This is a genomic window from Pseudoxanthomonas sacheonensis (genome assembly GCF_010093305.1).
GTDB lineage: Bacteria > Pseudomonadota > Gammaproteobacteria > Xanthomonadales > Xanthomonadaceae > Pseudoxanthomonas_A > Pseudoxanthomonas_A sacheonensis.
Genome location: NZ_PDWS01000003.1, coordinates 115,344 through 160,000 on the forward strand (window position 1 = coordinate 115,344; position 44,657 = coordinate 160,000).

General features: G+C 65.3%; 39 protein-coding genes and 2 rRNA genes (2 of these 41 cut by a window edge). 21 read left to right on the forward strand and 20 right to left on the reverse strand.

Going from position 1 to position 44,657, the window contains the following annotated elements; genetic code table 11:
• The 4 genes from mdoH to dtd form a co-directional block, all read right to left on the reverse strand.
• Positions 1 to 883, reverse strand: the 5' portion of a protein-coding gene (gene mdoH / locus CSC73_RS04245) for a glucans biosynthesis glucosyltransferase MdoH (RefSeq protein ID WP_163839349.1). The gene continues 1,028 nt to the left of window position 1, outside the view; only the first 883 of its 1,911 coding nucleotides appear in the window; its start codon is at positions 881 to 883; its stop codon lies off the left edge, out of view.
• Between the two features lie 5 nt (positions 884 to 888).
• On the reverse strand, positions 889 to 2,421 hold the full coding sequence (locus CSC73_RS04250; RefSeq protein WP_211840808.1) for an OpgD/OpgG family glucan biosynthesis protein: 1,533 nt from the start codon (positions 2,419 to 2,421) through the stop codon (positions 889 to 891).
• A 225-nt stretch (positions 2,422 to 2,646) separates the two neighbouring features.
• Positions 2,647 to 4,494 carry an RNA polymerase sigma factor RpoD gene (rpoD, locus tag CSC73_RS04255; RefSeq protein ID WP_163839168.1) on the reverse strand — a complete coding sequence of 616 codons (1,848 nt, stop codon included), beginning with the start codon at positions 4,492 to 4,494 and terminating at the stop codon, positions 2,647 to 2,649.
• 131 nt (positions 4,495 to 4,625) lie between these two features.
• Positions 4,626 to 5,066: a D-aminoacyl-tRNA deacylase gene (gene dtd, locus CSC73_RS04260; RefSeq protein WP_163839169.1), complete on the reverse strand. Its 441-nt coding sequence runs from the start codon at positions 5,064 to 5,066 to the stop codon at positions 4,626 to 4,628.
• 153 nt (positions 5,067 to 5,219) lie between these two features.
• Between dtd and CSC73_RS04265 the strand changes: the two genes are divergently transcribed.
• The 4 genes from CSC73_RS04265 to CSC73_RS04280 are packed head-to-tail and all read left to right on the forward strand — an operon-like array spanning position 5,220 to position 8,726.
• Positions 5,220 to 5,720 (forward strand): hypothetical protein, encoded by a 501-nt coding sequence (locus CSC73_RS04265; protein ID WP_163839170.1) that lies wholly within the window; start codon positions 5,220 to 5,222, stop codon positions 5,718 to 5,720.
• A 44-nt stretch (positions 5,721 to 5,764) separates the two neighbouring features.
• A complete protein-coding gene (locus CSC73_RS04270) occupies positions 5,765 to 6,679 on the forward strand; it encodes a lauroyl acyltransferase (RefSeq protein ID WP_163839171.1) in 915 nt (304 codons plus the stop codon).
• Positions 6,676 to 7,218, forward strand: a complete 543-nt coding sequence (locus CSC73_RS04275; protein ID WP_163839172.1) for a PH domain-containing protein — start codon at positions 6,676 to 6,678, stop codon at positions 7,216 to 7,218. Before CSC73_RS04270 ends, CSC73_RS04275 begins: the two co-directional genes overlap by 4 nt.
• The gene (locus tag CSC73_RS04280; RefSeq protein WP_163839173.1) at positions 7,218 to 8,726 is read left to right on the forward strand and encodes a PH domain-containing protein; all 1,509 of its coding nucleotides are present in this window, start codon (positions 7,218 to 7,220) and stop codon (positions 8,724 to 8,726) included. Before CSC73_RS04275 ends, CSC73_RS04280 begins: the two co-directional genes overlap by 1 nt.
• On the opposite strand, the gene CSC73_RS04285 is transcribed toward CSC73_RS04280, so the two are convergent.
• Entirely contained in the window at positions 8,673 to 9,707 is a 1,035-nt protein-coding gene (locus CSC73_RS04285; protein WP_163839174.1) for a glycosyltransferase, read from the reverse strand. The genes CSC73_RS04280 and CSC73_RS04285 overlap by 54 nt on opposite strands.
• A 249-nt stretch (positions 9,708 to 9,956) precedes the next feature.
• Between CSC73_RS04285 and CSC73_RS04290 the strand changes: the two genes are divergently transcribed.
• On the forward strand, positions 9,957 to 11,003 hold the full coding sequence (locus tag CSC73_RS04290) for a glycosyltransferase family 9 protein (protein WP_163839175.1): 1,047 nt from the start codon (positions 9,957 to 9,959) through the stop codon (positions 11,001 to 11,003).
• A 22-nt stretch (positions 11,004 to 11,025) separates the two neighbouring features.
• Here the strand turns inward: CSC73_RS04290 and CSC73_RS04295 are convergent, their stop codons facing one another.
• Positions 11,026 to 12,081, reverse strand: coding sequence for a CDP-glycerol glycerophosphotransferase family protein (locus tag CSC73_RS04295; RefSeq protein WP_163839176.1), 1,056 nt, complete (start codon positions 12,079 to 12,081; stop codon positions 11,026 to 11,028).
• On the opposite strand from CSC73_RS04295, the gene CSC73_RS04300 reads away from it, so the two are divergent.
• Positions 12,080 to 12,892 (forward strand): glycosyltransferase family 2 protein, encoded by an 813-nt coding sequence (locus tag CSC73_RS04300; protein ID WP_163839351.1) that lies wholly within the window; start codon positions 12,080 to 12,082, stop codon positions 12,890 to 12,892. The two genes, CSC73_RS04295 and CSC73_RS04300, sit on opposite strands and share 2 nt — an antisense overlap.
• A gap of 4 nt (positions 12,893 to 12,896) precedes the next feature.
• Here CSC73_RS04300 and CSC73_RS04305 read toward each other — a convergent pair whose 3' ends face one another.
• The 4 genes from CSC73_RS04305 to def form a co-directional block, all read right to left on the reverse strand.
• Entirely contained in the window at positions 12,897 to 14,168 is a 1,272-nt protein-coding gene (locus tag CSC73_RS04305) for an O-antigen ligase family protein (protein WP_163839177.1), read from the reverse strand.
• A gap of 147 nt (positions 14,169 to 14,315) precedes the next feature.
• The gene (gene rsmB, locus CSC73_RS04310) at positions 14,316 to 15,647 is read right to left on the reverse strand and encodes a 16S rRNA (cytosine(967)-C(5))-methyltransferase RsmB (RefSeq protein ID WP_163839178.1); all 1,332 of its coding nucleotides are present in this window, start codon (positions 15,645 to 15,647) and stop codon (positions 14,316 to 14,318) included.
• Positions 15,644 to 16,564 carry a methionyl-tRNA formyltransferase gene (gene fmt / locus CSC73_RS04315; protein WP_163839179.1) on the reverse strand — a complete coding sequence of 307 codons (921 nt, stop codon included), beginning with the start codon at positions 16,562 to 16,564 and terminating at the stop codon, positions 15,644 to 15,646. Before fmt ends, rsmB begins: the two co-directional genes overlap by 4 nt.
• 100 nt (positions 16,565 to 16,664) lie before the next feature.
• Positions 16,665 to 17,186, reverse strand: coding sequence for a peptide deformylase (gene def, locus CSC73_RS04320; RefSeq protein WP_163839180.1), 522 nt, complete (start codon positions 17,184 to 17,186; stop codon positions 16,665 to 16,667).
• A gap of 130 nt (positions 17,187 to 17,316) precedes the next feature.
• Between def and CSC73_RS04325 the strand changes: the two genes are divergently transcribed.
• The 10 genes from CSC73_RS04325 to CSC73_RS04370 all read left to right on the forward strand — a co-directional run bounded on the left by CSC73_RS04325 (position 17,317) and on the right by CSC73_RS04370 (position 28,017).
• Entirely contained in the window at positions 17,317 to 18,501 is a 1,185-nt protein-coding gene (locus tag CSC73_RS04325) for a LysM peptidoglycan-binding domain-containing protein (RefSeq protein WP_163839181.1), read from the forward strand.
• Between the two features lie 79 nt (positions 18,502 to 18,580).
• Positions 18,581 to 19,717, forward strand: coding sequence for a DNA-processing protein DprA (gene dprA, locus CSC73_RS04330; protein WP_163839182.1), 1,137 nt, complete (start codon positions 18,581 to 18,583; stop codon positions 19,715 to 19,717).
• A gap of 41 nt (positions 19,718 to 19,758) precedes the next feature.
• Complete coding sequence (locus tag CSC73_RS04335; RefSeq protein ID WP_163839183.1) at positions 19,759 to 20,232, forward strand: DUF494 family protein; 474 nt, start codon at positions 19,759 to 19,761, stop codon at positions 20,230 to 20,232.
• A 51-nt stretch (positions 20,233 to 20,283) separates the two neighbouring features.
• Positions 20,284 to 20,964 carry a GYF domain-containing protein gene (locus tag CSC73_RS04340; protein WP_163839184.1) on the forward strand — a complete coding sequence of 227 codons (681 nt, stop codon included), beginning with the start codon at positions 20,284 to 20,286 and terminating at the stop codon, positions 20,962 to 20,964.
• A 149-nt stretch (positions 20,965 to 21,113) separates the two neighbouring features.
• The gene (locus CSC73_RS04345; RefSeq protein WP_163839185.1) at positions 21,114 to 22,145 is read left to right on the forward strand and encodes an RDD family protein; all 1,032 of its coding nucleotides are present in this window, start codon (positions 21,114 to 21,116) and stop codon (positions 22,143 to 22,145) included.
• 19 nt (positions 22,146 to 22,164) lie between these two features.
• Entirely contained in the window at positions 22,165 to 23,112 is a 948-nt protein-coding gene (locus CSC73_RS04350) for an RDD family protein (protein ID WP_163839186.1), read from the forward strand.
• Between the two features lie 158 nt (positions 23,113 to 23,270).
• Positions 23,271 to 25,814 carry a DNA topoisomerase I gene (locus CSC73_RS04355; RefSeq protein WP_163839187.1) on the forward strand — a complete coding sequence of 848 codons (2,544 nt, stop codon included), beginning with the start codon at positions 23,271 to 23,273 and terminating at the stop codon, positions 25,812 to 25,814.
• Between the two features lie 255 nt (positions 25,815 to 26,069).
• The gene (gene tsaC, locus CSC73_RS04360) at positions 26,070 to 26,633 is read left to right on the forward strand and encodes an L-threonylcarbamoyladenylate synthase type 1 TsaC (RefSeq protein ID WP_163839188.1); all 564 of its coding nucleotides are present in this window, start codon (positions 26,070 to 26,072) and stop codon (positions 26,631 to 26,633) included.
• A gap of 92 nt (positions 26,634 to 26,725) precedes the next feature.
• The gene (locus CSC73_RS04365; RefSeq protein WP_163839189.1) at positions 26,726 to 27,370 is read left to right on the forward strand and encodes a DUF4124 domain-containing protein; all 645 of its coding nucleotides are present in this window, start codon (positions 26,726 to 26,728) and stop codon (positions 27,368 to 27,370) included.
• Positions 27,370 to 28,017, forward strand: a complete 648-nt coding sequence (locus CSC73_RS04370) for a DUF4124 domain-containing protein (RefSeq protein ID WP_163839190.1) — start codon at positions 27,370 to 27,372, stop codon at positions 28,015 to 28,017. Before CSC73_RS04365 ends, CSC73_RS04370 begins: the two co-directional genes overlap by 1 nt.
• 171 nt (positions 28,018 to 28,188) lie before the next feature.
• On the opposite strand, the gene CSC73_RS04375 is transcribed toward CSC73_RS04370, so the two are convergent.
• Positions 28,189 to 28,965: an SDR family oxidoreductase gene (locus CSC73_RS04375; RefSeq protein ID WP_163839352.1), complete on the reverse strand. Its 777-nt coding sequence runs from the start codon at positions 28,963 to 28,965 to the stop codon at positions 28,189 to 28,191.
• A 57-nt stretch (positions 28,966 to 29,022) separates the two neighbouring features.
• Here CSC73_RS04375 and CSC73_RS04380 point away from each other — a divergent pair, with 57 nt between their 5' ends.
• The gene (locus CSC73_RS04380; protein ID WP_163839191.1) at positions 29,023 to 29,259 is read left to right on the forward strand and encodes a hypothetical protein; all 237 of its coding nucleotides are present in this window, start codon (positions 29,023 to 29,025) and stop codon (positions 29,257 to 29,259) included.
• Between the two features lie 93 nt (positions 29,260 to 29,352).
• On the opposite strand, the gene sppA is transcribed toward CSC73_RS04380, so the two are convergent.
• On the reverse strand, positions 29,353 to 31,254 hold the full coding sequence (gene sppA, locus CSC73_RS04385) for a signal peptide peptidase SppA (RefSeq protein ID WP_163839192.1): 1,902 nt from the start codon (positions 31,252 to 31,254) through the stop codon (positions 29,353 to 29,355).
• A 51-nt stretch (positions 31,255 to 31,305) separates the two neighbouring features.
• The gene (locus CSC73_RS04390) at positions 31,306 to 32,703 is read right to left on the reverse strand and encodes an MATE family efflux transporter (protein WP_163839193.1); all 1,398 of its coding nucleotides are present in this window, start codon (positions 32,701 to 32,703) and stop codon (positions 31,306 to 31,308) included.
• A gap of 104 nt (positions 32,704 to 32,807) precedes the next feature.
• Between CSC73_RS04390 and CSC73_RS04395 the strand changes: the two genes are divergently transcribed.
• Entirely contained in the window at positions 32,808 to 33,122 is a 315-nt protein-coding gene (locus tag CSC73_RS04395; protein WP_163839194.1) for a DUF4286 family protein, read from the forward strand.
• Here CSC73_RS04395 and CSC73_RS04400 read toward each other — a convergent pair.
• The gene (locus tag CSC73_RS04400; RefSeq protein WP_163839195.1) at positions 33,116 to 33,775 is read right to left on the reverse strand and encodes a DUF3106 domain-containing protein; all 660 of its coding nucleotides are present in this window, start codon (positions 33,773 to 33,775) and stop codon (positions 33,116 to 33,118) included. The genes CSC73_RS04395 and CSC73_RS04400 overlap by 7 nt on opposite strands.
• Positions 33,762 to 34,772 (reverse strand): hypothetical protein, encoded by a 1,011-nt coding sequence (locus CSC73_RS04405; protein ID WP_163839196.1) that lies wholly within the window; start codon positions 34,770 to 34,772, stop codon positions 33,762 to 33,764. Before CSC73_RS04405 ends, CSC73_RS04400 begins: the two co-directional genes overlap by 14 nt.
• 458 nt (positions 34,773 to 35,230) lie before the next feature.
• Here CSC73_RS04405 and CSC73_RS04410 point away from each other — a divergent pair, with 458 nt between their 5' ends.
• A complete protein-coding gene (locus tag CSC73_RS04410; RefSeq protein WP_163839197.1) occupies positions 35,231 to 37,579 on the forward strand; it encodes a primosomal protein N' in 2,349 nt (782 codons plus the stop codon).
• A 118-nt stretch (positions 37,580 to 37,697) separates the two neighbouring features.
• Positions 37,698 to 38,981, forward strand: a complete 1,284-nt coding sequence (locus CSC73_RS04415; protein ID WP_163839198.1) for an NAD(P)/FAD-dependent oxidoreductase — start codon at positions 37,698 to 37,700, stop codon at positions 38,979 to 38,981.
• Here CSC73_RS04415 and CSC73_RS04420 read toward each other — a convergent pair.
• Both CSC73_RS04420 and rpoH read right to left on the reverse strand, forming a co-directional pair.
• Complete coding sequence (locus CSC73_RS04420) at positions 38,954 to 39,421, reverse strand: DUF1203 domain-containing protein (RefSeq protein ID WP_246197339.1); 468 nt, start codon at positions 39,419 to 39,421, stop codon at positions 38,954 to 38,956. The genes CSC73_RS04415 and CSC73_RS04420 overlap by 28 nt on opposite strands.
• A 165-nt stretch (positions 39,422 to 39,586) precedes the next feature.
• A complete protein-coding gene (gene rpoH / locus CSC73_RS04425; protein ID WP_163839200.1) occupies positions 39,587 to 40,465 on the reverse strand; it encodes an RNA polymerase sigma factor RpoH in 879 nt (292 codons plus the stop codon).
• Between the two features lie 341 nt (positions 40,466 to 40,806).
• Here rpoH and CSC73_RS04430 point away from each other — a divergent pair, with 341 nt between their 5' ends.
• A complete protein-coding gene (locus CSC73_RS04430; protein ID WP_163839201.1) occupies positions 40,807 to 41,712 on the forward strand; it encodes a hypothetical protein in 906 nt (301 codons plus the stop codon).
• 223 nt (positions 41,713 to 41,935) lie between these two features.
• Here CSC73_RS04430 and CSC73_RS04435 read toward each other — a convergent pair whose 3' ends face one another.
• The 3 genes from CSC73_RS04435 to CSC73_RS04445 all read right to left on the reverse strand — a co-directional run.
• Positions 41,936 to 43,183: a dipeptidase gene (locus CSC73_RS04435; protein ID WP_163839202.1), complete on the reverse strand. Its 1,248-nt coding sequence runs from the start codon at positions 43,181 to 43,183 to the stop codon at positions 41,936 to 41,938.
• A 194-nt stretch (positions 43,184 to 43,377) separates the two neighbouring features.
• Positions 43,378 to 43,492: ribosomal RNA gene (gene rrf, locus CSC73_RS04440) — 5S ribosomal RNA — on the reverse strand.
• Between the two features lie 130 nt (positions 43,493 to 43,622).
• Positions 43,623 to 44,657 (reverse strand): 23S ribosomal RNA (locus CSC73_RS04445) (it continues 1,830 nt past the right edge of the window).

The window sequence follows — 44,657 nt, forward strand, 5'->3', positions numbered from 1 at the left end:
AGGCCACGCCGTGGGCGATGATCGGACCGTACACGCGTCCGGAAAACTGCTGCATGCGCGCGAACAGGCTGGTGCCGTTGACGATGGCCGGCAGCGACTGGATCAGGCCGACGTCCGCGTTCTCATCGATGGCTGCGGCCAGCCTGACGATGGTGTCGCCGGTCATCAGGCTGTCGGCGTCCAGGATCAGCATGTACGGATAAGCGCCGCCGAAACGCCGCAACCATTCGGCGATGTTGCCGGCCTTGCGTTCGATGTTGTCGGTGCGGCGGCGGTAGTAGAGATTCGCCGGGTCGCCGAGGCGCGCAAGCAGCGCATGGTATTCGGCGGCTTCCGCTTCGGCGGTTTCGGCGCGGGTGGTGTCGCTGAGGATGAAGAAATCGAAACGCTCCCCCTGTCCGGTATCGCGCACCGACTCGTAGATGGCCTGCAAGCCCGCCATCAACCGGTGCGGATCCTCGTTGTATGCCGGCATCAGCAACGCCGTGCGTGCCGAGGGCGGCAGCGAAGGCAAAGGCGCATCGGGATCTATTCCCAACGACCTGCCTCCCTTGCGCGACAGCACCAGCACGAACCCTGCCAGCGCGCCCAGGAACGATTGCGCGATCCAGGCGAACAACGCCGCGAACAAGGCAAGCAGCACGCCCTCCAGCACGCTCACGCCCTCTACGCGCAGCACCCGCCACATCTGGTAGGTCGCCAGGGCGGTGAGCGCGCCGGTGCCGCCCAGAATGTACGCGCGGCGCCAGAAAGCCCCGCGCGGCGCGCTGGGCAACGGACGCCCATCGAGCTTGCCGGTGCGCAGCGATTGCACCGGCATCTGCATCGGCGAAGGCGGCGGCAGCGATTCGCAGGCGACAGGAACGGCCGGCGGCGCCTGCATCAGGTTTACGCCGTCCAACGGTAAAGCCACGTTTCCGAAACCGGTTGCGTGCCTTTCAACAGGCGCGCATGCAGTTCCGCCGCTTGCGCGCCAGCCGGATCGAGTTCGAATCCGATTCGCCAACCTCCCGTCGCCGGTACCGGATGGGCGACGGCGTTGAGCACCTTGCCGGCGCCGGACCAGACGTCGGGCTTGAGGTCCTTGTCGCCGAGTCCGGCCAGGGCATCGCCTTTGAAATCGATGATCACCAGTCGCCGGCCCGGTTGCGCGGCGGCGCCGATCATGGTCTTGGCGACGATGGCCAGTTCGGGCTTCCACTGATGGTCGCTGCACCAGTGCAGGCGATAGTCGAAGCGGTGCTCGCGCCCTGCGGCCAGCGGCGCGGCCGGACGCCAGAACGCGACGATGTTGTCGTGGTATTCGTCGCCGGTGGGAATCTCGACCAGGTGCACCGCGCCCTTGCCCCAGTCGCCGACCGGTTCCACCCACAGGCTGGGACGCTTTTCGTAGTGCGCTTCGCTGTCGGCGAAGGCGGCGAAGTCGCGCTGGCGCTGCATCAGACCGAAGCCGCGCGGCGTGGTGTCCTGGAAGCCGCTGTCCTGCACGGTGGCCGGATTGTGCAGCGGCCGCCAGATCTGTTCGTCCGCACCGGTCAGCAAGGCCAATCCCTCCGAGTCGTGCACCGCCGGACGGTAGTCGTCCACGCCTACCCGGTCGCTGGCGCCGAATTCGTACATGCTGGTCAACGGGGCGATGCCCGCATGGGTCAGTTCCACGCGCGGATACAGCCGCGCCTGTACGTCGAACACGGTTTCGTCCCCGGGTTTGATCGCGAAACGGAACGCGCCCGACACGCTGGGGCTGTCCATCAACGCATGCACGACGATGGCGGTAGCGCCGGGCGCTGGGGTTTCTATCCAGAATGCGCGGAACACCGGAAATTCCTCGCCCACCGGCTGCACCGTGTTCAAGGCCAGGCCACGCGCCGACAATCCGTAGGACTGGCCCTTGGCTACCGCACGGAAATAGCTGGCGCCGAGGAAAGCGCAGATTTCATCGAAATAGTCCGGGCGATTGATCGTTCCGTGCAGGCGCATTCCCGCGAATCCCAGGTCGGCTCCGCCGCGGCCGCGCACCGCCGCGGCGCGGAAAGTGAAAAGGTCGGGGGAATAGTCCACCTGCCTCGCCCGTCCGGCGGCGACGGTGAAGACCTGCACCCGGTCCTTGAACAGAAAACCGCGATGGAAGAACTGCGCCTGAAAAGGCAGTCCCTGCTTGCGCCACAACGCATGCGCCGGATTGAAGCGGATATCCCGGTATTCGTCGTAGCCCATGTCCTGCAGCCATTTGGGCAGATCGGCGGGCGGTTTGCGGAAAGGCTCGGCGGCCAGCCGCCGCGCCATGGCCGGCACGCTGTCGTTGTCGAATGCGGTGCCGCTGTCTGCGGCCAATGCCGCTGGCGGCGACAGCAAGCCGCTAGCGGCCAGTGTCGCCAGGGGCAACGACAGGCCGCCCAGGATCAATTCTCGTCTGCGCACCGTTATTCCTCGCGAGGCTGGGCTGGGGGAAGCGGCCGCATTGTAGGCAAGACCGCGTTAGCGCCAAGACACGACCGGCAGGCCGATGCCGGACCTGCCATGAGGGTCACGGTCATGGCGGACCACGGCCACAAACAAGGAAGCCCCGCACTGGCGGGGCTTCCGGTTTCGCATCGTGGCTTCCGTTGCCGAAGCGCCGGCAGCCGTCCGTCTACTCGATGCCGCTTACTCGATATCGAGGAAACTGCGCAGCTGTTCCGAGCGGCTGGGATGACGCAGCTTGCGCAACGCCTTGGCCTCTATCTGGCGGATGCGCTCGCGGGTGACGTCGAACTGCTTGCCGACTTCTTCCAACGTGTGGTCGGTGTTCATGTCGATGCCGAAGCGCATGCGCAGCACCTTGGCTTCCCGCGGGGTCAGGCCGGCGAGCACGTCGCGGACCGTTTCCGACAGGTTGATGTTGACCGTGTTCTCGATCGGGGACTCCACGTTGGTGTCCTCGATGAAATCGCCCAGGTGCGAATCCTCGTCGTCGCCGATCGGGGTTTCCATGGAGATCGGCTCTTTGGCGATCTTCATCACCTTGCGGATCTTGTCCTCGGGCATGTCCATTTCCTTGGCCAGTTCTTCCGGCGTGGCCTCGCGGCCGTACTGCTGGAGCATCTGGCGGGAAATGCGGTTCAACTTGTTGATCGTCTCGATCATGTGCACCGGGATGCGGATGGTGCGCGCCTGGTCGGCGATCGAACGGGTGATCGCCTGGCGGATCCACCAGGTGGCGTAGGTCGAGAACTTGTAGCCGCGGCGGTATTCGAACTTGTCCACCGCCTTCATCAGGCCGATGTTGCCTTCCTGGATCAGGTCCAGGAACTGCAGGCCGCGGTTGGTGTACTTCTTGGCGATGGAGATCACCAGGCGCAGGTTGGCCTCCACCATTTCCTTCTTGGCCTTGCGCGCCTTGGCTTCGCCATAGGCCATCGCGCGGCTGATTTCCTTGATGTCGACCAGGTTCAGGTGCATCGCGTGTTCGATGGCGATGGTGGCTTCCTGCTCGGCGATGATCTGCTCGCGCACGTCGCGCAGCGCCGAAGACCACTTCTGCTTGCGCTTCAGGACTTCATCGACCCAGCCCAGGTTGGTCTGGTTGCCTTCCCAGGCGCGGATGAAATCCTTGCGCGGCATCTTGGCGGAGTTGGTGGACAGGTGCAGCACGCGGCGCTCGTGGTCCTTGATCTGCTGCACCACTTCGCGCAGCTTGCGGACCAGGGTGTCGGTCAGCGCCAGCGGCAGCTTGAGGGTGACGAACACTTCGGCCATGTCGGCGCGCAGCTTGACCGCGGCCTTGTTGTCGGCGCCGCTCTTGGTGTAGGACTTCTTGAACTTGGCGTACAGCTCGGCCAGCGCCTGCATGCGGCGCGCGACTTCTTCCGGGTCCGGACCGGTCGGGCCGGCTTCCTCGGCTTCTTCCTCGACGGCGGGCTCTTCCTCGTCGTCCTCGGTTTCGGCGTCGTCGGCCACGACCACCACCGGCTCGGGCACTTCTTCGATCAGGTCGTTGAAGCCGACCACGATCTCGGCCAAGCGCTTCTTGCCCGCTTTGTGGGTTTCGTAGTCTTCCAGCAACAGTTCGATCGACCACGGGAAGCTGCCCAGCGAGGCTTGCACCTGGCCCAGGCCTTCCTCGATGCGCTTGGCAATGGCGATTTCGCCTTCGCGGGTCAGCAGCTCGACCGTGCCCATCTCGCGCATGTACATGCGCACGGGGTCGGTGGTGCGGCCGCCTTCGGTGTCGAGGGTCAGCGCCGCGGCGGCTTCTTCGGCAGCGGTGTCGTCGACTTCACGGTTGCCCGTGCTGTTGCCGGCGAGCAGCAGCGTTTCGGCATCGGGTGCGATTTCGTGCACCTCGATACCCATGCCATTGATCATGCCGATGATGTCTTCGATCTGCTCGGCATCGACGATGTCGTCGGGCAGGTGGTCGTTGACTTCGGCAAAGGTCAGGTAGCCCTGTTCCAGGCCCTTGCTGATCAGCAGCTTGATATCGGATTGTTGGGCAGGACGTTCGTTGGCCATCAGTGCTTGCGCCACCGGCAATAGGAGATTGGGGAACCCAGCATTATACCGCGCCGCCGGGGATTTGGCCTTACCTGGGTGATGAACGCGCTGGGGCGCGGCCTCCGGCCCGGGGCTCCCACCGCCCGTTTTCAGGGCCTCAGCAGAAAGGTCACGGGACCGTCGTTGGTCAGGCTGACGATCATATGGGCGCCGAAACGGCCGGTTTCCACCCCTGGGATGTGTTTTTGCCGACAAATTTCCACCAGACGGTTGTAGCCGCGTTCAGCCTCCTCCGGCGGGGCGGCCGTAGTGAAGCTGGGACGCATGCCCGAGCGGGTATCGGCGGCCAGGGTGAACTGGCTGACCAGCAGCAGGCCGCCCCCGGTATCGGCCAGGGACCGGTTCATCTTGCCCTCCGCGTCGGCGAAAATCCGGTACCCCAGCAGGCGCTCGGCCATGCGGACGAAGTGCGCCTCGGTGTCGCCGGGTTCCACGGCCACCAGGGCCAGCAGGCCCGGGCCGATCGCCCCTGTGGTCCGGCCTTCGACGGTGACGCTGGCCTGGGTGACGCGCTGGATGAGTGAAAGCATAGGACGTGGGTGCTGTTGGGTGCCGGAAGTCGCGGAAGCGGAAGCGTACCGCCTCGAGCCCGAACCTGGCCTGGTTGTGTGAGCATACGGAGCCGCTTACCCTCGCCACCATGCATGGCATGCGCCGGCTGCAGCATCAAGGAAGAATCGAGAATGAAATGGGACATCTTCACTGCCATAGAACAACTGATCATCCTGTTGACCATCGCCGGTCAAATCTGGATCGCCTGCAAAGTGATACTGAATTCCGCGGGCGCTGAGCAATACGTCAGGATCATGTCCTACGCCACCGGCATTCTGGTGTTCCTGATCACCAAGGCATTGGGGCTGACTTTCGCCGATCTGCTGCTGTCCTCGCTGGACCAGCGGGATGTCTTCATGCTGATCCTGATCGGGGCCATCGTCCCGTTCCTGGTGGGGGCGCTGGTGTCCGAAGTGACCATCATCGCAATCGGGATCGGCAGGCCCGTGCTGACCCGCTTCGTGCTGATGCTGGGCGCGTTTACGGCCGCGCAGGCGGCCTATACCAACTTCATTGCCGTCACCACCCATCTGACGACCTTGGACAAGGCCTTCATCCCCAATCTCTGCTATGCCGTTTCCGTGGGCCTGTGGCTGACCTTCCGTTACCGCGAGCAGGCGACGGGATACTAGGGCCAACCGCACGGACGGCGGTGCCAACCCGATAGACTTGGCGTATGAAGCCCGAAACCCTGGCGGGTCTGCTCTACCGCGCCACCGCCCTGCTGACCTCCCTGCCCTGGCCCTGGCTGCGCAACTCGGCCGACCTGCTTGCCTGGGTCTGGCGGCGCCTGGATGCGCGCGAAAGCAAGGTCGCCCGCCGCAATCTGCAGCTCGCCTACCCCGAGCTGCTGCCTTCCCAGCGCGAGGAGCTGCATCGCCGGATCCTGCGCACGACCGCGCGCCAGGCCTTCGAAACCCTGCGCTTCTGGACCCGGCCGCCCGCCGAAAACCTGGCGCGGCTGCGCGAGCGCCAGGGCGAGCCTTCGTACGATGCGGCGCTGGCCTCGGGGAAAGGCCTGATCGTGGTGGCGCCGCATTTCGGCAACTGGGAGCTGCTGAACCAGTGGCTGTCCTCGCGCGGGCCGATCGCCATCGTCTACAACCCGCCGGATTCCAAGGTGGGCGATGCCTTCCTGCTGCGCGTGCGCGGCGCCGACAACATCCGCCAGGTCCGCGCCGAAGGGCCGGCGGTGCGGCAACTGTGGAAGACGCTGAAGGACGGAGGCGCGGTCGGCATCCTGCCCGACCAGCAGCCCAAGATGGGCGACGGCGAATTCGCCCCGTTCTTCGGCATGCAGGCCCTGACCATGACCCTGGTCTCCCGGCTGGCCGAGCGTACCGGCGCCACCGTGCTGTTCGCCTGGTGCGAGCGCACCAGTGCCGACCTGGAGTTCGCCCTGCATGTGGAGCCGGCGCCGGACGGCATCGCGGACCCCGATCCGGTAGCCGCGGCGACTGCGCTCAATGCCATGATCGAGCGCATCGCGCGCCGCGATCCGGCACAGTACCAGTGGACCTACAAGCGCTATGGCGCGCGGCCGCCGGGAAGCGGCGAACCCAATCCCTACAAGGTGCAAACCCCGGCATGACCGATCTTCCCCGCACTCCTGCACCGCAGAACCCGCCAGAGGAAGCCATCGCGCCCACGGCCCCCTTGTTGGTCGATTGGCAGCACCTGCCGGCACGCGGCGCCAAGTTGGCTGCGTTCGGCGGAGCGCTCGGATCCGCGGTTCCGTTCGCGGTGGCGTCGGTTTTCCTGTCGCGACTCGCCGATTTCGGCACTCCGTGGCTGATCGCGCCCGTGGTCGGACTGCTGGGCGCGGCATTCGGCGCGTGGCTGGCGGTCAAACGCCACCGGCGCACGCTGTGGAAACTGGACGAGCAGGGTTTCGCCCTGCAGCGCGGACGCTGGTGGCAGACCGAGAGCCGCGTACCGATCTCGCGGGTGCAGCATCTGGATCTCAAGCGCGGCCCGCTGGAGCGCGCTTTCAAACTGGCCACGCTGGTGATCCACACTGCAGGAACGAAGATGGCGGCCGTGTCGGTCTCCGGATTGGACGGCGAGGACGCAGAGCGCCTGCGCGACCGGCTGGCGCGCCAGCTGGACCATGACGACGACGCACTGTGATGCAGACCGAAGCCATGGGCGAGGACAAACCCGAACGCCGACTGCACCCATGGTCGTGGCTGTTCGTGCTGGTGCAGCAGCTCAAGCAGTTCCTGGTGCCGCTGCTGGCCTTGCTGGTGTTCGGCGGTAGCGGCGGGCCCGGCGGTTTCTGGGCCGGCATCGGTCCGTTGGTCGCCGTGGGCGTATTGGTGGTGATCTCGGTGCTGCAGTACTTCACCTACCGCTACCGCATCGGCCGCGATGGATTGAGCATCCGCGACGGCTGGCTGCACCGCAGCCTGCGCGAGATCCCGTATTCGCGCATCCACAACGTGGTGCTGCACCAGACCGTGCTGCACCGCCTGTTCGGCGTGGCCGAGGTCAGGCTGGAATCGGCCGGCGGGCAGAAACCCGAGGCGCAGATGCGCGTGCTGCGGCTGGACGAAGCGCTGGCGCTGGAAAGCCTGATCAAGCATCGCGGCCAGGCGCCGGATGCCGATGCGCCCGCAGCGCAAGCCGACAGTCTGTTGTCGCTGCCGACTGCCGAAGTGATCCGCCTGGGCCTGGTTTCCAACCGCGGCATGATCGTGATGGCCGCGGCGTTCGGTGCGGCGTGGCAGGTGTTTCCCGACCAGGTGCTCGCCAATTATTTCGAACGCTTCGCGCGGCAACTGTTCGGTTACGCCAGTCACTTGCACTACGGCTGGATCACCACGGCCGCCGCTGCGGCTGCATTGATCTTGCTGGCGGCACTGTTGCTGCGTTTGCTCTCGGTGCTGTTGGCGCTGGTGCAGTACCACGGCTTTCGTCTCAGCGAAGAACAGCGCCGGCTCACGGTGGAGCGCGGCCTGCTGTCGAAACTGCGCACCAGCGTGGCCCGCCGGCGCATCCAGGCCTGGACCCTGCACGAAGGATTCCTGCACCGGCTGTTGAAGCGCCGTAGCCTGCGGATCGACACCGCCGTGGCCGAGCAACAGGGCAATAACGACCAACGCGCGCTGAAGGAATTGGCCCCCATCGCCACGCCCGAAACCTGCGACGCACTGATCCAGCATCTGTTGCCGCAGGCGCATTGGCCGCGAGCGGAATGGACGCCGTTGCCGGTGGCCGCCTGGTGGCGGTTGTTCCTGCCCACCCTGGTTTTCGTCTGCCTCCTGGCGCTCGCGCTGGTTTGCTATGCGCAGACGGCCTGGGGGTTATTGCCGCTGCTCTGGTTGCCATGGAGCATTCATGCGGCGATCCAGCAGGCGCGCCGCGCCGGTTATGCGGTGGACGAGCGCCTGGTGGCCGTCCGCGGCGGCTGGTGGTCGCGCCACTGGCGCTTCGCGGAAATCGACAAGTTGCAGGCGCTGCGCCTGGTGCGTTCGCCGATGGACAGACGCATGGGCACTGCAAGCCTGTGGATGGACACCGCCGGCGCCAGCGGCCTTGCGCCGCCGTTGCGGATCCGTTTCCTGCCGGAAGCCGATGCGCGACTACTGTATCTGCAACTCAGCCAGGCGCTGGTCCGCCGCAGGCTGCGCTGGTAGATCGGGAGCGTCTTCCAACCAGGCATTTACCGCGGCCACGATCCGGTCGTGGAACTTGCGGTCGTTTTCGAGGAAAAATTCCCGGGCCGCCTCGCCCAATTCTTCGCATTGCTCCTCATCGAGCGCCAATGCGCGCTCGACCGCATCGGCGATTCCGGCCGCGTCGACAAGCCATGTGGTCGCCGCGGCTTGGCGGCCGGTGGCCGCTACCGGAATCAGGATCCCGCGTTGCGGGGTAACCAGTTCATTCATGGGCGCTCCGTCCGTGGTGAGAGTCACCGCGCCCACTCCGAGGGCCTCCAAGAGGTAGTGTCCGAACCCCTCGGTGCGCGACGGGCACAGGTGGAAACGATGCGAATTCTGCAGCTCTTTGAGTACGTCGTCGGCCAAGTACCGGGTCAGCAGGGTGACATTGGCCGGAACGGGCTCGCTTTGCGGGACGCGCTTGGAACGCTGGACCACGGTCAGCGGCGGCCAGTGCGGATGCTGCCTCCAGGCCTCCAGAACGGACTGCGTGCCTTTGTTGCCGCTCTTGCCGGCGACATGCAGGAAGGCGCGCATGCGCGGCACCCGAGCGTCGCTGCGATCTTCGCTGGTGAATCCTATGTATTCGGTGCGACCGCCCAATCGGCGCAGGATTTCCTCGGCATGCCGCGTCTTGACGAAAACGCAGTCCATCCGTTGCAACAGATCGATGTCCGACTGCAACAGGTATTCGGGATTGGGCACCAGCACGTTCGTCTCGGCCCACGGCAGGTATTCGGCACGGATATGTTCCTGCATCAGGCTCAGGCGGAACGGGGCCTTTAGCCTCAGCAGGCGGCGCAGCGCGTTGCCCGCGCGCACAAAGCATGGCCGCAACCACTTGCGCAACTTTCCCCGCCTCAAGGCGGTGATGGTGATGTCCATGCCCGCGTCGGCCAGCGCCCCGGCAAGCAGGTTCATGTCGCGGGTCAGGCCGGCTCCGTTATCGGCGGCCACCAGATTTACACGCACATTTGCGGGCCGTACCGGGGGGAAACGCAGGATAGCCAAACTGAGGTGCGGCGATTGTGCAAACCATCACCGCAATAGTCCACAATCATGCGCCCATTCATTCGCGGTCAATTTTACAGCGATGCGAAGCCCACCTCTTTTCCCGGCTGGACCTGCGGCCCGCGAACAACGCGGTCCTGCCCCCGGTTGCGCCGAAAGACATGGAATGGACGAGCGCGCCACGGGAACGAAGACTTGAGTGCGCGTCCCTTGATCGTGCGCACTGGCGCCTTCGGCGACGTGGTGGTGCTCACCACGCTGATCCATCTGCTCAGCGCCCGCTATGGATCGCCGGTCGATGTGGTCGGCGCCGATGCCTGGACCGAAGCGCTGCTGGCCGACGACCCGGCGGTCGCCGAAATCCATCTGCTCACCAGCCGCAATACGCCGTACGCGCTGAATCCCAGCCAATGGCGGGTCGCGCGCTGGTTGCGCCGGCGCGGCCGCGGGCCTGTCTACATGTGCGACAACCATCCGCGCCTGCTGGCTCTGCTGCGGCGTGGCGGCGTACGCGAAGAGGACATGGTGCGGCGGCCGATCGAGGACGAAGCACCGGAAGCTCCGATCCGTCTCTGGCCGGACCGCTGGTTGGACATGGGCATGCGCGATCCCGTTTCGCCCTTTCCGACGCACGCAGTCGATGCGCAGGCTTACCGGCTGCCGTCGCTGGTGCTGGGCGACGCCGCGCGCCAGGAATACCGTCGTTGGAAGCAGGCCAAAGGCCTGCGCGGTCCGTTGATCCTGCTGCAGCCCGGCAACAAGCGCACCCACAAACGCGGCACCGTGGCCACGCGCCAGCATCCGAAGTTCTGGCCGCCGGAATCTTGGGCCGCATTGGCCGATGCGATCTGGCAGGACCTGCCCGACGCGCAGGTGCTGTTGTGCGGATCGCCGCAGGAGCGATCGGTGCTCGAGGAAATCCGCGTTGCCGCCGGCAACGATCCGCGCATGCACAACCTGGGCAGCGAACTGCCCATCCCTCGCTTGCTCGCGTTGATCGAGGACGCGCACAGCATGGTCTCGGTGGATACCGGCCCGGCGCATGCCGCCGCCGCGCTGGCTTGCCCGCTGGTGGTGATGTTCGGTCACGCTTCGCCGCTCAAATGGCGTCCGCTGGGACCGGGCAAGGTGCTGGTGCTGCGTGGCGAACGCGGCGATCAGAGCGAAGTGCGCGACCTCTCGGCGACGCAGGTGATTTCGGCCTGGCGTTCGGCGGTTGCGGGCGACCCGCATTCGTCCTAGTCCATGCGGCGACCCGATGCCGTCAGCGCGCCGGGCCCCAGTAACCCAGGCGATGCCTGATCTGCAGGTTGCGCAGGCGCGCGGCCAGGGGCTTGGCGCGTAGCGAACCCATTTCGCCATCGATGAAATCCTCGGTGGCGGCGATCACCCGCTCTGAGGAGCGCCCATCGCGGTAGGGATGTATGGCATCGGCATAGCGCAGTATTTCAGCGCGCAACTCCGGGGTGGGCGCGAATGCCCGCTCCAGCATCGCCGGCAGCAGCGCGCTGTCGGAGAAATCGAGCATGTGCGGTTTCGGCGCGCGGTTACGGAAGGTGACCACCGGCTTGTGCTGCACCACGAACTCGGAAACGATCGACGAAGTATCCGACACCAGCACATCGGCGACCCGTTGCGCCGCCATCAACTGCTCCGTTTCGACGAAGCTTGCATTGGGGCCCGACAGGGAGCGGTAACGGTCGAACCATTCCTGCGGGCATTTGGGGTGCAAGGTCAGCAGCCAGTAGCGGTCGCCGCGCGCGACTTCGGCGGCGATGGCGTCGAACAGCAATGGCGCTGCGCTCAGCCGCTCGGTGAAGGTGGAACCGAACAGAACGATGCGGCGGCCCGCGGCGGGCAGCTTCAGCGCATCGTCTTCATGCGCGCCGTGGCGGAACAGGGGATCGAGCTTTGGCCAGCCGGTTTCGGCCACCGCGAAATGCCCTTCGCGTTCGGCGAGCGCGCGGAACGGCGCCGTGGTCGCCGGCCCCTGCGTGCAGTACAGATCGAACATGCCCCTGACCCGGAAGTGACCGCGGCTGTCGCCGCGCTTCTCCACATTGAAGCCATGGAACACCTGCACCTTGGCGCCGGAAACGAAGGACGGCACCCAGTTGGCCGCGCTGAACACCGCACGCGGACGCAGCGCCAGCGCCTCGCGCAGGCCGACCGCGCGCACGGGCGTTTCCCAGCGCCCTCCGGATGCCGCACCCTCCAGCCAGGCCGAAACGGACTGGCCCGACTCATGCAATGCGCGCGCCAAAGGTTGCAGAATAGGCAGCGCATACCGCTCTGTAGCGAACAACAGGTACTCGGCCATCGATACGTCCCTAACCAGCGCTCACGACGAGCGGCCTCGGCTTTCGGCCTGCATTATCACTTTCAACGAGGCCGACCGCATCGCCGATTGCCTGGACTCGGTGTCGTTCTGCGACGAAGTGGTCGTGGTCGACTCCGGATCCACCGACGATACGGCAGCGATGGCCGAACAACGCGGCGCGAAGGTGCTGATGCGGCCTTTCGACGGCTACCGCAGCCAGAAAGCGTTCGCCGCCGCGCAGGCCAGCCATGAATGGATCCTCACCCTCGATGCGGACGAGCGCATCGACGACCGCTTGCGCGCCTCGATCCAGGCCGCGCAAGCCGGCGGTTTCGCCGGTGCGGCCGGTTACCGGTTCGCCAGGCTTTCCTGGTATTTCGGAAAATTCCTGCGCCACGGCAATGCCTATCCCGACCGCGGCCTGCGCTTGTTCGACCGCCGCCGCGGCGGCTGGCGCGGCGATCGCGAGATCCACGAAGCGGCGAGCGTGGACGGGCCGATCCTGCCGCTGGAAGGCGATGTCGTCCATTACCCTTACCGCTCGCTCGAACAGCAGCTGGCGAAGACGCAAACCTATGCGCGGATGATGGCCGAACACGAGCATGCGCGCGGCAAGCGCGCTTCGTTGCTCAAGCTGGTGCTGTCGCCCGCCTGGCGGTTCTGGCGCGGTTATGTTTTCAGGCTCGGCTTTCTGGACGGTTGGCAGGGGCTCGTATACGCCTATGTGCGCGCCAACTACGTACGGCAGAAATCGATCATGCTGCTGATGCTGCAACATGCGCAGCCGGTATCGGGCAAGAAGCGCGAATAACCGTTCACGCTGGTGCCGCGCTTTGCGCGGACGGGTTCTCGCGCAGGGACAGGCCGAGCAACAGACCTACCAGGACCGCATAAAGCGTTGTGGTCAAGGCATGCGCGAACATGGATTGGGTGATTCCGGACAGCACGTAGACCACGACCAGCATCAGGCCGGCCCAAGCGGAACCCTTTGGTATGGCCAGGCGGTGGGCGACGATGATTCTCAGGAAATGGCCCGCAGGAAGCAGATAAAGCGCGACGATCAGCAAAAGCCCGGGAATGCCCATGGTGGCGGACCATTGCGCCAGGTCGTTATGGGCATGGTGGAGCGTGCAGACGGTCAATTCCTGCGTGCGGCATTCGGGCAGCTGCTCTACCAGGGTGCCGAACCGATCTATGCCCAGCCCAGTCCAGGGATGATCCAGGAACGCGCGCCAGGCCAGCGACAGGAATTCCAGTCTTGCGCCGACCGCTGAATCCACATGGCCGGCGGAATATTTCTGCAGGTCCGTCTGGATGTTCTCCAGCCGCATATGCGCCGTCAGCCACGGCACCGCGCACATCAGCGCCAGCAACAGCAGCAACGCGCCCAGGGAAACGCCGATGCGAACCTTGGCTGCGCGGCCGCCGCTGCCGATCGCCGCGACCAGCACCAGCAGACCCAGGCCCGGCAATACTCCGCGACTTCCCGACAGCACGATGGCGATGGTTCCCAGCGCCAGCATGAGGGCCAGCAGCGGCAGCGTCCAAGGCCGTTTATCCTGCGGGCGGCAATAGACCGCCAAGACCAGCAACGCCAGCACGGCGTTGGCGAATACGATGGGATTGCCGCCGCCGCCGGCGCGCTCGACCCCGGAAATCATTTCGCCTATAGCGATGACGCAGGCGAGAACCACCCCGGACATCGCGCCGATCCATAGCCAGAAGCGCGAGGGAGCCAACGCGAACGCCAACAATCCGCACCAGGGCACCAGCAGGAACCTTGCGTAATTGTCGACGGTTCGCCAATCCTGCCCGGAAAACTGCATGGACAAGATCGCCAGCCCGAGCACCAGGACCGCGAGCAGCGCGACCGAACGCAGCACATGCCCGGTCTCGTTCCATGCCTCGGCAAGCAGATCTGGCACCAGCAGCGTGGCCGCCGCCAACAGCACTCCGAAAGCGGCGAAACCCTTGGGCAGTAGTACCGGCGCAGTAGCGCAGACCAAGGACAGCCCGGCGACGGCGGCGGCGAAACCTTGTCGCTCCAGATGACGTTGCGAGTAGAGCCCTCTTCCCGAAACAGCCATTTTTCGCTCGATCCAGCATTGAAGTCGGAACGCCCGATGGTAGCCGGCAAAGCGTAAATTCCCGAGTAATTCCGTCTCACAATTGCGAACGGAATACTTAACGATGCGTTCAGGCGCGGAGACTGTTCACTCAGGTTTCACTATCGACTAGCCGAGATCGCGCTTGCGCAACAACGCATAGAAAAACCCGTCCATGCCGTGTTCGCCCGGCAATCGCTGCCGGCCATGGCCCGCCGCATGGCCGTAACGCACATCCAGCGTTTGCGGCAGCGCGTCGGCGGTGCGCGCCACGAAACGGGACATCTGCTGCTCGTTCTCGTCCTTCAAAATCGAGCAGGTCGCATAAAGCAGCACTCCTCCCGGCTTGACCGTCTTCCACAGGCCGTCCAGCAGGCGCGCCTGCAAGGCCACCAGCGAAGACAGGTCTTCCGGACGGCGATGCAGCAGCACATCGGGCTGCCGCCGCACGATGCCGGTCGCCGAACAGGGCGCATCCAGCAGCACGGCGTCGAACGGTTCGCCGTCCCACCAGGTTTGCGTATCGCTTGCGTCGGCCACGCGGAACTCGGCCTGCGCGCCGATGCGCGCCAGCGTTTCCCGCACCCGGTTCAACCGGCGTTGATCGACGTCCAGCGCCAGCAGACGCAGCGAAGGATCGCGCTCCAGCAGATGGGCGGCCTTGCCGCCCGGCGCAGCGCAAGCATCCAGCACGCGCGCACCCGGCATGAGCGGCAACGCATCGGCCACTTGTTGCGCGGACCCGTCCTGCACCGAGGCATCGCCCTCGGCGAAACCCGGCAACGCCGCCACCGCGACCGGCAGATCGATGCGCAGCGCATCGGGCAGGTCCGGATCGGTGCCCGAAGCGATGCCCGCCTCCTGCAAACGCACAGCATATTGATCGCGCGTGCCCTTGCTGCGGTTCACCCGCAACCACAGCGGCGCGGCATGCGCGCTGGCTTCGAAGATGGCCGCCGCATGCCCGCCCCACTCCAGGTTGATCTTCTTGCGCAACCACGCCGGCCAGGCCGCGGCCGGATCCGATTCGGGAAGCCCTTCGCGCTGCGCGCGCCGCAGCAACGCATTGACCATGCCGGCCTGGTGCGGCCTGCCCAGCGCGCGTGTGGCTTCCACCGTGGCCGACAATGCAGCATGCGCCGGCAAGCCCATCGCATCGATCTGGGCGAAACCCACCAGCAACAGCGAGCGCAGGTCGCCGTCTTTTTCTCCCAACGGCTTCTGCAGCCAGAGCTGCAACGCCGCGTCGTAGCGCGCGCGCTGGCGCAGGGCCGAGAAACAGATCGCCTCCAGCAAGGCGCGGTCGCGCGGATCGGGCAATTGCGCCAGCGCCGTGGCCAGTTCGCCTTTCAGGGAACGGCCGCGATGGATCACCGCGTCCAGCGTTTTGGCGGCCAGCACGCGCGTGGCGACGCCGGGGGCGGCGCCTGCGGATGAGCCGCCATTGGATGAAGCGTTCAAAGCGTGGCCAGATCGCGGCGCGCGTTCAGATAATCGGCGGCGGTGATCGCCTTGCCGCCTTCGCGCTGGATCACGCGCAGACGCAACGCGCCTTCTCCGCAGGCGATATCCAGGCCTTGCTTGCCGGCGGCCAGCAGCGTGCCCGGTACCGACGCATGCGGAAGATCCAAAGCCACCGCGCCGCGGATGCGCAGACGCTCGCCCGCCACCAGCGCTTCGGCGACCGGCCAGGGCTCGAAGGCACGCACCTTGCGCGCCAGAACCGCAGCCGGCTGGCTCCAGTCCAGACGCGCCTCGTGCTTATCCAGTTTGTGCGCATAGGTCACTCCCTGCTCGGGTTGCACCCAGGGCACCGGCCGCACGTCGGCGCGCAGCAATGCCAGGCCATCGGCCAGTACGCCTGCGCCCAGCTCGGCAAGCCGGTCGTGCAGTTGTCCGCCGGTTTCTTCCGGGCCTATGGGCGTGGTTTGGGCCAGCAGCACCGGACCGGTGTCCAGGCCGGCTTCCATCTGCATCAGGCAGACGCCGGTTTCGGTATCGCCCGCCTCGATGGCGCGCTGGATCGGCGCGGCGCCGCGCCAGCGCGGCAACAACGAGGCATGCACGTTCCAGCAGCCGAAGCGCGGAATCTCAAGCACCGCGCGCGGCAGGATCAAGCCGTAGGCCACCACCACCAGCAGGTCGGGCTCCATCGCGCGCAGCGCCTCCTGCGACTCTTTGCGCTTGAGCGTTTCCGGCTGCAACACCGGAATCCCGCGCTGGATCGCTTCCAATTTGATCGGGGAAGGAGTCAGCCCACGCCCGCGCCCCGCCGGCCGGTCCGGCTGCGTATAAGCCGCGATCACCTCGCCGTGCGCATGCGCGGCGCGAAGACTGGGGACGGCAAAGGCCGGCGTGCCGGCGAAAACGATTCTCATGATGGGGGAATGGGGATATAGGGAATGGGGAATGGTAACGGCCAAGAGACGGCTAACCGCCTTTTCTATTCCCTATTCCCCATTCCCGATTCCCGGCCGTTCAAGCCGCGTCGCCCGCCAGCTTGCGCTGCTTGGCCAGCTTCTTGCGCACCATCTCGCGCTTGAGCGGGGACAGATAGTCGACGAACAGCTTGCCGTCCAGGTGGTCCATCTCGTGCTGGATGCACACCGCCAGCAGACCGTCGACCTGCAGCTGCCGCGGCTGGCCGTCGCGGTCCAGGAAGCGCACGTCGATGGAATCGGCGCGAGTCACGTCGGCGAAGATGCCGGGCACCGACAGGCAGCCCTCCTGGTAGACCTGCTCGCCGGTCCTGGAAAGGATTTCCGGGTTGATGAACACCTGCGGAGCGCTTTTGTCCTCGCTGATGTCGATGACCATGAAGCGCTTGTGCACATCGACCTGGCTGGCGGCAAGGCCGATGCCCGGGGCTTCGTACATGGTCTCGAACATGTCGTCGAGCAGGCGCTGGAACGCGGGATCGGCGATCTGCGCGGAATCCACCGGCGCAGCCTTGGTGCGCAGCCGGGGATCGGGGAATTCGAGGATGGGGAGCAGTGACATGGCAGTTCTGTAATGGGGATGCCGTCGGAATTCGGCAAGGCCTCACGGATTCTAACTCGCGGGCTTGCTTAGTGGCCCGGTTTCTGGACTATAGTGCGGACAACCTGTGGGGAATCAGGTGGGGATCATCATGTTCAGAAAATTTCGTACGGTTCTTGCCGCCGCCGCGTTCATCGTGGCCACCTACGCCGCGGCCGCCGAAATGTCCGGCGCCCACCCCGACACCTACGTGGTGAAAAGGGGCGACACCCTCTGGGACATCTCCGCCAAATTCCTGAAGAAGCCCTGGCTGTGGCCGGAGATCTGGCAGGCCAACCCGCAGATCAAGAATCCCCATCTCATCTACCCCGGCGACGTGATCAGCCTGGCCTACCTCGACCGGGTGGCCTTGCAGCCGGGTCCGCGCGAGGAAGCGCCGATCGGTGCGATCCCGCTGGCCGACATCGAACCCTTCCTGAAGAACCTGCGCGTGACCGACAGCTTCGAAGAGCTGCCGCGCGTGGTGGGCCTGGAAGAAGACCGCCTGCGCAGCTCGGGCGGCCAGCTGATTTACGGCGTGGGCCTGGAAGGCGCCCAGGTCGGTCAGCGTTTCGCGATCGTGCGCCCCACTCTGCGCTACACCCACACCCGCTTCGTCTCCAATGGCCGTTACGCGACCTACAAGGAAGACCTCGACTTCCGCGGCAAGCGCATCGGTTCGGAAACCATCGACTGGGACCGCAGCTGGAACAGCGCCGCCCTGGATACCGGGCCCAAGCTCGAACTGCTGGGCTATGAACTGGCCCAGGTCAGCGTCGGCACCCTGACCCGCGGCGTGGTGCCCGGTTCGGACGCCAGCACGCTGGCCCTGGAAGGCAACGGCCACGAAGTCCGCGTCGGCGACCGCCTGATCCCGGTCGAGGCCCAGCCCTACGATCTGCAGTTCTTCCCGCACGTGCCCAAGGTGCCGCAGCCCGAGGGCAAGCTTCAGATCGCCGCGGTGGCCAATGCGCTGACCTCAGGCGGTCCTCGGGACGTGGTGGCCATTTCCGGCGGCAGCCGCGAAGGCATCGACAACGGCACCGTGTTCTCCATCTGGCGCCAAGGCAGCCACGTGATCGACCGCCTGCACGACCCGGAAGACTCGCGGCTTACCGAAACGCGTCCTAACTCCCGGACCAAGACGGGCAGCAGCGACCATGTGCTCCCCGACGAATACGCCGGCCATGTGATGGTGTTCCGCACCTTCGAAAAAGTCAGCTACGGCCTGGTCATGGAAGGCACCAAGCCGACCCGCGTGGGCTACGCGCTCAAGCATCCGGATGCGACCTACTGACCGCCGCTAGGAAATTTCCTATGCAGCAACGCGACGGCGCCCGAGGGCGCCGTCGTCGTTTCCGCCCTAGTCTGGAGGAATGCATGAACATGAAGAAGAATCCTTCGCCCTGCTGAAACTGATCCTTGCCGGCGGCGGCGTCGCGCCCCGACGCGCGCTGCTGGACGCCCATGGCGCCCCCGCGCGCAGTCTGGCCGCCGGAGCGTCGGCCTGGAGAGCGGCGGGTCTGAGCGAAACCCAGATACAACGGATCCGCCAGCCCGACGGCGAAACGCTGCAACGCGCGCTCCAGTGGCTGGAACACGCCCGTCACCACCTGCTCGGCTGGCACGATCCCGATTACCCGCCTTTGCTGCGCCGGATCGGCAGTCCGCCGTTGGCGCTGTTCGTGGACGGCGACCCCTCCCTGCTCTGGCATGCCGGCGTCGCCATCGTAGGCAGCCGCTCGCCTACGGCGGGCGGGCGCGACAATGCGTATTCCTTCGCCAGGGCTTTCGCCGCTTCCGGCACGGCGGTGATCAGCGGAATGGCGGCGGGCATCGATGCGGCCGCCCACGAGGCGGCGTTGTCGGTGCCGCAGGGGGTCACGGTCGCCGTGCTCGGCACTGGACCGGACCTTGCCTATCCGCCGCACCATGCCGGCTTGCGCGAACGCATCGCCGCGCGAGGAGCGGTGGTCAGCGAGCATCCGCCCGGCACAGCGGCCAAACCAGCGCATTTCCCCAGCCGCAACCGGATCCTGGCCGGACTGGCCCTGGGCACGCTGGTAGTGGAGGCCACCGAGCGCTCCGGCGCCTTGATCACCGCCCGCCAGGCCGGCGACAACGGGCGCGAGGTCTTCGCCGTGCCCGGGTCCATCCACAATCCTATGGCGCGGGGCTGCCACCGGCTGATCCGCGAAGGAGCCGGCCTGGTGGAGAACGCCCAGGAAGTGCTCGACGCGCTGGTGCCGATGGCCAGCGAACTGGCCGATTTCCTGCGCGGGCGGCTTGCGGGCAGCCTCGCCCGTCCCCATATCGGGGCCGACGCCGCGCTTGCGCCGCTGAACCCCGACTACCAGCCCTTGTGGCTGGCGCTGGGCCACGACCCAACCGGTATGGATTTACTGGTCGAGCGGACCGGATTGACGGCCGCCGAACTGTCCTCCATGCTGCTGGTCATGGAACTGGATGGACGGGTGGCGGTCGAACACGGGCGCTACTCGCGCAAGACCTAGTTTCTTTCCTCCACAGCGTCAGGGACGCAGGCCGAGGGGCAATGAAAGAGAGCATCCTGGATGTACTGCTTTACCTGTTCGAACACTACTTCACCGAAGACGCGGACCCCGTCCGCGACCGCGACTCGCTCCAGAACGGCCTGATCCAGGCCGGCTTCAGCCCAACCGAAATCAGCAAGGCGTTCGACTGGCTCGATGCCCTGGCCGAGCAGCGCCCGGCCGCCAGCGAACCCCGCATCGGCGGCCCTACCCGCGTCTACCACGGCCCCGAGCTGGAAAAGCTGGACGTGGAGTGCCGTGGCTTCCTGTTGTTCCTGGAACAGCACGGCGTGCTGGACGCCGACCAGCGCGAGCTGGTGCTGGACCGCGCCATGGCTCTGGACCAGGACGAACTGGACCTGGACGACCTGAAATGGGTCGTGCTGATGGTGCTGTTCAACCAGCCCGGTTCCGAAGCAGCTTATGCGTGGATGGAAACCCAGATGTTCGACGACGAACCTGAACCGGTACACTAAACCCCTGTGACCCTCCCCGTTGCGGGGAGGGCGAATCCTGCAGGGAACGCAATGAGCGAGTGGTATTACTCCGCAGGCGCCGATCAGCGCCAAGGGCCGCTGGACACGGATGGTTTGATAGCGCTGTTCCGCCAGGGCCGCATCGGCCTGGATACGCTGGTCTGGCGCGACGGCCAGGCGAAATGGCAGCCGCTGGGCGATTTCGCCGCGGAGTTGGGATTTGCCGGCGGCACGCTGCCGCCGCCGTTGCCGCCACGTCCGGTGTCGATGCCGCAACCTGTTTCGGCTCCGCCGAAATCCGGCATGTCCGGCTGCATGATCGCGATCATCGTGGCCGCAGTGCTCGCCATCCCGATGGTCGGCATCCTGGCGGCGATCGCATTGCCCGCCTACAACGACTACACGCTGCGGGCCAAGGTGGCCTCGGCCCTGCCCGTCGCCGAACCGGCGAAGGCGGCCTTGGTCGCGCACCTGACGAGCGAGCAAACCTGCCCGAACAACGAAGAAGCCGGCTTCGGCACGCCGGAGAGCTACGCCAGCGGCACCGTCGCTTCGATCTCCTTCGGCCAGTTCGAGAGCGATCTGTGCGGCATGGAATTGATCCTCACCGTGCCCGGCAAAGAAGCGCTGGACGGCAAGGCGGTGTGGCTGGAATACGATCCGTCCGATTCGTCCTGGCAATGCAGTTCGGAAATCGACGACAAGCTACTGCCGATCAAATGCCGCGGATGAGGATGCGCGTGCGCTGTTCGCGCTGACGCGGTTGAATTCGCAGCTTCGCGATGTTTTTTCGGCGAAGGATTCCGAGTTTCAAACCATTGCGCTTGGTCGGACGCGGCGCTTGGGGCTGATTTTTTCTGCAAACGGTCTGGGGAGACCACATGTCCATCTGGTATTACACCGACGCCGAACGGCAGCAGCAGGGGCCGCTGTCCACGGATGAACTCAAGCAATACTTCCACCGCGAAATCGTCAACCCGGACACTCTGGTCTGGCGCGATGGAATGCTGCACTGGCGCGCATTGGGCGAATTGGCCGAGCAGTTGAATCTGCTGCCTGCCGCCGCTGCGGTCGCCGAGGCGCCGCCATCGGCCAAGGCGGGACCGCCTGCGCTGGCGCCGTTGCCTCCGGTAGCGGAGCCCGAGCCCGCACCGACGATCGCTCCGGCGCCGACCAGCGGCCGCGCCGTGTTCAACTTGGGCAGCGAACCTTCCGAATTGCCGCCGCAGGTGCTGGCCGAGGCCCACCAGCGCGCCGTGCAGGCGCTCGACAACCTGGATTCCGGCAACCCTTACCGCCCCTCCCAGGCCGCGCTGCGCAGCCGCGCCCCGGCAGCGCGCAACCAGGACATCGTCTACGCCGGGTTCTGGAAACGCGCGGCGGCCGCCATCGTGGACGGTATCGTCGTCTGGATCATCGGCAGTTTCGGCGGCGAAGCGCTGGGCACCCTGCTGGGCGACCTTGCCGGTGGCGGCGAGGTTGCGGTGGCGATGATGATCCTGCTGGTCACCCTGACCCTGCAGGTCTGCTATTACGCCTTCTTCCACGCCTCGTTCAATGCCGCCACGCCAGGCAAGATGCTGATCGGCATCAAGGTGGTGCGCAGCGACGGCGAAAACATCAGCTTCCTGCGCGCGGTCGCGCGCTATTTCGCCACCATTCCCAGCGGCATCCTGCTGGGCATCGGCTACCTGATGGCCGGCTTCACCGCTCGCAAGCAGGCGCTGCACGATATGATCTGCGACACGGTGGTGGTGGATCGGTGGGCCTTCACCGCGCAGCCGGAAATGCAGCGGCACGAACTGGGAACCGCCGCTGTCGTGGTGCTGGTGGGTTATATCGGGTTGATAGTGCTGGCGGTGATATTCGCGGTAGCGCTGGGATTCGGCGATGCCCTTCGATATGCGCGCTGAAAGGATTTAAGGAACCTCCATGGAAAACTGGTACTACGCCGACGCCGAGCGCCAACGCCAAGGGCCGCTCAGTGCGGAAGAGTTGGCGCAACGCTTCCATCAGGGCCGATTGCGCCTGGATACGCTGGTATGGCGCGATGGCATGGCCGAATGGCAGCCGCTGCGCGATTTCACCGCCGAACTGGCCTTGCACCAGGCACCGGCGGAAACCTTCTACACGCCGGCCGAACCCGCGGCGGCGGCAACGACCGCCGGCGGAACGGCACCGGCTTTCGGGGAATCCAGCGGCGACGCGGCCGGCAGCGCTTCGCCCTACGCCCCGCCCAGCGCGGCGCTGACTTCCGACGAAGCCTTCTATGCTGGCGGCGAAGTGGTGTACGCCGGCTTCTGGAAACGCGTGGCGGCCTACATGATCGACGCCATGGTCATCGGTATTGCCACCCAGATCGTGCAACTGGTGGTGATGGGCGTGTTCTTCGGCCTCAGCGCCTCCAGCATGAGCAACCCGGAAACCATGTTCGCCAGCGGTACCGGCATCCTGTTCGTGCTGGCGCTGTACGTGGTGCCGCTGGCCATGAACGCCGCCTATTACGCCGCTTTCCACGCCTCCTCCAAGCAGGCCACGCTGGGCAAGATGGCGGTGGGCATCAAAGTGGTGCGCACCGATGGCACCCGCATCAGTCTGGCGCGTGGCGTAGGCCGGTTCTTCGGCACCATTCTGAGCAGCCTGACTATCGGCATCGGCTTCCTGATGGCGGCCTTCACCGAACGCAAGCAGGGCCTGCACGACATGATTTGCGACACCCTGGTCGTGGATAAATGGGCCTATACCGCCCATCCGGAATGGCAGAAACGTGAACTGGGCACGGTCACCGTTGTGATCCTTGCCATTTTTGGCGTGCTGATACTGCTTTTCGGGGCGATCATGGTGTTCGCAATGATCGGAATCGCCAGCTCCATGCGCTGACCGGGCTGCAGCCCGCGCTTGACAGCCATGGGTCCGGCGTGATTCCACTATAAATAGAAGAAACCTGAACGCCCGGGGCACACACCCCGGGCGTTGGCTTCTACGCCGCCCCCATCTGAAGGACACTCGCCGGCCCCGCCGGCGCTCGAACCCAACCCATGCCCAAGCACCTGCTCATCGTCGAATCGCCCGCCAAGGCCAAGACGATCAACAAATACCTCGGCAAGGACTTCACCGTCCTGGCTTCCTACGGCCACGTCCGCGATCTGGTGCCGAAGGAGGGGGCGGTCGACCCCGATCAGGATTTCGCGATGAGCTACGCGCTGATCGACAAGAACGAAAAACACGTGGAAGCCATCGCCAAGGCCGCCAAGGGCGCCGACGCGATCTATCTGGCCACCGACCCGGACCGCGAAGGCGAGGCCATCAGCTGGCACATCGCCGAGATCCTGAAGGAGCGCGGCCTGCTCAAGGACAAGACGCTGGAACGGGTGGTGTTCACCGAGATCACCCCACGCGCGATCAAGGAAGCCATGACCAAGCCGCGCCAGATCGCCGGCGACCTGGTCGATGCGCAGCAGGCGCGCCGTGCGCTGGACTACCTGGTGGGCTTCAACCTGTCGCCGGTGCTGTGGCGCAAGGTGCAGCGCGGCCTGTCCGCCGGGCGCGTGCAGTCGCCGGCGTTGCGCATGATCGTCGAGCGCGAGGAAGAGATCGAAGCGTTCATCGCGCGCGAATACTGGTCCATCGAGGCCGAGTGCGCGCACCCCTCGCAGGCCTTCACCGCCAAACTGGTGAAGCTGGATGGGCAGAAGTTCGAGCAGTTCACCGTCACCGACGGCGACACCGCCGAAGCCGCGCGTCTGCGCATCCAGCAGGCCGCGCAAGGCGCGCTGCACGTCACCGACGTGGCCAGCAAGGAACGCAAGCGCCGTCCTTCGCCGCCGTTCACCACCTCCACCCTGCAGCAGGAAGCTTCGCGCAAGCTCGGCTTCACCACCCGCAAGACCATGCAGGTCGCGCAGAAGCTCTATGAAGGCGTGGCCATCGGCGAGGAAGGCACGGTCGGTCTGATCAGCTACATGCGTACCGACTCGGTCAACCTGTCGCAGGACGCGCTGGACGAGATCCGCGACGTGATCGCTCGCGATTTCGGCACCGCATCGCTGCCCGACAAGCCCAACGTCTACCAGACCAAGTCGAAGAACGCGCAGGAAGCGCACGAAGCCGTGCGTCCCACTTCGGCGCTGCGCACGCCCGCGCAGGTGTCGCGATTCCTGTCCGACGACGAACGCAAGCTCTACGAACTGATCTGGAAGCGCGCCGTCGCCTGCCAGATGATTCCCGCCACCCTCAACACCGTCAGCGTGGAACTGGCCGCCGGCAGCGAGCACAGCTTCCGCGCCAGCGGCACCAGCGTGGTCGTGCCCGGCTTCCTGGCGGTGTACGAGGAAGGCAAGGACACCAAGACCTCCGAGGACGAGGACGAAGGCCGCAAGCTGCCGCTGATGAAGCCCGGCGACCGCGTGCCGCTGGATCGCATCCACGCCGAACAGCATTTCACCCAGCCGCCGCCGCGCTTCACCGAAGCGGCGCTGGTCAAGGCGCTGGAGGAGTACGGCATCGGCCGTCCCTCGACCTACGCTTCGATCATCCAGACCTTGCTGTTCCGCAAGTACACCGAAATGGAAGGACGCAGCTTCCGTCCCACCGACGTGGGCCGCGCGGTCAGCAATTTCCTCAGCGGGCATTTCACCCAGTACGTCGACTACGACTTCACCGCCAAGCTCGAAGACGAGCTGGACGCGGTGTCGCGCGGCGAAGAGGATTGGATTCCGCTGATGGAGCGGTTCTGGGGCCCGTTCAAGCAGCTGGTCGAAGAAAAGAAGGAATCGGTGGACCGCAGCGAAGCCACCGGCGCGCGCGAGCTGGGCACCGACCCGAAGACCGGCAAGCCGGTCAGCGTGCGCCTGGGCCGTTACGGACCGTATGCCGCGATCGGCAGCACTGCCGAGGACGCCGAAGACAAGCCGACCTTCGCTTCGCTGCGTCCCGGCCAGAGCATGCACACCATTTCCCTGGAGGACGCGCTGGAGCTGTTCAAGCTGCCGCGCAAGCTGGGCCAGGACAAGGACGAGGAAGTCAGCGTCGGCATCGGCCGTTTCGGCGCGTTCGCCAAGCGCGGCAGCGTGTACGCTTCGCTGAAGAAGGAGGACGACCCGTACACCATCGATCTGGCGCGGGCGGTATTCCTGATCGAGGAAAAGGAAGAGATCGCGCGCAACCGCGTCATCAAGGAATTCGACGGCAGCGATATCCAGGTGCTCAACGGCCGCTACGGCCCCTACATCAGCGACGGCAAGCTCAACGGCCGCATTCCCAAGGACCGCGAACCCGCTTCGCTGACCCTGGAGGAAGTGGTGAAGCTGATGGAGGAAACCGGCAAGCCGATGCGCAAGGGCTTCGGCAAGAAGACGGCGGCCAAGAAAACCACGGTGAAGAAGGAAGCGGCGCCGAAGAAAACCGCGGCCAAGAAAGCCGTGAAGAAAGTCGCCAAGAAAACCGCAGCAAAGAAGACCGTCGCGAAGAAGGCGCCGGCTCGCAAACCGGTGGCCCCGGTGGTCGAGCCTGTCAAATCGCTGCTGACGCCGGCCGCCAACATCGAGCTGGGCAAGAAGCGGATCGTCAAGGCGGCGAAGTAACTCGGCGCGGTGTCGAAGCTGGTGGCTGGGCAAGGCAGTTCGGGCTGCTCACATTGTGGGCGCCCGCCAAATGGAATCGTCATTCCCGCGAAGGCGGGAACCCAGCGACTTCCGCTTGTCCCTCAAGTGGGTCGCAACAAAGGCACTGGGTTCCCGCCTCCGCGGGAATGACGACCTGAAAATACTTCGATTGATTCAGGCATCGCTGTAGTCAATGCCATCCGCACACGAAAGCCGGTCGACCGGTCGCTTCCGATGATCAACTCGCTACTTTCAATCCACGAAGCCGCCACCGCCCTGCAGACCGGCGGCGTCATCGCCTATCCGACCGAAGCGGTCTGGGGCCTGGGTTGCGACCCGCGCGATGAGGGTGCCGTACTGCGGCTTCTGGCGATCAAACAGCGCGCCGTCGACAAGGGTCTGATCCTGATCGCTTCGAATCTGGAGCAATTGCGGCCGTTCCTGGATCTGGCCGCCGTGCCTGCGGAAAACCTGGCGGCGGTGCTTGCCAGCTGGCCGGGTCCGCATACCTGGGTGATGCCCGCCAGCGCCGCCGCGCCGCGCTGGATCACCGGCGCGCACGACGGCATCGCCGTACGCATCAGCGCGCATCCGCTGGTGATCGAGCTCTGCAATGCCTATGGCGGCGCCCTGGTTTCCACCAGCGCCAACCGGGCCGGACAGCCAGCGGCGTTCACCCGCGAGATGCTCGACCCTGTGGTGCTTGCAGGCGTGGACGGACTGGTCGCCGGGGAAACCGGCGGACTCGGCGCGCCTACCGCCATCCGCGAAGCGCTGACCGGCGCTGCCATCAGGTAGGTCGGGGTTACACCCCCGACGGGCGCGGTGCCGGATACCTCCCATACGTCGGGGGCGTAGCCCCGACCCACCAATACGCGCAAGATACCTGCATGCCGCTTCTTCGCCCCATAGCCCTGCTTCTCGGTCTGTCGCTGGCCGCCATGCCAGCACGCGTGCCTGCGCAGGACGTCACCATCTACCGCTGCATCGGTGCGGCCGGCAAGCTGACCCTGCGCGACTCGCCTTGCGCGAAGGGCGAAACCCAGGAAGTGCGTTCCATGCAGCGGCCCAAGGATCCCGTGCCCACAGCGCCGCCGGTGGCGAAAGCCGCCCCGCCACCCGCCCCGCCGCCGCGTGAAGTGCAGGTCATCTACCGCAGCCCACCACGCCCGATGTACGAATGCGTCACCGCCGACGGCGAGAAGTACACCAGCGACAACGGCGAAGGCAATCCGCGCTCGGTTCCTTTGTGGACACTGGGTTACCCGGCGTGGCCGCATCGCGGCGGCGGCGGATCCCGGCCGCCTGACGACCGCCATCCGCACCTGCCCGGCGTCATCGTTCCGGGTGGTTACACCTGGGTTCGCGACGAGTGCCACGCGTTGCCGCAGCAAGAGGTCTGCTCACGGCTGTCCGACCGCCGTTATGAAATCATCCGCCGCTACAACAGCGCCCTGCAAAGCGATCAGCATCGGCTGGAACTGGAGCAGCGCGGTATCGATGCGCGCATCGCCAACGACTGCGGAAACTACTGATGAAGTTCGGACACGTCCTGCCGATCCTGTTGCTGTTCGCATCGTCGGCGGACGCCGACGAAGTCGTGTTCTATCGCTGCACCGACGCCAGCGGTGCGCTGACCATGCAGAACATGCCGTGCCCGAAAGGCCAAAAGCAGGAAAAAAAGGTCATGCAGAGCGTCAGCACGGTGCCGATGGGAGACGCCGCGCCAGCCAAGCCGGCCCCGCCCCGCACACCGCCTTCCGCGCGGCCGCCGGCGACGGCCCCGACCGCTCCATCCCCGCCCAAGCCCGCCGAAGCCGTGGCGGACGGCGGCGCCGAGCCGTCAGCCGAGAACCGCTTGCCGCCCCCCGTTCTTTTCCAATGCGTCACCTACGACAAGGACACCTACATCACCGAGGGCGCGGAGCCCCAATCGCGCTGCGTCCCCCTGCGCACCGTGGGCCTGGACGGCAATCCGCAGACCGGCGCGGGCGAAGCCTGCGAGATGATGCGCGACCAATGCGCGCGCGTGGCCGACGGCGCGCTGTGCGAAGCGTGGAAGAAGCGCATGGGCGAAACCGAGGTGGCCTGGCGCTTCGCGCGCCCGGGCAATGAAGCGAAGAACAAAGCGGAGTTCGAGCGCACGCAGAAGATCTGGCGCGAGAGCGCCTGCGGGGAGTAGTGCTTTTTCCTTCTCCCATTGGGAGAAAGCGCCCATAGAGCCTGCCCCGTACTTGATACGGGGGCGGATAAGGGAATGAAGTATCAGCCTGTAATGAAAGTTGGATGGGTAGTCACTGCCATTCCCTCATCCGTCGCTTCGCGCCACCTTCTCCCAGAGGGAGAAGGAAAATCAGAATCCGTAACGCAGGAACCCGCCATCCACCGCGATACATTCGCCGGTGATGTAGCTGGCGGCCGGCAGACAAAGGAAACCGACCGCGGCGGCCACTTCCTCGGGTTCGCCGATGCGGCGCATGGGCGTGCGGTCTATCACTTCTTCGTAGTAGTCCGCGTCGGCCAGCTTGCCCGAGGTGCGGCGCGTGCGGATGTACCACGGCGCCACCGCGTTGACGCGCACGCCGTCCTCGGCCCATTCCACCGCCAGGTTGCGGGTGAGCTGTTGCAGCGCGGCCTTGGTCATGCCGTAGGGCGCCCCGCTGCGTACCGCGGTGATACCGGACACGCTGCCGACGTTGACGATGCTGGACACCGCATGGCGGGTCAACAGCGGATGCGCGTAACGCGAGAGTTCGAACGCGGAGAAAAGATTGATTTCGAATATCCCTCGCCACTCGTCCTCGGTGTAGTCCACCGTGGCCTTGGTCAGGTTGCCGCCGGCGTTGTTGACCAGGATGTTGAGGCCATCGGCGTGGTCTTCCACCCAATCGAGTATTTCGCGGCGGTCTTCGTCGTCGGCGACATCGGCGGCCATGGCGTTGATGGAGCGCTCGGGGAATTCGTCCAGCAGCTCGTCGCGCACCGCTTCCAGCGCATCGGCATCGCGCGCCACCAGCATTACGTCGGCGCCGAAGCCCAGCAGCTCGCGGGTGACGGCCAGGCCTATCCCCGCGCTGGCGCCGGTGATCAACGCCAGTTGTCCATCCAATCGCCAACGGTTGGGAGTCATCGCATCGCCCTTCACGGATGGGCGTAGCATAACGCCACGATCCGTGGAGACGCCTTCATGAAAGCATCCCTGTTCCGTACCGGCTGCCTTGCCCTCTCGCTGGCAGGACTGGCCGCCTGCAAGCCCGAGCCGCCGCCGACCGACGAGCCGCCCGAGCCCCAGGCCACGGCTACCGGCAACACCGAACTGCGCGATGCGATCCAGAAGCCGATCGATCAGGCCAAGGCGGTAGAGGGTACGGTGCAGGAAGCGGCGGACAAGAACAGCGCCGCAATCGACGCTGCTTCGCAGTAACCGCGTCGCCGTAGGGCGGGCATTGCCCGCCGCTCTTCCCGCGCCTCGAATCTTGCCCGCAAGTCGGGGGCGTAGCCCCGACCTACGCTTCGATCACAACCCGCAGAAGCAATACACCAGCGCCTTGACCGGCGCGCCGTTGCGGCTGTTGGCGGCCTGTTCGACGAAGCGCAGCTGCGCGTCGGTCTCCGGCATCGCTTTGGCCAGCAGCGCGCGGGCTAAATCCGAATCCTTCAACCAGGCCGAACCGATGCGGCTGCCTGCGAAACCGCTCATGAACTGCGAGAACGGCGAAGCCATCTTCTCGATGTAGCGCACGCGGTATTTGTCCGGCTTGCCCAGCTTGGCGCGCGCGGCGGCATCGGCGACGGCGGCTTCGAAACCGCCCAGCTCATCGACCAGCCCGCGCTCTTTGGCCTGCGCACCGCTCCACACGCGGCCGCGTGCGATGGCGTCGATCTCTTCCACCGGCTTCTTGCGCGCGGCGGCGACCTTGCCAGTGAAATCGGCGTAGCCCTTGTCGATCACCGACTGGACCACGCGGCCCACGGCCGGATCCATCGGTCGGGTGATGTCGAAGGCGCCGGCGAAACGCGTGGTACCCACGCCGTCGGTGTGCACGCCCACCTTGTCCAGCGTGCGGGTGACATTGGGAATCAGGCCGAAGATGCCGATGGAACCGGTGATGGTCGAGGGATCGGCGTAGATGCGGTCGGCGTTCATCGAAATCCAGTAACCGCCCGAAGCGGCCAGATCGCCCATCGACACCACCACCGGCTTGCCGGCGGCCTTCAGCGCGGCGACTTCGCGGCGGATCTCTTCCGACGGATACACGCCGCCGCCCGGGGAATCCACGCGCAGCACCACCGCCTTCACGTCCTCGTCGTCGCGCGCTTCACGCAGCAGCGCCGAAGTGGACTTGCCGCCGATGGTGCCGGCCGGCTGTTCGCCGTCGGTGATTTCGCCTGCGGCCACCACTACGGCGACCTGCGGGCGTTCGTCGGCGATACGCACCGTTTTCGCATCCAGCTGGGCCAGGTAACCGCCCAGCGAGACGCTGCGGAAACCATTGTCCGAATCCTCGTCGGCCACGCCGCGTTCGGTCAGCAGCGTCTCCACTTCTTCCTGCGTCTTCAGTCCGTCCACGAGCTTCTGCTGCAGGGCGAATTTGGCCAGGTCGCCACCGGCGGCGGCGATGCCTTCGGGCAGGGTGTCGATGCCCGAAGCCAGTTGCTCGGGCGTCACCTTGCGGGCTTTGGCGATGTCGGCCAGGTAGCGCTGCCAGATATCGCTCATCCAGAACAGGTCGGCTTCCTTCGATTCCTTGGAAGCGGCGTCGAGGATGTACGGCTCGGCGGCGGACTTGAATTCGCCCACGCGGAACAGGTGCACGTCCACGCCCAACTTGTCCTGCAGACCCTGGCGGTAGTACTGGCGGTAACGGCCCAGGCCTTCCAGCAGCATGCTGCCCATCGGATCGATGTAGACCTCATTGGCCTGCGCGGCCAGCAGATATTGCGACTGGTCCAGATTCTCGCCGAACGACACGATCTGCTTGCCCGAAGCGCGCAGACGCGCCAGCGCGGCGGCCACTTCGCGCATCGAGGCGTAGCCGCTGGGCTGCAGCTGGTCCACGCGCAGAAGCACGCGTTCGATCTTCTTGTCGTCCTTGGCCGCGTCGATGGCGCGGATCAGGTCGCGCAGCTGGATCTCTTCGGCGTTCTTGTCGCCGAAAGCCTTGGCCAGCGCGCGCGTGGCGGGGTCGGCGCTGTACTGCTCCACCAGCTTGCCTTCCGGCGCGATCACCAGCGTGGTCCTGTCCAGCAACGGCTTGACCCCGTTGCCGCGCCCTACCGCCGCCACGAAAATGACCAGGAACAGGAACAGCAACCCGAAGAACAGGAAGTTGAGGATCAGCCTGCGGGTGAAATTCATCACGTTCCACAGGCCGACGAAGAAGGCGGCGATGGGACCGCGATGGACGACTTGATTCATGGGGGGCGAGCTCCGGATAACCGACGCCAGCTTACCGTTTGCCCGCCGCGCTTACATGCCCCGTAAGTCACTGCCCGGAATCTGTGAGACGGGAAGCCCCAACAGCCGCCGGCTGCTGCGCTGGAAACGCGTGGCCATCAGTACCGCTGCGGCGGTCAGGCCCACGATCAGGCCCATCCACATGCCCTGAGGCCCCCAGCCCAGCCCCAGTCCCAATCCCGCACCCAGCGGCATGCCCAGGCCCCAGTAGGAAAGCACCGCCAGCCACATCGGTACGCGGGTGTCCTTGAGCCCGCGCAGCGCGCCGGCCGACAGCACCTGGATGCCATCGGGAAACTGGAACGCCGCCGCGTACAGCAACAGGCTGCCGGCCAGCCCCGCCACCGCCAGATCGCGCGTATACAGCGCCACCACCGCATCGTGGCCCAGCAGCAGCGCCGTGGCCGACAATGCCTGCGTGCCCAGCACGATCACGTAGCCGGCATGCGCCGCGCGGCGGACGCCCAGCGCATCGCCCGCCCCAAGCGCATGGCCCACGCGCACGGTGGTGGCTTCGGCCACGCCCATCGGAATCATGAAACACAGCGCCGACACGTTGATCGCGATCTGGTGCGCCGCCGCCGGCACCGCGCCCAGGCGCGCGATCAGCAGCGCGGTGGCGATGAACAGACCGCCTTCCATCAGCACGGTGACGCCGATCGGCAGCCCGGTGCGCAGTAGCTGCGCGATCGGCTTCGGATGCGGACCGTCGAAACGCGCGAACAATTGCAAGTGCGAGAAACGCCTGGCATTCCACAAGTAGAGGGCGAAGGCCAGCGCCTGCGACCACATCATGATGGCCGAGGCCACGCCCAGGCCCGCCGCGCCCATTTCCGGCAATCCGAAGTGGCCGAAAGTGAAGGCGTAGCCCAGCGGCGCGAGCACCGCCAATCCGCCGAACCCGATCAGCATCGTCGGCAGGGTCCAGTGCATGCCTTCGCTCAGATAGCGCATGCAGAAGAAAAGCGTCAGCGCAGGCGCGCCCCAGCGGATGCCGTGCAGGAAGCCGCGCGCGCCGGGAATGATTTCCGGTGCGATCCCGAACGGCGCCAACGCATACGGGACCAGGCTGAGGAAGGCGAACATCAACAACCCCAGGGCCAGGGCCAGCCACAGCGCCTGCCGGAACAGCGGACCGATCTCCGCGCGGCGTCCGGCGCCGTTCAACTGCGACACCGAAGCGGTGAGCGAGATCAGCGTGCCGATCGGCACCATCATCGGCAGCCACAACAGTGCGGTGCCGATGGTGACCGCGGCCAGCGTCTGCGTGCCGTGGTGGCCGGCGATGACGTTGTCGACGAAACCGATCAGACCGGTGGACACATGGCCCAGCACCAGCGGCAGGGCGAGCGTGGCCGTGGCGCGCACTTCGCTGCCGAAGCGCGGGAGTTGGGAAGTCTGGGGCGTCATGGAAACGATCTTTACGACTGCGGTCGCGCGGACGCGCTGGCACCGGGTCGGAGGGCCCGGTAGTCTAGGGCATGTCCGTCGTATATGAAGTCAATTTACCGGTCATGTCCGTCATTTACGAAGTCAACTTGGCCGTCGACCGCGAAATCGCCGCCGAATATCGCGACTGGCTGATCGCGCACGTGCAGGAAATGCTCGCACTGCCCGGCTTCACCGGCGCGCGCCTGATGGAAACCGCACCGGACCAGGCCGACGCCGCGGAAACCGTCTTCTGCACCCAGTACGAACTGGTCGATCAAAGCGCGCTCGACGAATACCTGCGCCTGCATTCGGCCCGCATGCGCGCCGACGGGATCAACCGCTTCGGCGACCGGTTCCGCTCCACGCGCCGCGTATTGCGCGACCTGGGCCGCTACTGATCCAGTTTTCCCCTCAGCCAGGCGGCCGTCTGCGCCGGGGATACCGACAACAGCTCGCTGCGCAGCGCCTGCCGGTCCTGCGGCGGCGTGCGCTGCGCCAGCACGGCAAGGTCGGCGCGCTGCTGCGCATCCATGCTCCGCAGCCTGGCCAGCAGCGCCAGACGCTGCGGTGCGGAAACGTAGGCCAGCAGCGGATGCAGCGAGGGATAGTCGCGTCCCAGCACCGGCCCCAACCTCCAGCCACGCTGGTGCACGTCGTCCAGCGCATCGAACTGCGCGCGCAATGCCTGCTTGCGTTCCGGCGGAAACGCATCGACCTGGGCCGCCAGCGCGCGCAGGCTGTCGCGTTCGCCGGCCTCGAGCTGCAGCCAGGCCTGGTAGCGCGCGCGGCGTTCCTCGCGTTCGCCGAGCGGCAACGCGTTCCAGGCGGCCAAGCGCTGCCCGAACTGCACGCGCTGCTCGGGCGTCATCGCTTGCAGCCGCGCCTGCCGCTCGGGCCGGGCCAGGGTGCCTGGAGCCGTTGCGGCGTCCGCCCCGGCCGCTGGAACGGACGCGGCATGCAGCGATACGGCGGTCAGCAATGCAGCCAGAATCACGACGGCGCGACCTTTTGCCGAGCCGTTGTTTGCCGGCGACCGATCAGAACTGCGCATCGGTCGTCTCCGTTCCCGTGGCCTTCGACGGAGCTTCCGCTCCGGCCTTGTCTTCGGACGCATCTTCGGCAGCGTCCGACGGCGCGCTGGCGCCAGCCGCGTACCAGGCCAGGAAATCGGCATCGCGCGCGATCGCTTCGTCCTGCGGTTCGAGCACCAGTTCGAAGTCCGGATGCGTGAGCAAGGCCGTGGCCGCATCGAACTTCGCCGCAGGGGCTTGTTCGGGCAGATCTTCGCTGGTGATTTCCACGCTGTCCTGCAGGCGCTGGACGCCGTTCTCGCGATTGGCGCCAGCGCTGCGCGCGGCCTGCCATTGCGGCCACCACCAGGTCGCCGCCAGCGCGGCCGCGCACAGCACAAGCACCAGTGCCACCCACGGCCAGCGGCGGCGCCTCGGTCGCGCCTCGACCGGCGCTGCGGAAAAGGTCGCGGGCGCAGGACGTTCGAGCCGCGTGCCCAGGATGGCCGCTTCGCGCAAGCGCGCCAGACGCGCCAGGCGCTGCGGCGGCAGATCGCGCAACAGCGACTGGATCGCTTCGGCCAACGCGCGCCAGGCCGAAGCATCCGGTTGTCCGCCGGCGTCGCGCGGGCATGCCGAAGCGAGCGCTTGCCGATGGACTTCCGGGGCGATGCACAGCACCGCCGCGGCCTCTTCCTCCGGCAGGCCCGCCGCCAGACGCAGCAGCAGCGCCTGCCGGGGCAGCGGCTGCAATCCGGACAGCGTTTGGACTCCCGCCGGCCACCGCGCCGTCGCTGCGGACTGGCGCAACTGCGGAGTCGCCGCCAGCAGGGTCCAGAAGCGCCGCGGCCACTCGGCCATGGGCAAGGTACCGGCATGGTTGCGGAACGCGCGCATGGCGGCCGCCAGAGCGTCGTCGCCCGCCTCGCGGTCGCCGCACTGGAGTTCGGCGAACAGTGCGCCCCGGCGTTCGACGCCACGCAGGAAAGCGGAGAGCGCGGCCGGCACGGACGCGGCATCGTTCAAATTGCTGGGCATCTTGGAACCGGGGGATTCGTCGCCGCATCATAGCCGCGCTCAGGCATTTCCCAAGCGCAAAATGCTCCTTGACAGATTTCCAAAACCTGCTCTCCCAAGCGCCATAAGGCTTTGCGCCAAAACACGTTGTGCACAGCCGTCATTCGAACGTCACATGCCTGTCCGCAGTCAGGCCCGGCGTTCGCATTACAATCCTGTTTCACGGCCAACTTGCTGATATTTATGAAGTTAATGGCGTTGGCGTTTTTTTAGCCAACCTCACGCCGAAGCTTGCTGCAAGCCTCCGGAAGCGTGGAGCAAGGCTTTGATGCACAGTTTTATCCACAGACCATGTGGATAAAGCAGAATCTCCAAGCACGGCGGCGACTTGCGTGATTTTCGTCACCTCCCAAGTAGCAATGACGTGCAACTGCAGCACGCCTCGCGAGGGGCTTGCGGCGGTCGGTAAACTGGAGCCGATGCGCTCCGATGCCACCCTCCAGGTCGTCCTGCCCCTGCCCCTGCCGCAGTGGTTCGACTATCTGCCGCCGCCCGGTCATTCGCCCGGCGCCGACGACATCGGCAAACGGGTGAGAGTGCCGTTCGGTTCGCGCGAAATGACCGGTGTGGTGGCTGGCATCGGCATGGCGACCGGCGACGGACCGGAACTGCGCCAGGTTCTGGAATTGCTGGATGCGGCCCCGCTGCTGCACGGCGAGCTGTTGGCTTCCCTGCGCTGGCTGGCGCGTTACACGCATGCGCCCCTGGGCGAGGTGCTGGGCACCGCGCTGCCGACGCTGCTTCGTCAGGGCGAGCCAATGCCGGACACGCACGCCTGGGCTTGGCGACTGACCGAAGCGGGAGCCACCGGCAGGGAGCGACTGCGGCAGGGCACTCGGCCGCGCCAGTTCGCAGACCTGTTGCAGACCGGTGCGCGCGATGAGGACAGCCTGGATTTGCAGATGGAGAGCTGGCGCACTGCGGCGCGCGCATTGACAAAGCGCGGGCTGGCCGAACGCGTGGCGGTGCCCGCTTCGACTCTGGCGCCGTCGCCGCAAAAGGGACCCGACCTGCATGCGGAACAGCAGGCGGCGGTGGACGCGATCCTGGCCACGCGCGGTTTCGCGCCGCTGCTGCTGGACGGCGTGACCGGCAGCGGCAAGACCGAGGTCTACCTGCATGCGATCGCCGATTGCCTGCGGCGCGGCAAGCAGGCGCTGGTACTGGTGCCGGAGATCGGCCTGACTCCGCAGACCCTGGCGCGCTTCCGGCAACGCCTGGGCGTGCCGGTGCTGGCGCTGCATTCGGGCTTGAACGACAACGCGCGCGCGCGCGGCTGGGCCGCGTTCGCGCGCGGCGAGGCACGGGTGGCGGTAGGCACGCGCTCGGCCGTGTTCACGCCGTTGCCCGACGCGGGCCTGATCATCGTCGACGAAGAGCACGACGGCAGCTACAAGCAGCAGGACGGCATGCGCTACCACGCGCGCGATTTCGCATTGGTGCGCGGCAAGGCGCTGGACGTGCCGGTAATCCTGGGCAGCGCCACGCCGTCGCTGGAATCGCTGCACAACGCCCTTGGCGGACGTTACGCGCACTTGCGGCTAAGCCAGCGTGCGGGCGACGCGAAACCGCCCTCGGTGCGCGTGCAGGACCTGCGCAAGCGTCCGCTCGAAGCGGGATTGTCCGCCGAAACCATGGCCGCGATCTCCGCCGCGCTGGAGGCGGGCGGACAAGTGCTGGTGTTCAAGAACCGCCGCGGTTACGCGCCGGTATTGATGTGCCACGACTGCGGCTGGAGCGCGCAATGCAAACGCTGCGGCACGCCGGCCAGGAGCTCGCCGATGACCGTGCACGGCGCCGGACGCCGGTTGCAATGCCATCACTGCGGCGCGCGCCAGGCCGTGCCGCCCGCATGTCCGGATTGCGGCGGACTGGCGTTGCAGCCGCAGGGCGTTGGCACCGAGCGCATCGAAGAAGCGCTGATGGAAAAATTCGCCGGTACGCCGGTGTTGCGCATCGACCGCAGCACCACCCAGCGCCGCGATGCGCTGGACGGCCATCTGCAAAAGCTGGGCGACCGCCCCGGCATCCTGATCGGCACGCAGATCCTGGCCAAGGGCCACGACTTGCCGCATCTGACCCTGGTGGTGGTGGTCGGCGTGGACGAAGGATTGTTCTCGGCCGACTTCCGCGCGGGCGAAAAACTCGCCCAGCAACTCATCCAGGTCGCAGGTCGCGCAGGACGCGCGCAGAAACCCGGAGAAGTTTGGCTGCAGACCCACCACCCCGACCATCCTCTGCTCAACACGCTCATCAATGGCGGTTACCACGCCTTCGCACAGGGCGAATTGGAGCAGCGCCGGGCCGCGGGATTCCCGCCGTTCGCGCATCTGGCTTTGTTGCGTGCGGAAGCCAAGCATATCGATGCGGCGAACGCATTTCTGCATGCCGTCAAGTCGGTGTTCCCCTCTCCCATTGGGAGAAGGTGGCGCGAAGCGCCGGATGAGGGTGCGGCGAAGCAGCAATTGCCGAACCGCCCGCGGCCTTCCAACATCCCCATTCCGCCGTACCCTCTCCCCAACCCTCAGCCGCTTGAGGCGGCTTCGATTCCCGACGGGAGAGGGGCTTTGAACGTCGAAATCCAGGGGCCAATCCCCGCTCCCATGTCACGGCGCGCCGGCATGCACCGTGCGCAGCTTCTGCTGTCCTCGCCCAGCCGCCGCGAACTGCATGCGTTGCTGGATGCCGCGTTGCCCGCTATCTACGAACTGCCCGAAGCGCGCAAGACGCGCTGGTCGCTGGATGTGGACCCGCTGGATCTTTACTGATGGCGCAGCAGTCGCTCGATTCCCATATCGGCCTTGCCCATCGGCGCGCATCGCCCGCGCCTCCGTTCCATGTCCATGAAATAATGCGTTTCATGGAAACCTCCAGAGCGCTTTCCCCATGACCGCCAGTCCGCTTCCGCACCTGGTCGTCATCGGCGGCGGGTTCGCCGGCCTGTGGGCCACGCGTGCACTGGCGGGTTCGCCGGTACGCATCACCCTGGTGGACCGCTGCAACCACCATCTGTTCCAGCCGCTGCTCTATCAGGTGGCGACGGCGGGTTTGTCCTCGCCCGATATCGCCGCGCCGCTGCGCCACATCCTGCGCAAGCAACGCAACGTGGAAGTGCGGTTGGCGGAAGTGCGCGAAATCTCGGCCGCGGATAAACGAGTCGCGCTGGACGATGGCAGCCGGCTCGATTTCGACTACCTGCTGCTGGCCAGCGGCGCTACCCATGCCTATTTCGGCCACGACGAATGGGCCAGGCATGCACCCGGCCTGAAAACGCTGGACGACGCCTTGCAACTGCGCCGGCATCTGTTGCTGGCGTTCGAACGCGCCGAGGCCGAACCGGATCCGGCCAAGCGTGCGGCCTGGCTGAATTTCGCCATCGTCGGCGGCGGACCGACCGGCGTGGAACTTGCGGGCACGCTGGCGGAAATCGCGCGCCACACGCTTACCAACGAGTTCCGCAACATCAACCCCTCCGATGCGCGCGTGCGCCTGATCGAAGCCGGACAGCGGGTGCTGTCTTCGTTTCCGGAAGACCTGTCGGAAAAGGCGCGCAAACAACTCCAGAAGCTTGGCGTCGAGGTTTCCACCGGCACGCCGGTAACGGAGATAAACGAATCAGGCTACCGGTTGGGCGAAGAATTCATCGCCGCGCGCACGGTCGTCTGGGCGGCGGGCGTAGCCGCCTCGCCGCTGGCCAGGTCCCTTGGCGCGCCGCTGGACCGCGCCGGCCGCGTGCAAGTGCGGGCGGACCTGAGCGTGCCGGAATATCCGGACATTTTCGTGGCCGGCGATCTGGCTTCGGTGCAACAGGACGGCAAGCCTGTACCCGGCGTGGCGCCCGCCGCCAAACAGATGGGCCGGCATGTCGCCCGCGCGATCCGTGCGCGGATGGACAGCAACCCGGCACCGGCTTTCCGTTACAAGGACTACGGCAACCTCGCCACCATCGGCCGGATGGCGGCGATCGTGCATTTCGGAAAACTGAAGCTCTCCGGCCTGCTGGCCTGGTGGTTCTGGCTGGCCGCGCACGTGTTCTTCCTGATCGGATTCCGCAACCGCCTGGTGGTGCTGCTCAACTGGGCATGGGCGTATTGGAGCTACCAGCGCGGCGCACGCATCATCCTGGGCAGGGATGAGGAAGATCAGGCGCGGTCCACGCGGCAGGCGTAGCAACCGGGCTTGGCGTAGTGGATATGCAGATAAGCCGTGCGCGGGATCGCCAGCAACTGTTCGATGCCCCGCTCGACCTCCGTACCCGGCAGTACATCCGCCGACACCATCATGCCGTCCGCGTCGTAGGCGCGCAGCGATAAAGCGCGCGCGCGCAACAAGTCGGGAATCTGGTTCGGCGCTGGCAACGCCTGTTGCGCCGCTTCGCGCACATAGATGGGGCCGTAGGCGCGGTAAGGCGTGTCGACGACATGGTGCGCATGCGGAAGCAACAGCAAGCGCTCGCCTTCGCTCGCATCCTGCAGGCTGACCCGGCACGGATACGCGGGCCTGCCATCGGCGATCACGCGGCGCATGTTGCGCGCGGACAGTTCGGCGTCGGATAGGGAAAACAGCGGCTGGAACGAGGCCATGGGCAATGCGCTGATCTGGAAATTCACGGGAAGCTCCGCAGGTTGGGGACGACTCATCCTCTCCCGCAATCGCAAAGCGCGATATCCGGATCTTGCGGTGTTTCCGCTTCCGTCGATTCGCCTAGCCCGGCCTGAAAAACGAATGGCCCGGTTTCCCGGGCCATTCGTTTTCTTCGTGGTCGCGCGCCGCAATCAGGCGGCGAACAACGTCTTCATCTTCTTCAGCGCATTGGCCTCGATCTGGCGGATGCGTTCGGCCGAAACGCCGTACTCATCGGCCAGTTCCTGCAGCGTGACCTTGCTGTCGTCGTCCAGCCAGCGGCGCATGACGATGTCGCGCGAACGCTTGTCCAGGCCGGCCATGCCTTCGCGCAGCAGTTCCAGCTGGTTGTCTTCGCTGTCGGCGCGCTCGTAGGCCTGCGACGGATCCTCGTCCTGGGTCATCAGGTAGGCGCCCGGCGAGGGCGGCGCGTGGTCGTCGTCTTCGTCCGAAGGCGCATCGAAACCGATATCGCGGCCGGAAAGACGCGATTCCATTTCCAGCACTTCGCGCTTGGACACGTTGAGATCGGCCGCCACCGCGGTGACTTCCGCATCGTTCATCCAGCCCAAGCGCGTCTTGGACTTGCGCAGGTTGAAGAACAGCTTGCGCTGCGCCTTGGTGGTGGCGACTTTGACGATGCGCCAGTTCTTGAGGATGAACTCGTGCATCTCGGCGCGGATCCAGTGCACGGCGAAGCTGACCAGGCGCACGCCCATCTCGGGGTCGAAGCGCTTGACCGCCTTCATCAGGCCGATGTTGCCTTCCTGGATCAGGTCGCCCAGTTGCAGGCCGTAGCCGTTGTAGCCGCGGGCCACGTGCACGACGAAGCGCAGGTGCGAGTGCACCAGTTCGCGCGCGGCGTCGAGGTCTTCGCTGTCGCGGAAACGGCGGGCAAGACTCTGTTCTTCCTCGACCGTGAGCACCGGAATCTGGTGCACGGCGCCGATATAGGCATCGAGCGAGCCGAGCGCGCTGGGGATGGGCAGATTGTTTGCCACCATGGCGGTGGCTGCAGAGGTCTGGTTCATGGCGGTCATTTTAGCAGTCGCGGAGTTGGACTGCTAAACGGTAAAAGAGTTCCATCGTTTCGCCGGTGGAACGCCAGAACCCTAGCCCGAAGGCATGGGCCGCGGCGGCCCATGCCCCAAACCAGGTCAATAATCCCATTAAAATCAAATATTTGATGAATTCTGAAAGCAGGCGTCAGGGCCGGATCTTCCCCCGGCCCCATCCGGGCTTCATTCAGCCTGGCGGCGGACGTCTACTAAACGCTCAGCGCAAGCTGTAGCCCGACACCCGCCAGACCTTGTCGTCGTCCATATGGAACGACACCCTCGGGGAATATGGAACAAGATCGGGAAATTTCCCTATGTATCAAATTATTTCAGTCGCACGCGCCGGATCGACGAAAGAATTTGATATAGCGCACATGCCGGCATTCAAACATTATTGTCGCGAGTTTCACCGCTGCCGGCGGCGAGCAATATGGAAGATCCATCTCGCCTACAAGGAGTCCCCCATGCTTGCAGTAAGAGATGGCGATGCGGCGCGTCCGGCAACGTTGTCGGCTGACGCGGACAGAGCATTCGAACAACTTGTGCGCTGCCTGGACCTGGAGTTCGAACGTCTCTGGAGCACTATGTCCAGGTGCGCCCATCGCGCGCTCGAAGCGCCGGGCTTGCAAACGCGCGATGAGATGCTGGACAGGATCAATGCCGTCTCTTCCTGCGGGTTGCTCTATTCCCGCAACGTCATGGACATCCTGACTACGCCGGCGCATGAGCCGAAAGTATTCGACGTCTGCGCACTGGTCCGGGAGTGGGCGTACAAGACCAATGAGATCCTGCTCAACATCCTGGACCTGTCCTGCCTCGTTCCACCGCATCCGGTCGACATATTCTTCGATATGAAAGCCATGCGTCTCATCCTTCTCACGCTCGCCACTTATGCGCTGCGTTCGTGCGAAACCGCCGGCTGGTCGATGATCGGCGTGCGCAGCGCGCCGCGCGACTATGGCGGCAACCTGACAGGCACCGACCATGTCGACATCATGTTCCTGTGCCGCCCCGGCAATCCCGACTCATCGAAGGCCGGCAGTTTCGACAAGCAGTTCGCCGCGATCAAGTCTCTGGCGAAACCCTTCGCCGGCGTCGCCGAAACCTGGACGCTGCCCGCAGTCGGGACCAACGTGCGCATCCGTTTGCCGGTAGCCGCACCAGGAGCCGCTTTCGGCTTCGATGCCCCCTATCCTTTCTCCTCGCGCAATGCGGACTAGCGAGTCACTGGCCGTGTGCATCCCGATCGGCGCCTGCGGCGAGAACACGCGCCGGATGTCCGTATTTGACGTCGTGAAGAATCTTTCGCCATCGCCACCGGTCTTCCATTGTCCAGTTGGGACAACGCGAAGACAGGAAGATCTCGTTACCGCTTAGCCGCAGCTTTTCTTGTCGTTGGTTCCGATTTTCTTGCCGTTGGTTCCGATGCGATACCGGACGAAACTAGGGGCGGTGCGCAGCGTCTGCTTTCCCCTGGACCTCGCGGAGCACGCGGAGCAGGTTTCCGCCCCAGACGTTTTTGATGTCGCTTTCGGTGTAGCCCGCAGCCAGCAACCGTTCGGTGATTCGCGGCAACGCGGCCACATCCTCCAGTCCGGCAACGCCACCGCCGCCATCCCAGTCCGCGCCGACACCCACATGTTCGGGCCCTGCCACTTTCAGGATATGCAACAGGTGGCGCATGTAATCGTCCAGAGTGGCCGGAACGACCGGATACTTGCGGTAGATTTCCTGCCGCTCGCGCAGCCGGGCCTGGATCTGCGCCGGACTCAGCGCGCTGTACTCGCCGACCCGCTTCTCCCACTCGGCCAGTGCCGCATCGCGCGCCGCATTCTTGGGCGTCGGAATCAGATAGCCGCCATAAGCATTGACGTGGACGACGCCGCCTTTGGCCGCAAGCTTGCGCAAACGTTCGTCGTCGATGTTGCGCGGATGCGCGTACAACGCCTTGGCGCTGGTGTGCGAGAGGACGATGGGCGCCTTCGACAGCTCCAGCAGATCGTCGAATACCTTATCGCTGGCATGCGAGGCATCCAGGACGATACCGAGCCGGTTGGCTTCCTCCACCAGCGCGCGGCCGCGCGGACTCAATCCGTTCCACTCCGCACCGGCGAGGTCGGTGGACGAATCTCCGAAATCGTTGTTGCTGGTATGGGTGATTCCCAGCATCCGCAATCCCAGCGCGTAGTATGCGCTCAGCATTGTGGGATCGCTGGCTAGAGGAGAGGCGTTTTCCATGCTGATGAAGACCACGCGCTTGCCTGACCTCTCTATCCGCACCGCATCATCGGCCGTGAGCGCCAGCTCGAAGTCTTGCGGATGCGCCGCGACCATTTCCCTGATCGCGGTAAGCCGCACCAGGCCATGGTCCCGTGCGGCACGATTGCCCGCGGCGTCGCGCGCACCTTGCGCTGTGTACACCACCCAAAAACCGCCATCCAGACCGCCTTCCTTCATGCGCGGCAGATCGACCTGGGCGAAATCGCCGTCTTGCTCGTGCCGGTCGAGGATGCTCCAACCCGGGCGATGGAGATTGGAAGGAGTGTCCAGATGAGTATCCAGGACCAATGCGCTTTCATGCAACGTACGCGCGGCATTGCCGATTTGTTCGTCGCTGCTTGTGTTTGCGTGTTGCGCTAGAGCGGACGTTGCCGACAGCGCCAGCACTAGCATTGCGTTTTTCGCCTTCATCGCTGGCTCCTAGATTTGCAGCGATCTTAGCAACCGCTTGCCCGGATCACAGTGCCGCGACCAAAGAAAAACGCCACCTCCTTGCGGAGATGGCGTTTTGGGGTGAAGACCCTGGCGATGACCTGTCGCGGGTCGCGCCTGCGGCGCAAAAAAAAGAAAACGCCGGACCTTTCGATCCGGCGTTTGGGTAAAGACCCTGGCGATGACCTACTCTTGCATGGCTTAAGCCACACTACCATCGGCGCAGCTGCGTTTCACTTCCGAGTTCGGGATGGGATCGGGTGGTTCCACAGCGCTAATTTCACCAGGGAGACGGTTGGAGCGTCGCTCATACCTATTCAAATAGGAGTGGCGCCTGTCTCTCATAAGGTCTTGGGAAGTAGTTTGCTATTTGGTCTTCAATTCGACGTGTGTCGAGACTAAAGCAACTTGAGGTTATATGGTCAAGCCGCACGGATCATTAGTATCAGTTAGCTCAATGCATTACTGCACTTACACACCTGACCTATCAACGACGTAGTCTTCATCGTTCCTTTAGGGGGCTTGTGCCCCGGGAGATCTCATCTTGAGGCGCGCTTCCCGCTTAGATGCTTTCAGCGGTTATCGCTTCCGAACGTAGCTACCCGGCAATGCCACTGGCGTGACAACCGGAACACCAGAGGTTCGTCCACTCCGGTCCTCTCGTACTAGGAGCAGCCCCTCTCAAATCTCCAACGCCCATGGCAGATAGGGACCGAACTGTCTCACGACGTTCTGAACCCAGCTCGCGTACCACTTTAAATGGCGAACAGCCATACCCTTGGGACCGACTACAGCCCCAGGATGTGATGAGCCGACATCGAGGTGCCAAACACCGCCGTCGATATGAACTCTTGGGCGGTATCAGCCTGTTATCCCCGGAGTACCTTTTATCCGTTGAGCGATGGCCCTTCCATACAGAACCACCGGATCACTAAGACCTACTTTCGTACCTGCTTGATCCGTCGATCTCGCAGTCAAGCACGCTTATGCCTTTGCACACAGTGCGCGATGTCCGACCGCGCTGAGCGTACCTTCGTGCTCCTCCGTTACTCTTTGGGAGGAGACCGCCCCAGTCAAACTACCCACCATACATGGTCCCCGCTCCGGATCACGGAGCTAGGTTAGAACGTCAAGCACGACAGGGTGGTATTTCAAGGTTGGCTCCACGACAGCTAGCGCCATCGCTTCAAAGCCTCCCACCTATCCTACACAGACGAACTCAACGTTCAATGTAAAGCTATAGTAAAGGTTCACGGGGTCTTTCCGTCTTGCCACGGGAACGCTGCATCTTCACAGCGATTTCAATTTCACTGAGTCTCGGGTGGAGACAGCGCCGCTGTCGTTACGCCATTCGTGCAGGTCGGAACTTACCCGACAAGGAATTTCGCTACCTTAGGACCGTTATAGTTACGGCCGCCGTTTACTGGGGCTTCGATCAAGAGCTTCGCCTTGC

Excerpts from the sequence above, each read along its gene's own strand:
- rpoD (WP_163839168.1), bottom strand. The coding sequence starts at position 4,494 with ATGGCCAACGAACGTCCTGCCCAACAATCCGATATCAAGCTGCTGATC.
- dtd (WP_163839169.1), bottom strand. The coding sequence starts at position 5,066 with ATGCTTTCACTCATCCAGCGCGTCACCCAGGCCAGCGTCACCGTCGAA.
- CSC73_RS04265 (WP_163839170.1), top strand. The coding sequence starts at position 5,220 with ATGAAATGGGACATCTTCACTGCCATAGAACAACTGATCATCCTGTTG.
- CSC73_RS04270 (WP_163839171.1), top strand. The coding sequence starts at position 5,765 with ATGAAGCCCGAAACCCTGGCGGGTCTGCTCTACCGCGCCACCGCCCTG.
- CSC73_RS04275 (WP_163839172.1), top strand. The coding sequence starts at position 6,676 with ATGACCGATCTTCCCCGCACTCCTGCACCGCAGAACCCGCCAGAGGAA.
- CSC73_RS04280 (WP_163839173.1), top strand. The coding sequence starts at position 7,218 with ATGCAGACCGAAGCCATGGGCGAGGACAAACCCGAACGCCGACTGCAC.
- CSC73_RS04295 (WP_163839176.1), bottom strand. The coding sequence starts at position 12,081 with ATGGCCGAGTACCTGTTGTTCGCTACAGAGCGGTATGCGCTGCCTATT.
- CSC73_RS04305 (WP_163839177.1), bottom strand. The coding sequence starts at position 14,168 with ATGGCTGTTTCGGGAAGAGGGCTCTACTCGCAACGTCATCTGGAGCGA.
- fmt (WP_163839179.1), bottom strand. The coding sequence starts at position 16,564 with ATGAGAATCGTTTTCGCCGGCACGCCGGCCTTTGCCGTCCCCAGTCTT.
- def (WP_163839180.1), bottom strand. The coding sequence starts at position 17,186 with ATGTCACTGCTCCCCATCCTCGAATTCCCCGATCCCCGGCTGCGCACC.
- CSC73_RS04325 (WP_163839181.1), top strand. The coding sequence starts at position 17,317 with ATGTTCAGAAAATTTCGTACGGTTCTTGCCGCCGCCGCGTTCATCGTG.
- dprA (WP_163839182.1), top strand. The coding sequence starts at position 18,581 with ATGCATGAACATGAAGAAGAATCCTTCGCCCTGCTGAAACTGATCCTT.
- CSC73_RS04335 (WP_163839183.1), top strand. The coding sequence starts at position 19,759 with ATGAAAGAGAGCATCCTGGATGTACTGCTTTACCTGTTCGAACACTAC.
- CSC73_RS04340 (WP_163839184.1), top strand. The coding sequence starts at position 20,284 with ATGAGCGAGTGGTATTACTCCGCAGGCGCCGATCAGCGCCAAGGGCCG.
- CSC73_RS04345 (WP_163839185.1), top strand. The coding sequence starts at position 21,114 with ATGTCCATCTGGTATTACACCGACGCCGAACGGCAGCAGCAGGGGCCG.
- CSC73_RS04350 (WP_163839186.1), top strand. The coding sequence starts at position 22,165 with ATGGAAAACTGGTACTACGCCGACGCCGAGCGCCAACGCCAAGGGCCG.
- CSC73_RS04355 (WP_163839187.1), top strand. The coding sequence starts at position 23,271 with ATGCCCAAGCACCTGCTCATCGTCGAATCGCCCGCCAAGGCCAAGACG.
- tsaC (WP_163839188.1), top strand. The coding sequence starts at position 26,070 with ATGATCAACTCGCTACTTTCAATCCACGAAGCCGCCACCGCCCTGCAG.
- CSC73_RS04365 (WP_163839189.1), top strand. The coding sequence starts at position 26,726 with ATGCCGCTTCTTCGCCCCATAGCCCTGCTTCTCGGTCTGTCGCTGGCC.
- CSC73_RS04370 (WP_163839190.1), top strand. The coding sequence starts at position 27,370 with ATGAAGTTCGGACACGTCCTGCCGATCCTGTTGCTGTTCGCATCGTCG.
- CSC73_RS04375 (WP_163839352.1), bottom strand. The coding sequence starts at position 28,965 with ATGACTCCCAACCGTTGGCGATTGGATGGACAACTGGCGTTGATCACC.
- CSC73_RS04380 (WP_163839191.1), top strand. The coding sequence starts at position 29,023 with ATGAAAGCATCCCTGTTCCGTACCGGCTGCCTTGCCCTCTCGCTGGCA.
- sppA (WP_163839192.1), bottom strand. The coding sequence starts at position 31,254 with ATGAATCAAGTCGTCCATCGCGGTCCCATCGCCGCCTTCTTCGTCGGC.
- CSC73_RS04390 (WP_163839193.1), bottom strand. The coding sequence starts at position 32,703 with ATGACGCCCCAGACTTCCCAACTCCCGCGCTTCGGCAGCGAAGTGCGC.
- CSC73_RS04395 (WP_163839194.1), top strand. The coding sequence starts at position 32,808 with ATGTCCGTCATTTACGAAGTCAACTTGGCCGTCGACCGCGAAATCGCC.
- CSC73_RS04400 (WP_163839195.1), bottom strand. The coding sequence starts at position 33,775 with ATGCGCAGTTCTGATCGGTCGCCGGCAAACAACGGCTCGGCAAAAGGT.
- CSC73_RS04405 (WP_163839196.1), bottom strand. The coding sequence starts at position 34,772 with ATGCCCAGCAATTTGAACGATGCCGCGTCCGTGCCGGCCGCGCTCTCC.
- CSC73_RS04410 (WP_163839197.1), top strand. The coding sequence starts at position 35,231 with ATGCGCTCCGATGCCACCCTCCAGGTCGTCCTGCCCCTGCCCCTGCCG.
- CSC73_RS04415 (WP_163839198.1), top strand. The coding sequence starts at position 37,698 with ATGACCGCCAGTCCGCTTCCGCACCTGGTCGTCATCGGCGGCGGGTTC.
- rpoH (WP_163839200.1), bottom strand. The coding sequence starts at position 40,465 with ATGAACCAGACCTCTGCAGCCACCGCCATGGTGGCAAACAATCTGCCC.
- CSC73_RS04430 (WP_163839201.1), top strand. The coding sequence starts at position 40,807 with ATGTATCAAATTATTTCAGTCGCACGCGCCGGATCGACGAAAGAATTT.
- CSC73_RS04435 (WP_163839202.1), bottom strand. The coding sequence starts at position 43,183 with ATGAAGGCGAAAAACGCAATGCTAGTGCTGGCGCTGTCGGCAACGTCC.